Genomic DNA, 43,267 nt, shown 5'->3' with positions numbered 1-43,267 from the left:
CTCGCCGCACCGACCGAAAGCCCAAGTACGTCCAGTACGAGGGCTTCCGGCCGGCACGCCGAGAGCACGCACCGAACGCCGCTCCTTAACGGGCAAACGTTGCCTGCCGCGGCACTAGGGCGCCGATCCTCCGTACGCACGAAGAAGGTGCCGGTCCCCCAGGGCGACCGGCACCTTCTTCATAGGGGGCCTATGCGCCCGCGATGACCTCCGCCGCCGCCCGTCCGCACACCCGGGCCGCCCCGTGCGTGGCGATGTGCAGGGCGCCGCGCGGCGCGGCCTGGGGGACGCCCATCTCGACCACGATCGTGTCGGGGCGCTCGGCGAGGAGCGTGTCGAGGGCCGTCTGCATCCACGGGTGGCGGTGTTCGTCGCGGATCACCGCCACGATCCGCCGCGCTCCGGCGGCTGCCAGGGCCGTGCGCGCCGCCGTCTCCCCCGCGAAGCTGCCCGTCTCCGTACCGGGCAGCAGGCGCAGCAGTTCCGCGGCCACGCCCCAGGGGGTCTCGTCGCCCACGGCGATGTTCGCGACGGGGGTGAGGGCGACGACGTACGGCGGCGCGGTGAGCGGGGTGAAGTCCTCCGCCCCGGTGACCGTCAGCGCGCGCCGGGCCGCGAGCAGACCGATGTCGGCGCCGGCCGCCCCCTGGCCGGCAGCGCCCTCGGCTGCCGCGGACGCGGTCCACCGCGCCAGCGCCCGTACGCGCTCCGCCGCCTCGGCGAGCCGTTCCTCGGCCAGTTCACCCGAGCGCACCGCCATGACCAGGGCGTCCCGCAGGCGCCGTACCGTCTCGTCGTCCGCGAGGCCGCCGCCCACGCAGATCGCGTCCGCACCGGCCGCGATGGCGAGAACGCTGCCGCGTTCGATGCCGTAGGTATCGGCGATCGCACGCATTTCCATGCCGTCGGTGACGATCAGGCCGCCGTAGGCGAGTTCGCCGCGCAGCAGATCGGTCAGGATGTGCCGGGACAGCGTGGCGGGGCGAACCGGGTCCAGGGCCGGGACCAGGATGTGCGCGCTCATCACCGCGCGCGTGCCCGCGGCGATCGCGGCGCGGAACGGGGCGAGTTCGCGTTCCTTGAGCAGAGCCGGCTCCGCGTCGATGCGCGGCAGCGCGTGGTGGGAGTCGACCGCCGTGTCGCCGTGCCCGGGGAAGTGCTTGGTGCAGGCGGCGACGCCGGCGGACTGGAGGCCGGTGACATACGCAGCGGTGTGCCGGGCGACCAGCTGCGTGTCGGCGCCGAAGGACCGTACGCCGATCACCGGGTTCGCGGGGTTGGAGTTCACATCGGCCGAGGGCGCCCAGTTGAGGTTCACGCCGCACTCCGCGAGGCGGCGGCCGAGTTCCTGCGCCACCTGCCGGGTCAGTTCCACGTCGTCCACCGCGCCCAGCGCGTGATTGCCCGGGAAGGAGGACCCCGTACCCACCTCCAGGCGGGTGACGTCACCCCCCTCCTCGTCGATCGCGACGAGGACGTCGTCGCGCTCGGCACGCAACTGGGCGGTCAGGGCGGCGAGTTGTTCGGGAGAGGCGATGTTCCGGCCGAACAGGCCCACGGACGACAGACCTTCGCCGAGCCGGCGCAGCAGCCAGTCGGGGGCCGTGGTGCCGGTGAAGCCGGGCTGGAGGACCGTCAGTGCGTCGCGGGTGAGCGTGTCGGTACCGCTGGCGTATGTCGTCATCGGGAGGCGTTATCCCTTCACGGCGCCCGCGGTCAGACCCGCGGCCATCTTGCGCTGTACGAGGAGGAAGAGCACGACGATCGGCACCGCCATCATCGTGGCACCGGCCATCATCGGGGCGTACTCGGTGCCGTGCTTGGTGGTGAAGTTGCCGAGCCAGACGGTCGCGGTCTGGTTCTGCTGGCTCATCAGCATCAGGGCGTACAGATACTCGTTCCATGCCTGGATGAAGCCGTAGACCGAGGTGGCGACCAGGCCGGGGGCGAGCAGCGGGAAGACCACGCGGATGAAGGCACCGGTGCGGGAGCAGCCGTCGACCATCGCCGCCTCCTCCAGCTCGCGCGGGATGTTGACGATGAAGCCGCGCAGCGTCCACACGGTGAACGGAAGGATGAAAGTCAGGTACGTGATGATCAGACCCGAGAGCTTGTCGTACTGACCGAGGTCGTTGAGGAGCAGGAAGACCGGAATGATCATGGCCACCAGCGGGACCATCTGGACCGCCAGAATGCCCACGATCACGATCTTCCGACCGCGGAAGGCGAAGCGGGAGATGGCGAGTGCGGCCAGCAGGCCGACGGCTACGCCGATCGCGACCACCGTCAGCGACACGACCAGGCTGCGGCCGACCGGCCCCCAGAAGTCGGCGATGTCCAGCGCCCGGCGGAAGTTGGAGAGCGTGACTCCCGTCGGCAGCAGGCTCGGGTCCGGGTCGATGGCGTCCTTCGCCGGCTTGACGGCCGTGTTGATCATCCAGTAAACGGGGAAGCCCGCGGTGACGAAGACGAGCAGTCCGAGGAGGTTCCAGCCGAGCTTGGACTTTCCCCGTCGGCGCCCCGAAGCGGCGATCGCGCTCATTCCACCTCTCCGATCTTGAGCATCTGGCGCATGTAGACGGCGACGACGCCGAGCAGCAACAGCACGGTGACCAGGGCGATCGCGGAGCCCTGTCCGTAGTCGTTGACCACGAACGCCTTGTCGTACGAGTACGTCGTGAGCAGTTGGAACTCGGCCTCGGGGTGGCCGCCGCGCATCACGAAGACCTGCGGGAAGACACCCATGTCCCAGATGACCGAGAGCGTTGTGAGCATCACGATGATCGGCTTGAGGATCGGGAGGGTCACATAGCGGAAGACGCCCCAGGAGCCCGCGCCGTCGAGCCGGGCCGCCTCCTCCAGCTCCTTCGGTACCTGGGTGAGGCCCGCACCGAGCGTGATGACCACGAACGGGACGGCGCCCCAGACCACCAGGAGCATGATCACGGTCAGGCCCTGCGGTCCGCTCGCGAACCAGTTGTGGCCGATCATGTCGACCCCGGGCAGCTTGCTGAGCAGCGCGTTGAAGACGCCGTAGTCCGAGTCGAAGAGCCACTTGAAGACCGTGGTCGCGACGATGATCGGCATGCCCCAGCCGGCCACCAGCACGATGTTGACCAGGGTCTTCATCCAGCCGGAGACCCGCTGGAGCAGCAGCGCGATCAGCATGCCGACGACCATGGTGAAGATCACCGAACCGGCGGCGAAGAGGATCGTGCGCAGGACGACCGCCCAGAACTCGCCGTCTCCCAGTACCTTGCTGAAGTTGGCGAAGCCGGCCGACTCGGCGGGCTGGAAGCCCCAGAGCTGGGACTGGCCGAACTTCTGGAAGGACAGGGTGACCAGGCGGACCAGCGGATAGCCCATCACCAGGGCGAGGATCAGCAGACAGGGGGCGAGCAGCGCCCAGGGAACGGCGGCCCCGCCCGACGTCCGCTTTCCGCATGTTCTGTCGGAGGCGCTCGGTGGCGGCGCGGGCCGCGGCGGCGGCACCTTGGCAGAAGTGGTGGTGTCTGCGGCACTCATGGCGCGCTCCTCAGCGTCCCTCAGGTCGTACGAAGGCGGAACCTCGCACGACCGCCGGAGGCGGTGCCGCCTCCGGCGGTGCCGCCTCCGGCGGTCGTGCGGGAAGCAGGGCCCCTGGGCGACATCCCGGGTCGGCGGGGCCCTGCTCGGGTCACTTGGTGTTGATGACCTTGTCGATCGCGGTGTCCGCGTCCTTCGCGGCGGCCTCGACCGACTTCTTGCCGGTGCCGATCTCCTGCAGCATGGTCTGCAGGATCTGCGCCTTCTCGACCTGGCCCCAGCCCGGCGCCATCGGGACGAACCAGTTGGACTCGGCCGCGGTGGCCGGGACCTCCGTCGCCGGGTCCTTCTTCAGCGTGGCGAGGTCGGTCTTGTTGTTGGGCAGGTTGCCCTTGGCCATCAGGCCCTTCTGACCCTCGGGACCGGTGAAGGCGTTGATCCACTCGGCGGCCAGGACCTGCGCCTTGGACTTCACCGGGATCGCGAGGTCCGAACCGCCCAGGAACACCGGGATGTTCTTGCCGGACGGGCCGGGCATCACGAAGTTCTCGAGGTTGTCCTTGAGCTTGCCCGTCTTGTCGCTCTTCGGGTCGGCCGCGGTCGCACCCTCCCAGGCGGCACCGAAGATCATGCCGGACTTGCCCTGGCCGTAGACGATGTAACGGTCGGACTCGTCCTTGGTCTTGTCACCGTGCATGTACGAGTCGACGATGTTCTTGAACTCGGTGAGGCCCTTGAGAGACTCGGGCGAGGAGAGGTTGGCCTTCCACTGACCGCCCTCCTCCTTGGCGATGGAACCACCCGCGTCGTACACGAAGGACATGGCCGCGTACCAGTCGCGCGTCGGCTGGTACCAGGCGTTGAACTTGGCACCTTCCTTCTTCTGGATCTTGTCCAGGTCGGCGGTCAGTTCCTTGTACGTCTTCGGGGTCGTCTTGATGCCGGCCGAACCGGCGACGTCCTTGCGCCAGTTGGCGACGCGGCCGCCGGCGTAGTACGGCACACCGTAGGCCTTGCCCTCGTAGCTCACCGAGGCCTTGAGACCGTCCAGCCACTGGGCGGAGTTGTCGAACTCGGCCGGGTCGACGGGGGCGAAGGCGCCCTTGACCATGTAGCCGAGCATCTCGGTGTTGCCCATCTCGACCACATCGGGCGCCTTGTCGGTGGCGAGGACCGCGTCGAGCTTGGTGTTCTTGTCCGGCCAGCCGTAGTACTCGTGCTTGATCTTGACGCCGGGGTGCTTCTTGGTCACCGCGTCGTCGGCGGCCTTCACCAGAGCGGGCCAGTTGTTCTGGGCGTCGACCGTCAGCCAGACGGTGAGCTCCTTGGCGTCCGCCCCCTTGTCCGAGCCCTTGTCGTCGCTGCCCCCGCACGCCGCGATGGAAACCATCATGCCCGCGATACCGATCGCGGCTACCAGCTTGCGCTTCACGCCACCCTCCTCAGGGATGCCACAAACCCCCCTGCCTCCCCGCGGTTGAGCGACGGTTCGAGTGTCAGCGCACACCGCCCATGGGGCCGGGACCTGGACCAATGGTGTAGACCAGTACCCGGAGCTTGGCCCAGACCAAATTGACGTGTCAAGGGTGTTCGGGGCGCTTCAGGCGTCCGTTATGGGACCTACATATGCAAGGACCTTTAAGTAGGAATCCAGCGAAACTGCAGGCCTGAAGCGTGCGCCCGACTGGACCACCTCAGGCGCGGTGGACTAGACCAACACGGGGGCCGACGGTATACAAAGGAGGATCCCCGGCCTCGTGATCGGGGATCACAGACCATGCGGACATCCCTCCACGGATCGCTTCGCGTGGTGCCGTGCCACGATGTGAGCCGTGGCCGACGGCCTGTCGGCCGCTTCGGCGTACGGAGCCGGGAAGGCAGAGCATGACCACCGACGTCAGCAGTGCGGAGAGCGGGGGCGGGGCGACCGTCCGCACCGCGCGTGTGCCCAAGTACTACCGCCTGAAGAAGCATCTGCTCGACATGACGGAGACGCTGCCGCCCGGGACACCGGTGCCACCCGAACGCACGCTGGCCGCGGAGTTCGACACCTCTCGGACGACCGTGCGCCAGGCCCTCCAGGAGCTGGTGGTGGAGGGGCGGCTGGAGCGCATCCAGGGAAAGGGCACGTTCGTCGCCAAGCCGAAGGTCTCGCAAGCACTGCAACTCACCTCGTACACCGAGGACATGCGAGCCCAGGGTCTCGAACCGACCTCGCAGTTGCTGGACGTCGGCTACATCACCGCCGACGACACGCTCGCCGGGCTCCTCGACATCTCGGCCGGCGGCCGGGTGCTGCGCATCGAGCGGCTGCGGCTGGCAAGCGGCGAACCGATGGCCATCGAGACGACGCACCTGTCCGCCAAGCGCTTCCCGGCACTGCGCCGGTCGCTGGTCAAGTACACCTCCCTCTACACGGCACTCGCCGAGGTCTACGACGTCCGCCTCGCGGAGGCCGAGGAGACCATCGAGACATCGCTGGCCACCCCCCGCGAGGCGAGCCTGCTCGGCACGGACGTGGGCCTGCCGATGCTGATGCTCTCCCGGCACTCGCTGGACCTGGAGGGGAAGCCGGTGGAGTGGGTGCGGTCCGTGTACCGCGGGGACCGCTACAAGTTCGTGGCACGGCTCAAGCGGCCTCAGGACTGAGCCACAGACGGCCGACCGGCGGACGAACCGGCATACGACCGGGCCGATCTGCGTGCGGGGGCTTCCGCTCCCGGATCCCGTCACCTACATTGCCTGCGCGTCGCACAGGTGAACAGCGAGGGGATGGAGCCGCCAGATGCCAGATCAGTCGAATATGACCGGAGTGGCGGTGGTGACGCCTGTACGCGTCGTCATCGCGCTCTGTCTCGTAGCACCCTTCGTGGCGATGCTGTGGGTCGGCTCCTACGCCAAGACGGACCCCACGTGGATCGGCATCCCCTTCTTCTACTGGTACCAGATGGCGTGGGTGCTGATCTCCACCGCGCTGACGATGGTCGCGTACCGGCTGTGGCAGCGCGACCAGCGCGCCCGTGCCTCCCGTAAGGGGGGTGCCGCGGAATGAAGGACGGCGTGAACGGCGTCGCTCTCGGCGTCTTCATCTTCTTCTTCCTGGCCGTTACCGTCATGGGCTTCCTGGCGGCTCGCTGGCGCAAGGCCGAGAACGAGCACAGCCTGGACGAATGGGGCCTGGGCGGACGATCGTTCGGCACCTGGGTCACCTGGTTCCTGCTCGGCGGCGACCTGTACACGGCGTACACGTTCGTGGCCGTGCCGGCGGCGATCTACGCAGCGGGCGCCGCGGGCTTCTTCGCGGTGCCGTACACCATCCTGGTCTATCCGCTGATCTTCACCTTCCTGCCCCGTCTGTGGTCGGTGTCGCACCGGCACGGATACGTGACGACCTCGGACTTCGTGCGCGGCCGCTTCGGTTCGAAGGGGCTGTCGCTGGCGGTGGCCGTCACCGGGATCCTGGCGACGATGCCGTACATCGCGCTTCAGCTGGTCGGCATCCAGGCCGTGCTGGACGTGATGGGTGTGGGCGGCGGCGACAGCACGAACTGGTTCGTGAAGGACCTGCCGCTGCTGATCGCCTTCGGCGTGCTGGCCGCGTACACGTACTCGTCGGGTCTTCGGGCCCCCGCCCTGATCGCGTTCGTGAAGGACACGCTGATCTACATCGTGATCGCGGTGGCGATCATCTACATCCCGATCAAGCTGGGCGGCTTCGACGACATCTTCGCGAAGGCGAGCGAGAAGTTCACGGCGGCGGGCGCAGGCGGCGTGGTCCCGGCCCCGGGCGGTCAGTGGACCTATGCCACGCTCGCGCTGGGCTCCGCGCTCGCGCTGTTCATGTACCCGCACTCGATCACGGCGACGCTGTCCTCGCGCAGCCGTGAGGTGATCCGCCGCAACACCACGATCCTGCCGCTGTACTCGCTGATGCTGGGTCTGCTGGCACTGCTGGGGTTCATGGCGATCGCGGCCGGCGTCAAGGTGCAGAACGGGCAGTTGGCGATTCCGCAGCTGTTCGAGGACATGTTCCCGGACTGGTTCGCGGGCGTGGCGTTCGCGGCGATCGGCATCGGCGCGCTGGTCCCGGCAGCGATCATGTCGATCGCGGCGGCGAACCTCTTCACCCGCAACATCTACAAGGACTTCATCAAGCCGGACGCCACGGCCGCGCAGGAGACGAAGGTTTCCAAGATCGTGTCGCTGCTGGTGAAGGTGGGCGCCCTGATCTTCGTCCTGACGATGGACAAGACCGTGGCCATCAACTTCCAGCTGCTGGGCGGCATCTGGATCCTGCAGACCTTCCCGGCCCTGGTCGGCGGCCTGTTCACCCGCTGGTTCCACCGCTGGGCGCTGCTGGCCGGCTGGGCGGTCGGCATGGCGTACGGCACGTTCGCCGCGTACGGCGTCGCGTCCCCGACCCAGAAGCACTTCGGCGGCTCGGCGAAGGAGATCCCCGGCATCGGCGAGATCGGCTACATCGGGCTGACGGCTTTCGTGCTGAACGCGCTGGTCACCGTGGTCCTGACGGTCGTCCTGCGCGCGGTGAAGGCCCCGGCGGGGGTCGACGAGACCACGCCGGAGGACTACACGGCGGACGCCGGGGACCCGGGCGTCCAGGCGGAGTTGACCGAGGCGGCACACTGAGCCAGACCTGATCTCGGGCCGTCGGACTGATGTCCGGCGGCCCGTTGTCGTACCGCGCCTGCACACTTGCCCCATGGACATCGTGATCCGGCAGGCACAATCCGGCGAGTACGGCCCCCTCGGGGAGATCACCGCGCAGGCCTACCTCCAGGACGGGCTGCTCGACTTCGGGGGGAGCGACCCCTACCTCGATGTGTTGCGGAACGTGGCCGGGCGGGCGGCCGCCGCTCAGGTGCTGGCTGCCGTCGAGCGCGACCGGGTGCTCGGTGGGGTGACCTTCGTACCGGCCGGTGGCCCCATGGCGGACATCGCGCGGTCAGGGGAAGCCGAGATACGGATGCTCGCCGTCGCGCACCATGCCCGCGGCCGGGGCGTCGGAGAGGCCCTCGTACACGCCTGCATCGACCGGGCCCGGGCCGTCCACGGCTGCGAGCGACTCGTCCTGTCGACCCAGCGCACCATGCATGCCGCCCACCGCGTCTACGAACGCCTCGGCTTCACCCGCACACCCGACCGCGACTGGAACCCGCTACCCGACCTCGACGACATCACCCTTCTCACCTACGAGCTGACGCTCTGACCGCCAACGAGAACGGCACGGCACAACATGTGGGGGTGGCACGACGCCCCGGCACAAGATGTATGCTCATGCTCGCTGCCGCCGCAGGGGAATCCGGTGCGAATCCGGAACTGTCCCGCAACGGTGTACTTGTGCACCTCCGTCCCTGGACGGGGTGTGTACGAGGTCCAGTCCGAGGACCTGCCGACAGCGCGCCCGACCATCCGGTCCGGGCGCTTCGACGTCCGGGCCTCGTGGAAATGGGCCGGTGGACGCGACGCCGTGTGCGCTCGTGAGCTGCCCCTGCCCTCCGCCAGGCCCCGTGCCGAGCGAGGGAGAGCCCCACGTGACCATCGCGCCAGCCGACCCGGCTTCAGCGACACTCGCGGCGACCGACAGGACCGACGGTCCCGGTGCCGCGCTGCTGCGGACCTTGACCGAGCTGACCGCCGACCTCCCCGACGCCGACCCCGGCCGGGTCGCCGCCGCCGCGCTGCGCGGCCGCTCCGCGCACGCGGACGAGGCGGAGCTGCGCGAGCTGGCCACGGAGGCGGCCGCCGGCCTCATCTCCGAGGACCCCGCCTACTCCACGCTCGCCGCCCGCCTGCTGACCCTCTCCATCGCCGTCGAGGCCGCCTCACAGCACGTCACGTCCTTCACCGGGTCCATCGCCGTCGGACACCGGGAGGGGCTCATCGCCGACCGCACCGCCGCGTTCGTCGGTCTCCACGCCGACCGTCTCGACGCGCTCGTCGACCGCGCCGCCGACGACCGCTTCGGCTACTTCGGCCTGCGCACCCTCCACAGCCGCTATCTGCTGCGGCACCCGATCACCCGCAAGGTCATCGAGACACCGCAGCACTTCATGCTGCGCGTCGCCTCCGGCCTCGCCGAGGACGACACCTCCCGGTCCGTGGACGAGGTCGCTGCGTTGTACGGGCTCATGAGCCGGCTCGACTACCTGCCCTCCTCCCCCACCCTCTTCAACTCCGGCACCCGGCACCCCCAGATGTCGTCCTGCTACCTCCTCGACTCCCCCAAGGACGAGCTGGACTCCCTCTACGACCGCTACCACCAGGTCGCCCGCCTCTCGAAGCACGCCGGCGGCATCGGCCTGTCGTACTCCCGCATCCGCTCGCGCGGTTCGCTGATCCGCGGCACCAACGGGCACTCCAACGGCATCGTCCCGTTCCTGAAGACGCTCGACGCCTCGGTCGCCGCCGTCAACCAGGGCGGCCGGCGCAAGGGCGCGGCCGCGGTCTACCTGGAGACCTGGCACTCCGATATCGAAGAGTTCCTGGAGCTGCGCGACAACACCGGCGAGGACGCCCGCCGCACCCACAACCTCAACCTCGCGCACTGGATCCCGGACGAGTTCATGCGCCGGGTCGCCGCCGACGAGCAGTGGTCGCTGTTCTCGCCCGCCGACGTGCCCGAGCTGGTCGACCTGTGGGGCGAGGAGTTCGACGCCGCCTACCGCGCGGCCGAGGCGAAGGGCCTCGCCAAGAAGTCGCTGCCCGCCCGTGACCTGTACGGCCGGATGATGCGCACCCTCGCGCAGACCGGCAACGGCTGGATGACGTTCAAGGACGCCGCCAACCGCACCGCCAACCAGACGGCCGAGCCGGGCCATGTCGTCCACTCCTCCAACCTCTGCACGGAGATCCTGGAGGTCACGGACGACGGGGAGACAGCGGTCTGCAACCTGGGGTCCGTCAATCTGGGTGCGTTCGTCGACACCTCGGCGGGTGACCTCGACTGGGAGCGGCTGGACGCCGCCGTCCGCACCGCCGTCACCTTCCTCGACCGGGTCGTCGACATCAACTTCTACCCGACCGAGCAGGCGGGCCGCTCCAACGCCAAGTGGCGCCCCGTGGGCCTCGGCGCCATGGGTCTCCAGGACGTCTTCTTCAAGCTGCGCCTGCCCTTCGACTCGCCCCAGGCCAAGGCCCTGTCCACCCGTATCGCCGAGCGCATCATGCTCGCCGCGTACGAGGCCTCCACCGACCTCGCCGAGCGCAGCGGCCCGCTGCCGGCCTGGGAGAAGACCCGTACCGCCCGGGGTGTGCTGCACCCCGACCACTACGGCGTCGAGCCAGCCTGGCCGGAGCGCTGGGCGGCCCTCAGGGAGCGCATCGCCGCCGTCGGCATGCGCAACTCGTTGCTGCTCGCCATCGCGCCGACCGCGACCATCGCGTCGATCGCGGGCGCCTACGAGTGCATCGAGCCGCAGGTCTCCAACCTGTTCAAGCGCGAGACCCTGTCCGGCGAGTTCCTCCAGGTCAACTCGTACCTGGTGAAGGACCTCAAGGACCTCGGCGTCTGGGACGCCCGCACCCGTGAGGCGCTGCGTGATGCGAACGGCTCGGTGCAGGACTTCGCCTGGATCCCGAAGGACGTACGGTCGCTGTACCGCACGGCGTGGGAGATCCCGCAGCGCGGCCTGATCGACATGGCCGCCGCCCGCACCCCGTTCCTGGACCAGGCCCAGTCCCTGAACCTCTTCATGGAGACGCCGACCATCGGCAAGCTCTCCTCGATGTACGCCTACGCCTGGAAGCAGGGCCTGAAGACCACGTACTACCTGCGCTCGCGCCCGGCGACCCGCATCGCCCGCGCGGCACGCGCGACCGTCCCCGTGCAGCAGGTGGCCGACCCCGAGGCCGTCGCCTGCTCACTGGAGAACCCCGAGTCCTGCGAGGCCTGCCAGTAACTCCCGCCCGCCACCCGACCACCGCCCTTGGAGGACGGCGCCTCGCGCCGACAGAAACGATGCGTAACACCAACCTGCTCGACCCCGGCTTCGAGCTGACGCTCCGCCCGATGCGCTACCCCGACTTCTACGAGCGCTACCGGGACGCCATCAAGAACACCTGGACCGTGGAGGAGGTCGACCTCCACTCGGACGTCGCCGACCTCGCGAAGCTCTCGCCCGGTGAGCAGCACATGATCAGCCGTCTGGTCGCGTTCTTCGCGACGGGCGACTCGATCGTGGCGAACAACCTCGTGCTGACCCTCTACAAGCACATCAACTCCCCCGAGGCGCGGCTGTATCTCTCGCGGCAGCTCTTCGAGGAGGCGGTCCATGTCCAGTTCTATCTGACGCTGCTGGACACCTACCTGCCCGACCCGGACGAGCGGGCCGCCGCCTTCGCGGCGGTCGAGAACATCCCCTCCATCCGGGAGAAGGCGCAGTTCTGCTTCCGGTGGATGGACTCGGTTGAGAAGATCGACCGGCTGGAGACCAAGGCGGACCGCCGCCGTTTCCTGCTCAACCTCATCTGCTTCGCCGCGTGCATCGAAGGGCTCTTCTTCTACGGCGCCTTCGCGTACGTCTACTGGTTCCGCAGCCGGGGTCTGCTGCACGGCCTCGCCACCGGCACCAACTGGGTGTTCCGTGACGAGACGATGCACATGAGCTTCGCCTTCGAGGTCGTGGACACCGTCCGCAAGGAGGAGCCGGACCTCTTCGACGACGAACTGCGGCAGCAGGTGACGGACATGCTCCGGGAGGCCGTCGAGGCCGAGCTGCAGTTCGCGCGCGACCTGTGCGGTGACGGCCTGCCGGGCATGAACACCGACTCGATGCGGCAGTACCTGGAGTGCGTCGCCGACCAGCGCCTCGCGCGTCTCGGCTTCGCCCCGGTGTACGGCTCCGAGAACCCCTTCTCCTTCATGGAGCTTCAGGGGGTTCAGGAGCTGACCAACTTCTTCGAGCGGCGTCCGTCGGCGTACCAGATCGCGGTGGAGGGCACCGTCGACCTCGACGAGGACTTCTGATCGTCGCCGAACGCCGCCTCGCGCTGCCCGGCTTCACCGGACCGCACCGGCTTCGGCACCGCGGCGGCGCTGCGCCATCAGTTCGCCCGCGCCCTGGGCGCCACGCCGAACGCCTACCGGCGCACGTTCAGGGGCCCGCAGGCCGCCTGAACGTGCGCCGGTGCCGGAGCACCGGCAGGTCACCGAGGCATGGCCCGCAAGCGCAGCCGGCGTGGGCGGAGCGTGATGCCGATGCGGGGCCGGTCATCGGACCCGGGCGCCTGCTCGAAACGGAAGGAGGACGCCACCACCGCCGTGACGAGCGTGAGTTCGGCCATCGAGAAGTGGTCGCCCGGGCACTTCCGGTTGCCCACTCCGAACGGGCTCATCGCATACTTGGGAACGTCCTTGGCGCGCTCCGGGAGCCAGCGGCCGGGGTCGAACTCCGCGTGCCGGCCGTACGACCGGGGGTCGCGCTGGATCGCGTACGGGCTGTACACGACGTCCGCCCCGGCCGGGATGCGGTACCCGCCGAGTTCGGCGTCGGCCACCGCCCGCCGCGTCAATATCCATACGGCGGGACGCAAACGCATTGCCTCGACGATGACATTCGCGGTGTGCGTCAACTTTCGGACATCGCCGAATGCGACCGGCCGATCACCCACGACGGTTTTCACCTCGTCACGGATCTTGTCCGCCTGATCGGGGTGGTTCGTGAGGACCTGTAGGAGCGACATCACCATGGATCCCACCGTTTCACTGCCGGCGGTGACTATGGCGATGACCTGATCGTGAATCTCCTGTTCCCCGATGGGCTCGCCGTTCTCGTCCTTCGCCTCCAGCAAGGCCGTCAGCAAATCGTCCGGCCTTTGCCCCGACGCCCGGCGGGCAGCGATGATCTCATCGACCAGGAGATGCAGATCGGCCAATGCCCGGTTGAATTCACGGTTGGCCGGAAGAGGCAGGCGATACAGCGGTCCCAGCGGCAGCACCATGCGCTGGTACATGCTGGAGAAGAGCGTGACGAGTGCGGCGCATATCCGGTCGGACCGCTCGTCCATGTATCCGCCACGCATCAGGCAGCGGGCGACGACACGGACGGCCACACGGAACGATTCGGCGGTGACGTCGAGGGTCCGGAGGGACCCCCAGCGCTCCACCAGCGCGTACGCCTCCTCCTCCATGACCGGTCCGTAGGCCGGGATGGCCTCCCGCCGGAACGCGGGCTGGATCGCCCGCCGCTGACGCCGGTGCAGCGGACCGTTCGTGGTGGCCACCCCCTGCTTGCCGAGGAGGCCTTCGAGGGACTCCCACAGCGCGCCGCCGATCTGGTAGTCGGTGCTGAGCGCAAGCTCTCCGGTCAGTTCCGGGGTGGTGACCGCGTACACCGTCTTCGGGCCGAGCCTCAGCCGCACGACCTCACCGTGGTCCCGCAGCCGGCCCAGGAAGCCCAGCGGGTCGCGGGCCAGCTTCCAGCCGTGGCCGAGAAGGGGTACGCCACCGCCGGCGAGCGGCGGAACACGCAACCGCGCGGGGCCCCCGGGGCGCGAGGACGCTGCCCGCGCCGGCGCGGCCGGAAGGCCGGGGGAGGATTCGAGGGTCATTTCTCACCTGCCGCTTCGTTGTTGACATACGGGGGCGTCGAGCGGTCGTCCCAGCTGTCGACCATGTACCTGCCGGACTCGTGGTGGAACCAGTACACGGCGCTGAACCAGTTGCGCATATTCGCGACGATCGCCTTCACGGCGAGGCTCAATTCCCTGCCCGGCACGGTGCCGTCCGCAAGGGTGTCGGCAAACCGCAGCACCTCCTTTTCGGCGACAAGGAATTCGGACACGCATTCCTCAACCCGTCGCCGTATTTCCGTGACGGCCTCCTCGACCGTCATCCCCTGATGATGGATGAGACTGATTCCGAGATTGTGGACCTCATCTCCCGCAATCTCTTTGGGGAGCGAGCACAGGTCGTTGTACCAGGCGGCGAATTCCTGGCTCAGCAGTGCTGCACGCCGGTACGCCGGGTGTTTCCGCACCGCTTCGGGCAGTTCGCACTGCGCGCTCGGCTCCAGCAGGTCGGTCCAGATCCGGTGCGCGAAGGTGAGCCGCCGTAGTTCGAGATAGGCGTCGACCGTCGGGACGACCCCGGAGGTGCGGTTGCGGAACTCGCGGTCGTACGCCTCGATCACCGCGTGGAAGTGCCGGGCGAAGCGTGCGTTCCACTTCGGGCCGAGGAACGCGTACAGCCGCACCACACTGTCCGCGAACCCCGCGACCAGGGGATCCGGATGGTGTAGATGGCCCCTGGGGGAGCCCAGAGCCACATGGAGCTGGAACCTGAGCCTCCGCCAGGCGATCGGCCGCCGGTGCACGATGTCGCGGTCGTGGCGGTCGTCCCAGACGAAGAACCACGCGCTGTAGTCGGCTATCGCCTGCAGGACCTCGTCGGGCGCTCCGATGTAGTAGCCCGCCATGAGGTCGGTGTAGCAGAGCCCGTCGGCGTGCTCTTCGACCTTGTCCGCCGGCATGAGCCGCTTTTCCAGCAGCCAGGAGCGTGTCCTCTCCTGCAGGCGGGGCCAATACGGGTGCAGTTGACGAGGAAACGCGGTCTCGATCACCGGCAGGGACAGCGCCGATGGCACCGCAACCGCGGTCGTCGATGAAGTGCTGTGCGGGAAAGCTGGCACGGACAAACCCCTCTCAGCCGCCGGTGGCGTCACACCCCTCCTGCCGTGCCGGGGTGTGCGCCGTTGTATATCCCCCGTCCTTTCCATTCAGCCCTACAACTGACCGGGCTGGGAATGGATTTGCTCATTCACTACCCTGCGGTGCCGAAAATGCCCCTTCTGTGACTGGTAAGGGATCAGTTGATGTACATAAGGGATCGGATGTGCGTCGCATACGAACGACAGAACGGCGCCCGGCCGGGGGATGCCCGGCCGGGCGCCGTTCTTCAGGGCCTGCTCGCCCAACTCTCGTGAGAGGCAAGGCCGTTCAGCGGCCATGCGGCGGGGCGCCGCAGGCCGTCCGGCGGGCGGCTCAGTCGTTGGCCACCACGGGGTAGCGGGGCTCGTTCTCGGCCATCTGCCGCAGCGCGTCCTTGCGTTCACGCTTGGAGAGTCGGTCGATGTAGAGGTAGCCGTACAGGTGGTCCGTCTCGTGCTGCAGGCATCGGGCGAAGTAGCCGGTGCCGCGCACCTTGACCGGGTTGCCCTTCTCGTCCTGCCCGGTGACCTCGGCGTAGTCGGGGCGGGCGAGCGGCGCGTACGCGGTCGGCACGGACAGGCAGCCCTCGTTGCTGTCGTCCAGGCGGCGCATGTCCGCGGGCAGGTCGACCAGCTTGGGGTTGCAGACGACACCGACGTGCCGCCTGCCCTCGTCGTCCAGGCAGTCGTAGACGAAGACCTTCAGGTCGACGCCGATCTGGTTGGCGGCAAGGCCCACGCCCTCGGCGGTGCGCTGGCTGGTGAACATGTCCGCGACCAGCTGCTGAAGCTCCTCGCCGAACTCGGTGACGTCCTTGCACTCCTTGTGCAGCACCGGGTTCCCGACGACCGTGATCGGCCGCGACGTCCCGCGCTCGCGCCAGGCCGCCTCGCGCTCCTCGCAGTCCTCGGTGTCGATGACGAAGCCCTCGTCGTCCACGGGGAGCACGCCCGCGTGCTGCTGATCGGTGTCCTGCTGCGCCATGACCGACGTACGCCTTCCTGCAACCTCTGAGAAAACCTGCGAGTACAGCCTACGGGGCGCAGGCGCGTACCTTCCCCGGTATCCCGAGAGTGGACCGGGGTCAGCAGACCTCTTCGAGGTCCCGCCAGTCCCGGGAGTCCGGGCTGTCCGCGACCCAGCCGTCGAGCAACCCGCGCACCAGCGAGGCGGGCGCCGCGATGCCGCACTCGCGCTCGGGCATCCACAGCTGCCCGTCCGTGCGGTGCCCCAGCGGTCCGGGATGCCCGGGCTCGCTGTGGTCGTGCGGATCCAGGTGCTCGCCGTCGCCCTCGTCGGACGGCATCCGGGACTCGGAGCACATGCGGCACAGCAGCCGCACGGACGAGGACCAGTCCTCGGCGGCGAAGCCCGCGTCGGCGGCCAGCTGCTCCAGCGCGTCCCGGTCGTCCTCGGACGCGGCCTCCAGCAGCACGACCCAAGTGGGCACCGGCGAGGGCGCCCACAGCTCGATCTCGTCGAAGACGGGATACGCGTGCCCGGCGGCCGTCGTGCGCTCACCGTGCGGTACGCCGTCGTGCAGCACCACCTCGCCCCAGCGGCGCCCCGAGGACGGCAGCGGAATGGAGAGCACCTCGATACGGGCGGGATCCAGCCTGCGCCCCCACACGACCTCGGCCTCGCCCTCCGGCGACAGCCGCACGGCCGCGCTGCCCAGCTCCATCCCGGTCGGCTCGCCGGAGACGGCGGCGCCCCCCGGAACCCTGAGGCCGTACGCCTGCCAGGCGCGGCGGGCCAGCGGCCAGTCCTGCAGGGCGGTGGCGGCGATGCCCACGTTCCACCAGTCGGGCGCCCCGGTCTCCTTCTCGAGCAGGGCCACGGCGCGCAGCCCGGCAGCGCGGGCCTGCTCCCAGTCATGGCGGAACTTGTGCAGCAGGGCGAGGTTGAACCAGGACTCCGACAGCCAGGGCTCCAGGTCCGCGGCGCGGGTCAGCAGCGCTCCCGCGTCCTCGTACCGGCCGTCACCGATCAGTGTGAACGCCCGGTCGGTGGCCTGCCGCCAGGAGGCGGAGGGCCGGTGCCGTCCCTTCCCGAAGATCCTCACGATTCCCGCCTGCCAGTCCCTTGCGCTACCCGCCTGCCGGTCCCTTGACGCCTGCGGGGCCACGGACCGACCGATGCCCCCAACGCCCTCTCCTCGCATCCAACCACGTACGGCCGGACAGGCGCTCATTACCCATCGGTTACCCCGCTGCCGACAGGATAAGAGCGCCCCTGTGCAGCGCTCTGGCCGGTGACGGGTCCGATGGCCGACGGGAGGACAATCGGCGGGAGGACAGCGGCGACGAGCCACCGGGCTCGGCCCTGTGCGTACCTCGAACGGGAGTTCAGGACTCCTGCGGTGCCGCGGTCACGTCATGGTCGGGCACCGTCTCGCCCGAGCGGATCAGCTCGATGCGGCCCATGACCTTCGCCCGGAGGTCGCTCGGCACATCGTCATGGCCGCAGCACCGCTTGACCAGCTTCTTCACGGCCTGCTCCAGGCCGTACTTCTCCAGGCACGGCGAGCATTCCTCGAAGTGGTGCTGGATCTTGGTGCGGTCCATGTCCGGCATCTCGCTGTCGAGGAACTCGTAGAGATGGTCGAGGACCTCACTGCAGTCCGTCTCATGCGGCTCTCCGCAGCTCATGAGCCCGAGCCTTTCGCTTCGTTCGCCTCTCCGGCCCCGGCCGGGACCAGCCCGCGCTCACGGGCGTAGTCCTCGAGCATGCCGCGCAGTTGACGGCGGCCCCTGTGCAGCCGGGACATCACCGTACCGATGGGTGTCCCCATGATGTCGGCGATCTCCTTGTACGCAAAGCCCTCTACGTCCGCGAGATAGACGGCGATGCGGAATTCCTCGGGGATCGCCTGCAGCGCCTCCTTGACGTCCGAGTCGGGCAGGTGGTCGAGCGCCTGCGACTCGGCGGAACGCAGACCGGTCGACATGTGCGACTCGGCGCGCGCGAGCTGCCAGTCCTCGATCTCCTCGGCCGCGCTGCGCTGGGGCTCGCGCTGCTTCTTGCGGTACGAGTTGATGAACGTGTTGGTGAGGATCCGGTACAGCCACGCCTTGAGGTTGGTGCCCTCGCGGAACTGGTGGAAGGACGCGTACGCCTTCGCATAGGTCTCCTGCACCAGGTCCTCGGCGTCGGCCGGGTTGCGCGTCATGCGCAGCGCGGCCGAGTACATCTGGTCGAGGAATTCGAGCGCGTCCCGCTCGAAGCGCGCGCTGCGCGCGGCGGACGACTCCATACCCGTGCCCTGGCCCTCGGGCTGCTCCGCCTGGCCGTGATCGGCCCCTGCGTCGGTCCCAGTGACCGGACCCACCTCCTCCAGCAACGTGGCAGAACCGAATGCGGTTCCACTGGAATCGGAGGATAGACGAACATCCTTACCCGCCGCCGCCCGAATAGGGGCGGTTTTCGTCGTGTGCAGCACCGTCCAGTCGAGGTCAGGGCCACTGCGACGGGATTCGAGAGGTGCCGCGCGCAGCGCGTCCGCGGAAGGGTGGGGGTGGGCGACGGGAGGGCAGATGGTCGAACCCATGCGGCGGACTTCCTCTCGTACGGACGGTGCAGCACGAAGGATGCTGTCTGATCCCCACAACATCGGCCCGCTCCGCAACATTCCCGGGCGTCACCCGAGTGACGCGGCGAACTTCACCACGGCATCGGTGATGCTCTCCAAGGCCTGTTCCTGCGTGATGTCCGCCCGCTTCGGCACGGCGAAGCCGTGATCGCCGTACGGCACCTCGACGATCTCGAACGAGCCCGCGGGAAACTCCTCCGGCCTCCCGAACGGGTCTTTGCCGCCCTGGACGACGAGTGTGGGCACGCCCGCACCGAGCAGCTCGTCGGCCCGGGACTTCTCGGGCCTGCCCGGCGGATGGAGGGGGAAAGCGAGCGCGAGCACCGCGGCGGCGCCGAGTTCGGCGGCCGTGCGGCAGGCGACTCGGGCGCCGGCGCTGCGCCCGCCGGCGATCACGGGCGGCCCCGGCCTCTCCAGGGCGGGCCACAGCCCGCGCCAGCCCGCGTCCAGCGTCTTCGGCGCCGGTGCCACCTTCTTGCCCGCCACGCGCCAGGGCTGCTCGACGAGCGCGACGCTCACGCCGTGCGCGGGCAGCGCCCGGGCCAGCGCCTGCAGGTCGCGCGCCTCGATGCCGCCGCCGGCGCCGTGGCCGAGGGCGAGCACACGTCTTGGCTGTGCCGCCCGGTGCCAGGTGACGCGGGCCGTACCGGCGTCGGTCTCGATGCTCTCTGTCACAACCGTCACGTCAGAAGAGTGTGCCCTCTTCGGGACCGTCCAGCTCCTTGAGCAGCTCCGGGCCGTTGTTGCGGACGTTGCTGACCGCGGTGGAGACCGCGTAAGCGCGCATCAGACCGGTGGGGGGCGGGGCGAGCAGGTCGCGCAGTTCGTCCGGGTCCGTGCGGGCCGGGTCGAGCCAGGCGTCCCAGCGGTCCGGGGTGAGCATCAGGGGCATCCGCGGGTGGATGTCGTACAGGGAGCGCGGGCCCTCGGCCGGGGCCACGGCCAGGGGGGTCGTCTCCGCCTCCGTCGTGATCACCGAGCAGGTCGCCCACCAGGCCTGCGGGTGGTCGTCCGGGAGCGTCCTGTCGCGCCAGAACTCGTACAGGCCGGCCATGGCGAAGACCGAGCCGTCGGCGGGCAGCACGAAGTACGGCTGCTTGCGCGGCCGCTTCTTCTTCCCCTCGGCCTCCAGATCGCGCTCCTGCTTTCCGGTGACCCACTCGTAGTAGCCGTCCGCGGGCAGGATGCACCGCCGGGCGGCGAAGGGGCGGCGGTAGGACGGCTTCTCGTGCACCGTCTCCGCACGTGCGTTGATCATCCGGGCGCCGCCCTCGGGTGACTTGGCCCAGGACGGGACCAGTCCCCACTTGAGTCTGCGCAGCTGGCGAACCGGCCGTTCGTCCTCGGCGTCCTTCAGAGGGCGGTCCAGGACCGCGTAGACCTCCTTGGTGGGGGCCACGTTGTAGTCGGGCGCCAGGGTCTCCTGCGGGGGGACCTCCCTCTCGATCTCAAAGATTCCTGCGAGATCCTCGGGCCTGCGACTCGCTGCATACCGTCCGCACATACGTGCCACACTGCCAGATCCGACGCGACAGATCCCAGGAGTCACGCCACAGATGGACAGCCTCGCCCTGACCTCGCTGCCCGACCTCTGGGACCGGGTTTTCGCAAGCCAGCCCGACCCCGACCGGTGGGTGGTGATCGCCACCCTGGTCGCCGCGCTCGCCGTGGTCGTCCCGCACGGCTTGTGGCGGGTGGCGCGCAATGCCATCACCATCGCGCACGAGGGCGGTCACGGGCTGGTGGCGCTGCTCACCGGCCGCACCCTCACCGGTATCCGGCTGCACTCCGACACCAGCGGCCTCACCGTCAGCCGCGGCAAGCCGTACGGCCTCGGCATGATCCTCACGGCCGCCGCCGGTTACACCGCTCCCCCGCTCCTCGGCCTCGGTGGCGCGGCACTGCTCGCCGCCGGGCACATCACCCTGCTGCTGTGGCTGGCCACGGCGCTGCTCGTGGTGATGCTGGTGATGATCCGCAACGCCTACGGGGTGCTGACCGTCGTCCTCACCGGCGGCATGTTCCTGCTGGTGTCATGGCTGGCCGGCCCGCAGGTGCAGGCGGCCTTCGCGTACGCGGTGGTGTGGTTCCTGCTGGTCGGTGGCGTACGGCCGGCCTTCGAGCTGCAGACCAAGCGGGCACGCGAAGGGGCCCGGGACTCGGACGCGGACCAGTTGTCGCGGCTGACCCATGTGCCTGCGGCTCTCTGGCTCTTCCTGTTCCATACGGTGTCGTTGTGCTCGGTGATGGGGGGCGGACGGTGGCTGCTGGGGGTCTGACGAGCCTGGTTCCCTCCATGACCGCACGTGCCCGCGCATGGCTGCACGGCCCGTTCCGCCCCCTGTACCCGGCAAAGGTCTCGCCGGTGTCTCACGGCTTTTGATCAAGATCTCCGTGCCGGGCCAGCCACTAACTTTTGATCAAGATCTCCGTGCCGGGCCAGCCACTAAAGTGGAACGCATGACCGTAAACCCCGCACACACCGCCCTCTGGCCCGCCCCGCACGCGAGCGAAGCCGTCGATGCGACGGTCCACGTGCCCGGGTCCAAGTCGGTCACCAACCGCGCCCTCGTCCTCGCGGCCCTGGCCTCCGAGCCCGGCTGGGTGCGCCGCCCCCTGCGCTCCCGCGACACCCTGCTGATGGCCGCCGCCCTGCGTGCGATGGGCGTCGGTATCGAGGAGACGGTGACGTCCAGCTCCTCCGTCGCGGGCGGTCCGGACGGCTCCGGCGAGACCTGGCGCGTGATCCCGGCCGCCCTGCACGGCCCGGCCACGGTCGACGTCGGCAACGCCGGCACCGTAATGCGCTTCCTGCCCCCGGTGGCCGCCCTCGCCGACGGCCCCATCCGCTTCGACGGCGACCCGCGCTCCTACGAGCGCCCTCTGAACGGCGTGATCGACGCCCTGCGCGTCCTCGGCGCCCGCATCGACGACGACGGCCGCGGCGCGCTGCCGCTGACCGTGCACGGCAGCGGCGCGCTGGACGGCGGCCCGGTGTCGATCGACGCGTCCTCGTCCTCCCAGTTCGTGAGTGCCCTGTTGCTGTCCGCCCCGCGCTTCAACCAGGGCGTCGAGGTCCGCCACACCGGCTCGACGCTGCCCTCCCTGCCGCACATCCGGATGACCGTCGACATGCTGCGCGCGGTCGGCGCCCAGGTGGACACCGCGGAGTCGGGCGGCGAGCCCGACGTCTGGCGGGTCACGCCGGGTGCCCTGCTCGGCCGTGACCTGATCGTCGAACCGGACCTCTCCAACGCCCAGCCCTTCCTCGCGGCCGCCCTGGTGACCGGCGGCACGGTCGTCATCCCCGACTGGCCGGCCCGCACGACCCAGCCCGGCGACCGGCTGCGCGAGATCTTCACGGAGATGGGCGGTTCCTGCGCACTGACGGAGCGCGGTCTGGAGTTCACCGGTTCGGGTGCCATCCACGGCATCGACGTGGATCTGAGCGAGGTCGGCGAACTGACGCCCGGCATCGCGGCGGTCGCGGCCCTCGCGGACTCCCCCTCCACCCTGCGCGGCGTGGCCCATCTGCGTCTGCACGAGACGGACCGCCTGGCCGCGCTCACCAAGGAGATCAACGAACTGGGCGGCGACGTCACGGAGACCGCCGACGGCCTGCACATCCGCCCGCGCCCTCTGCACGGCGGGGTCTTCCACACGTACGACGACCACCGCATGGCCACCGCGGGCGCGGTCATCGGCCTGGCGGTCGAGGGCGTGCGGATCGAGAACGTCGCGACGACGGCCAAGACACTGCCGGACTTCCCCGATCTGTGGACCGGGATGCTGGGGAACTGACGGGCGGACTGGAACCATGCGCCGCTACGGCAAGCACACCGACGAGGACGACATCCGGACCCGCCCGAACCGCAAGGGCAACCGGCCTCGGACGAACATCCGCCCCAAGCACGAGGACGCCGCCGAGGGCATGGTCCTCACCGTCGACCGCGGCCGGCTGACCTGCCTCGTCGACGACCGTACGATCGTGGCGATGAAGGCCCGCGAGCTGGGCCGCAAGGCCGCGGTGGTCGGCGACCGTGTCGCCCTCGTCGGCGATCTGTCCGGTGCGAAGGACACCCTGGCCCGCATCGTCCGCATCGAGGCGCGCGCGTCCCTCCTGCGCCGCACCGCCGACGACGACGACCCCTTCGAGCGCGTGGTCGTCGCCAACGCCGACCAGCTCGCCATCGTCACCGCCCTCGCCGACCCCGAACCGCGCCCGCGTCTGATCGACCGCTGTCTGGTCGCGGCCTACGACGGCGGCCTCGAACCCCTGCTGGTGATGACCAAGTCGGACCTCGCCCCGCCCGACAAGCTCCTGGAGCTGTACGGCGCGCTGGACATCCCGTACGTGGTCACCAGTCGCGGGGAGCTGGAGAGCGGGAACGCGGCGGACCGGGTGCGCGAGCATCTGGACGGCAAGATCACGGCGTTCGTGGGGCACTCCGGCGTGGGCAAGACAACGCTGGTCAACGCGTTGGTACCGGAGGACCGGCGACGTACGACGGGCCAGGTGAACGCGGTGACCGGCCGGGGCCGGCACACCACGACCTCGGCGCTCGCGCTGCCGCTGCGGGCGACGGAAGGCTGGGTGGTCGACACCCCGGGCGTCCGCTCCTTCGGCCTCGCGCACATCGACCCCTCGCGGGTGATCCACGCCTTCCCGGACCTGGAGCCCGGCACCGAGGGCTGCCCTCGGGCGTGCAGCCACGACGAACCGGACTGCGCGCTTGACGCATGGGTGGCCGAGGGGCACGCGGATCCGGCGCGGCTGTACTCCCTGCGCCGGCTGCTGGCCACCCGGGAACGGAGGGAGGGGGACTGACCTCCGCGTTGTTTGGGCCCTTGGAATGCAGGTAAGTGCTTACTCGCACCGGCCGGGCCGGATTCGACCAGACGGAGCAGTCGACGTGGGGACCACGGGAGGACGAAACATGGCGTGGCTGCTGGTCGTCGTGGCCGGGCTTCTCGAGACCGGATTCGCCGTCTGCCTCAAGCTCTCGCACGGTTTCACCAGACTGTGGCCCACGATCGCGTTCTGCTGCTTCGCCCTCGGCAGCTTCGGACTGCTGACCCTCTCCCTGAAGAAGCTCGACGTGGGGCCGGCGTACGCGGTGTGGACAGGCATCGGCGCTGCCGGGACGGCGATCTACGGCATGGTCTTCCTCGGCGACCTGGTCTCCACACTGAAGATCATCTCGATCACACTGGTGATCGCGGGTGTGATCGGTCTGCAGCTCTCGGGGGCGGCTCGCTGAACGCGGGGCGCACTTCTTGCGGGCGCTGGGTTGTGTGCGGCGGCTCCGCCACGTGAGCGCGACCGGCGCCCCGGCCACACCGCACCCGGGTACTCACGATCCCCGGCGCCCCGGCAGGCGCGCCTTTCACCGAAGCTGCCGCGGCAGGGCATGGCGTACCAGCTCCGCGACTCCGCCCTTCCCCGGCGGTGCCGCGACGCACGACACCGAGAGCCGGACGACCAGCTCACACGACCGGGTCAGCTCGGCCATGTCCGCCGTACTCATCCCGGGCCGGGCCACCGCGGCGACGACGCGGTCACGGACCAGGGCCACGAGGTCCGCCGGGGACGGCAGCGGGCCGTCGGCCCGGCGCTGCGCGGGCACGGCGGAGATGGTGGACGGCACGGCCGCGAGCGTGGGCGACGGCAGCCGTTCGCTCCAGCAGCCGATGAGCATGGCGCGGACGAGGGCGTTGCCCCGGGCGGCCGACGCGGTCCACTCGGCGGCCGCGGCCAACCGCTCGCGGGCCTCTGTGTGAGCGGCGAGCGTGCGCTCGACACCGGCGAGGTAGCCGTCGGCCTCCCGGCGCACCAAGGCCCGGGCGAGCCCCTCCTTGCTGCCGAACTCGTTGTACAGCGTCTGGCGGGAGACATTGGCCACGGCGGCCACGTCCACCATGCGTACGGCGGACCACGGGCGGCGCGCGAGCGCCCTGTAGGCGGCGTCCAGTAGGGATTCCCGCGCTGCAGGCATCATCGCCTCCCTCGGGGCCGGCGGCTGTGACGCACAGGTTTGACTCGCGTTCAAGCACTGTCAAGGGTTCGCGGCGGCGCCCGGGGGCGCGTATCGGCCATCGCACACCGTGATCGCACGACGGCCGCTGATCACTTGCCTCATGGAGATCCGCCGGACCATGTGGCCGTTCCCGTCAGGGGGCGGATACCGTTCGGTCATGGCCGACTATCTCGATGACCTGCGTCTCGCTCATGTGCTCGCGGACGCCGCCGACGCCGCGACCATGGACCGGTTCAAGGCTCTCGACCTCAAGGTCGAGACCAAACCGGACATGACGCCGGTGAGCGAGGCCGACAAGTCCGCCGAGGAGCTGATCCGCGGCCAGCTGCAGCGCGCCCGGCCCCGCGACGCGATTCTCGGTGAGGAGTACGGCATCGAGGGCACGGGGCCGCGCCGCTGGGTGATCGACCCGATCGACGGCACCAAGAACTATGTACGCGGTGTGCCGGTGTGGGCCACGCTGATCTCCCTGATGGAGGCGGGCGAGGGGGGCTACCAGCCCGTCGTCGGTGTCGTCTCCGCACCCGCGCTGGGCCGCCGCTGGTGGGCCGCCAAGGGCCACGGTGCGTTCACCGGCCGCAGCCTGTCCGCCGCGTCCCGGCTGCACGTCTCGCGCGTCTCGCAGCTGTCCGACGCGTCCTTCGCGTACTCCTCCCTCTCCGGCTGGGAGGAGCAGGGCCGCCTCGGCGGCTTCCTCGACCTGACACGCGCGGTGTGGCGCACCCGCGGCTACGGCGACTTCTGGCCCTACATGATGGTCGCCGAGGGCTCGGTCGACATCTGTGCCGAGCCCGAGCTGTCCCTGTGGGACATGGCGGCGAACGCGATCGTCGTGACCGAGGCGGGCGGCTCCTTCACGGGCCTCGACGGCCGCCCGGGCCCGCACAGCGGCAACGCGGCCGCCTCGAACGGCCTCCTCCACGACGCCCTGCTCGACCATCTGGGCGGTCGGTACTAGGGCCTGTTCTGAGTTCCCCGTCGTCCGCGCGGAGCGCGGGCGCAGCGGCGTTCGGTGCGTGCGCTCGGCGTGCGGTGTCGCAGGTCATGTGGCGGAGCCACCTGTCCTGCGGCGCCGTGCGGCATGGGGGTCCCCTGCCCGAGCGAAGCCGAGAGCTTGGGGGAGTGCGTGCCGGGCGTCGGGGCGCCGACGGGGAACTCAGGACAGGCCCTGGTGAGGAGCGGCCTCGTGGGGGCACCTGCCGCTCTGGGGGTCCCCCTGCCCGGAAGAGCTTGGGGGAGGCGTGCCGGGCGTCGCGACGGGGCGAACGATGCCTGTTGGGCACTCGATACCAGGGCAGGACATCAGGGGTGCTCATGTGCACCCGGCGCGCCCCTGAACTCACTACGTGCGCCCTCTTGTTGACCCGCACTTTGCCTGCGACTCTGAGAGTCCCTCACTTGTGAGCTTGTGAAGCGCGGAACAGGTGCCTCCGGTGGAGACGAACCGGACGGGTCCAAGGCCCTGAGCCCGTGCGTCCCCAGGAGGTGGCTCCGCCCATGCTGGTCCGCGACGCCATGAGCACGGTGGTCCTCACCATCGGCCCCGCACACACCCTCCGCCAGGCAGCAGCCCTGATGTCCGCCCGCCGCGTGGGCGCGGCCGTGGTCCTCGACCCGGACGCCGGAGGCCTCGGCATCCTCACCGAGCGTGACATCCTCAACTCCGTCGGGCTGGGCCAGAGCCCGGACACCGAGCGGGCCCACGCCCACACCACCACGGACGTCGTGTTCGCCGCGCCGTCCTGGACCCTCGAAGAGGCCGCGCGTGCCATGACCCACGGCGGGTTCCGCCATCTGATCGTCCTCGACCACCAGGAGCCCGTCGGCGTGGTCTCGGTCCGCGACATCATCCGCTGCTGGGCACCGGCCCGGCCGCGCGTACCGGCCGCCGCCCACTAGTGCTGTGACCGGAAGGGTTCACCGGCTCGCGACGCCCGGCACGGCACTCCCCCAAGCTCTTCGAGCAGGGGACCCCCACGCCGCGTTGTCGCATCACCCGAGTACAGCCAGTACGCGGGTGATGCTCCGCCTTGCGATGCTCCCCCACTACCTGAAGGGCGTGGGAGGTTCCCCCGGCACCGGACGCCGCGAGCTTCCCGGCAGACCTTCCCGGTCACAGCACTAGCCCTCTCATCACCCACCGGCCGCGGACGCGCGAACGGGCCGGAACCCGCACAGGGGTTCCGGCCCGTTCCCTCCGGCAAGCGGTCCAGCCTGGTCAGCCGCGCAGAACCTGGACTGCGGCCTCCAGACGCTTGCCGAAGTCTCCGTCGGCCTGACGGAAGTTGCCGATCGCGCGCTCGGCGATGTCGTCGCGCGAGACCTTCGAGATGAAGCCCGCCAGGTTGGCGATCAGTCGCTCCTTCTCGCCCTCCGACATCAGGCGGTAGAGGTTGCCCGCCTGCACGAAGTCGTTGTCCTCGGAGTGGACCGGCGCCTCGTGATTGCCGGTGCCGGCCGTGAAGTTCGACGTCGACTGCCACAGCGGCTTGTCCGTCTGGAACGGACCGCCGAAGCTGTTCGGCTCGTAGTTCTTCGCGCCCTTGTGGCGGCCGTCGTACAGGAAACCGTCACGGGAGTTGGTGCGCGCCTCGGTGGCATGCGGACGGTTCACCGGCAGGTGGTCGGCGTTGATGCCGACGCGGTAGCGGTGGGCGTCGCCGTACGCGAAGAGACGGCCCTGGAGCATCTTGTCCGGGGAGGGACCGATGCCCGGCACGAAGTGCGCGGGGCTGAAGATCGACTGCTCGACCTCGGCGAAGATGTTCTCCGGGTTGCGGTTGAGCTCCAGCTTGCCGATCTCGATCGGCGGGTAGTCCTCGTGCGGCCACACCTTGGTGAGGTCGAACGGATTGAAGCGGTAGGTGGCCGCGTCGGCCGCCGGCATGATCTGGACCTGCACGGTCCAGGTCGGGAACTCGCCGCGCTCGATGGCCTCGCGCAGATCGCGCTGATGCGAGTCGGGGTCCTCACCGGCGAGCTTGACCGCCTCTTCCTGGGTGAGGTTCTTGATGCCCTGGTCGGTCTTGAAGTGGTACTTGACCCAGAAGACCTCGCCGGCCTCGTTGTTCCACTGGTAGGTGTGCGAGCCGTAGCCGTTCATGTGACGGTACGAGGCCGGGATACCGCGATCGCCGAACAGCCAGGTCACCTGGTGGGTCGACTCGGGCGACAAGCCCCAGAAGTCCCAGACGTTGTCCGCCTCCTGCGAGCCCGTGTACGGATCGCGCTTCTGGGTGTGGATGAAGTCGGGGAACTTGATGGCGTCCTTGATGAAGAACACCGGGGTGTTGTTGCCGACGAGGTCGTAGTTGCCCTCTTCGGTGTAGAACTTCAGCGCGAAGCCACGGGGGTCGCGGACGGCGTCCGCGGCACCGAGGTTGCCGGCGACGGTCGAGAAGCGCAGAAACGTCTCGGTCTGCTTGCCGACCTCGGAGAGGAACGCGGCGCGGGTGTACCGGGTGACATCGGCGGTGACCGTGAAGGTGCCATAGGCGCCCGCACCACGGGCGTGCACGACACGCTCGGGGATGCGCTCACGGTTGAAGTGGGCGAGCTTCTCCAGAAGGAGCTGGTCCTGGACGAGAACCGGGCCGCCGACGCCCGCGGTCTCGCTGTTCTGGTTGTCGGCGACCGGAGCACCGGCCTCCGTCGTGAGCGGTCCTTGCGACACGTGCGCCTCCTGCGTCATTCCTGACCAACCTGCCCCTTGGCTAAATCCGAGCTCGATCCTACAATAGACAATGTCTAAGTCAAGCTGTGCTCCAAAGTAACACCCGTTCGGAATCTAGTCCTCTTGCTGTTAGGCTGGTCTGTATGAGTGACCTGTTGGAACGGCTGCGCGGACGCGGATGGCGGATGACCGCGCAGCGGCGCGTGGTGGCCGAGGTCCTCGACGGTGAGCATGTTCATCTGACAGCCGACGAGGTGCATGCCCGGGCCGTCGCCAAGCTGCCCGAGATCTCCCGGGCGACCGTCTACAACACGCTGGGTGAGCTGGTCTCCCTCGGCGAGGTGCTCGAAGTGAGCACGGACAAACGCGCCAAGCGGTACGACCCGAACGCGCACCGGCCGCACCACCACCTGGTGTGCGCCCGCTGCGGCGCGATCCGCGACGTCCATCCGACCGGCGACCCGCTGGCCGACCTCCCCGACTCGGAGCGCTTCGGCTTCGCGGTCTCGGACGTCGAGGTGACGTACCGCGGACTGTGCCCGAGCTGCTCGGCCGCGTAACCACTGCTTCTCTCAGGCCCCGGCACCTCTGAGGCGCCGGGGCTCTTCGCTGCGCACGGCACCTCCACGGCCCGCGACCTTCCGGGCGCTTGCCCCTGCCTGCGGAATTCCCGAATCTGACGTGCCGTCACGTCGAACACGTACTTCGCGACGGACTGCACGACAGGTCCGTAGATCATCGACCGTAAACGCCTCGAGGCCGGAACCCTTTCGGATTCCGGCCTCGAGTCATCAGTAGCGGGGACAGGATTTGAACCTGCGACCTCTGGGTTATGAGCCCAGCGAGCTACCGAGCTGCTCCACCCCGCGTCGGTGAACGCAACATTACGTCAAGGACGCGGACGGAAGCAAATCGCTTCCCTCATGCCGACAACTCCTGCCGCAGTGCATCCCGCAGTCGCGCCGCACGCTCGGCCACCTCGGCGGGCCCCAGCGACACCGCCCGGTCCGCCCACCGCTGCCCCTCCACCAGCTGTCCCTGGCGCGCGTAGACGAGGGCCAGCCGCAGGGCAGCCCGGCCGTGCCCGGCGTCTGCCGCCCGCGTCCACCACAGCGCGGCCTCCGGCTCGCTCCCCTCCCGTGCGAGCAGCAGCCCCAGGTTGAACGCGCCGTTCCGCGACCCGGCCTCCGCCGCCTGCCGGTACCACCGCGCCGCCTCCACGACATCGCCCCGCGCGGCGGCCAGCATCCCGACCCGCACCTGCGCCCGCCGGTGCCCCTGGGCTGCGGCCCGCTCGTACCACTCCTCGTACTCGCTCTTCTCGTGCGACGGCTCGCCCAGCTCATGCGCGGGCCGCGGCGGCCGACGCGCGTCCAGCAGCGTGGCCAGCCGGTAGGCGGCCTCCGCGCTGCCACCGCCCGCCGCGCAGCGCAGATGCCGCTCGGCGGCCCGCTCGTCACCCTCCCGCAGCCGCGCGATCCCGACCTGGAGCGCCGCCTCGGCGTGCCCGGCCGCCGCCGCCCGCTCGTACCACCCCAACGCCGCTTCGACCTCGCCCCGTCCGGCGTGCAGGATCCCGAGGTTGAACGCGGCGTCCACGCTTCCCGCCTCGGCGGCCTTGGAGAACCACGGTTCGGCACCGGTCGCGTCCCCGCCCTGCAGCAGCAGGATCGCGAGCGCGTTCGCGGCCTCACGGTGTCCGGTGTAGGCGGCCCGCCGGTACCACTGCTCGGCCTGCACGGTCCGGCCCTGCTCGGCGCAGAGCAGCCCGAGGTTGTACGCGCCGTTGACGTCTCCGGCATCCGTCGCCGCCCGGTACCACCGCTCGGCGGTCTGCGTCTCGCCGCGCTCGGCGTGCAGCGCGCCCAGCGCGTTGGCGGCATTGCCGTCACCCTCCCGAGCGGCCCGCAGCCACCAGACGGCGGCGTTCTCCGCATCCCCCGCGTCCCGCAGCAGGAAGCCGAGCGCACAGGCGGCCCGCGCCTCCCCGTCCTTGGCGCTGGTCAGATACCAGCGCCCGGCCTCCTTGACGTCGCCCCGCCGCTCCAGGATCGCCCCGAGGTGCAGCGCGGCCCGCTGATGCCCGCGCGCCGCGGCCTGCCGGTACCACTGTTCGGCCTCGTCGAGCACGGACGCCTCGACACCCTCGGTGCCGTCGGCCCCCTGCTCGCGCGGGGTCCTGCGGTCGAGTGCCCGCGCCAGCCGGTAGGCGGCCTCGCGGTGCCCGCGCTCGGCGGCGGCCCGCATCCACCGCTCGGCGCCGTCGTCGCCACGGTGTTCCAGCAGATCCGCGAGGGCGTACGCGCCGAGGGTGTGCCCCTGTTCGGCGGACTGGCGCAGCCAGTACTCGGCGGCGGGCTCGTCCCCGCGCTCGCGGTGGTGCCGTCCGAGCGCGTGCGCGGCCGCGGCGGAGCCGGCGACGGCGGCGATCCGCCACCAGCCGGCGGCCTCCTCGGCATATCCGCGCTGGTGCAGGAGGACACCCAGGTTGTTGGCGGCGGCGCGGTCACCCGCGGCGGTGGCGGCGCGCAACTGGGGCTCGGCTCCGTCGAGATCGCCGCGACGCAGCAGCATGGCCCCGAGGACGCTCATCGCCTCGACGTCGCCGGCTTCGGCAGCGAGCCGCCGACGCGCCTCCTCGGCGGCCTCGCCGGTCTCGTCCCGCTCAGCGGGCTGCACAAATCGCCCTGTCCCGTACAGAGTTGCCTTGTCCCCCATAACGTCCATCGTCGCACCACCTGCAACCCGGGTACACCTGGTATACCGCAGCCAGTGAGGTCACTTCAGCGTTTTGTCGACATGCCCACAGAGAGACAAGTCAAACACAGAACGGCCAACTACCCTCGCAAGGAACCGCACTTCACGCGACACACCAGGTCACACCGCATGCCTCGTCGTGTCGCACACACGTCGAGGGCCCGGATCCATGATCAGGATCCGGGCCCTCGACTTCAGTAGCGGGGACAGGATTTGAACCTGCGACCTCTGGGTTATGAGCCCAGCGAGCTACCGAGCTGCTCCACCCCGCGCCGTTGTGAGACAACCGTATCACGGCGCGGGGAGAGCTCCTTGATCAGCCGCCGTCTGAGCTGCTGCTCGGACTCGGACTGCCGCTCGGCGCGGTGGACGGGCCGCCGGTGTTCTTACCGCGGCCACTGCCGCCGGACTTGTCGGCCTCGGACTGTGCCTTCTCGGCCCGCTGCAGCGCGTCCTCGAGGTCCTTCTGGGCCTTGTCGTACGCCGTGAAGTCAGGCTTCTTGAGGGCCTCCTGGCCCGCCTCGAAGGCCTTCTGGGCATCGCGCAGCGCCTGCTGGACCGTCGGGTTGCCCGGTGCCGGCTTGCTGTTCCCGCCGGTGCCCTCCTTCGGCGGCGGGCCCGAAGCCTCCGCTCCGAAGACCTTGGTGAGCGCCTGGTCGAGCGTGTCCTCGAACGCGGTGGTGCCGCCGTAGGACACCAACACCTTGCGCAGCAACGGAAGCTTGAGCTGACCGCCGCGTACGTACACGGGCTCGACGTACAACAGTCCACCGTCGAGCGGGACGGTGAGCAGGTTGCCGTACTCGACCTGCGAGTCGCCGCCCTTCAGTAGCCTGATCGACTCGGCGATGCTCTGTTCGGAGTTGAACTGGCTCTGGACCTGCTTCGGCCCGTCGACCGTTCTGCTCGTCGGCAGCTTCAGGATCCTGATCTTGCCGTAGTCACTGGTCCCCGCCTCGGCGTTGACCGACATGAAGGCACCCAGGTTGTCGCGGCCGTTCGGCGTGAACGTCGTCGTCAGGGAGAACGCCTGCGCCTGCTGGTCGGGCATCTTCATGCTCAGGTAGTACGGCGGCACCGCGCTGCCCGACTGGTTCGTCGGGTCGTCCGGCACCTGCCACACCTCGCTGCCGCTCAGGAACGTCTGCGCGTCCTTGACGTGGTAGCGGGTCAGCAGCTCGCGCTGCACCTTGAACAGGTCCTGCGGGTAGCGCAGATGGGACATCAGCGCCGGCGAGATGTCACTCTTGGGCTTCACGGTGCCCGGGAACGCCTTCATCCAGGTCTTCAGGACCGGGTCCTGGGCATCCCACTGGTAGAGCTTGACCTCGCCGGTGTACGCGTCGACGGTCGCCTTCACCGAGTTGCGGATGTAGTTGACCTGGTTCTGCTGCGCCACCACCGCGCGCTGGTTGTTGCCCGCGGTCAGCGAGTCGGCCGTCGTGTCACCAAGGGTCGTACGGGAGGCGTACGGATACCCGTTCGTCGTCGTGTACGCGTCTACGATCCACTGTATCTTGCCGTCCACGATCGCCGGGTAGGCGTCGCCGTCGATGGTCAGCCACGGCGCGACCGCCTCCACGCGCTCCTTGGGCGTGCGGTTGTACAGGATCCGCGAGCTGTCGTCGATGGCACCGGAGTAGAGGATCTGCGGCTCGCCGAACGCCACCGCGTACGCGGCCCGGTTGAACGGATTGGAGAGGCTGACCCCGCTCTTGCCCTGATAGCTGGTGGTCTTCTCGCCGTTGTCGTCGGGGTAGTCGATCTCCTTCTGGGGACCGCCGACGATCGAGTACGTGGTGGTCTTCTCCCCGTAGTACACCCGCTGTTCGTAGGTGGGCAGGTCACCAGTGGTGGGCAGGTTGGACTCGGTGAAGACCGGCTGGCCGTTCCCGTCGGCGTCGGTGCCCTTGGCGGCGACCATGCCGAAGCCGTGCGTGTAGCGGAAGTGGTCGTTGATCCAGTTCCGCTTGGAGGCGGGGATGCCCGCGAGGTTCAGCTCGCGCAGGCCGACGACCGTGTCCTGGTCCTTGCCGTCCTTGCCGTAGCGGTCGACGTCCAGGTTGGTCGGGAACGCGTAGTAGTTCTTCATCTGCTGGAGCTGCGTGAACGTCGGGGAGACGACGTTCGGGTCCAGCAGACGAATGCTCGCCGTGGCGTCGACCACGTCGCGCAGCTTGCTCTTGTCCTTGCTGTCGCTCCTGCCCTGGTACTCGGTGACCTGGGCGTCGGCGATGTCGTAGGCCTGGCGGGTCGCCTTGAGGTTCTTCTCGACGTACGGCGCTTCCTTGGCCTGCTCGTTCGGCTGGACCTGGAACTTCTGGACGAGCGCCGGGTACAGCCCGCCGATGAGGATCGCGGAGAGCACCATCAGGCCGAAGCCGATAACGGGCAGCTGCCAGGTACGCCGCCACAGGGTGGCGAAGAAGAGCAGCGCGCAGATGACCGCGATGCAGAACAGGATCGTCTTGGCCGGCAGGTAGGCGTTGGCGTCGACGTACCGGAGGCCCGTCCAGTCGCCGGTCGCCTTGAAGTCACTGGACTTGACCGCGAGGCCGTACCGGTCGAGCCAGTAGGCCACCGCCTTCAGGGCGACGAAGACACCCAGCAGCACCGACAGGTGCCCGGTCGCGGCGGCCGTGGCGCGCGATCCCGGGGAGGTGATCCTGAGGCCGCCGTACAGGTAGTGGGTGAGCGCGGCGGCGATCAGCGACAGCACGGTGGCGGCGAAGCCGAAGCCGAGCAGGAAGCGGTACCAGGGCAGGTCGAAGGCGTAGAAGGCGACGTCCAGGTGGAACTGGGGGTCCTTCTGGTGGAAGGGCACGCCGTTCACCCACAGCAGCCACGTACGCCACTGGCCGGCCGCGGATGCGCCGGAGATCAGGCCCACCAGGGCGGTGATCCCGATCAGCAGCCACCTCTTGTAGGGCGCGATCCCCATCCGGTAGCGGTCGAGGTTCTGCTGCTCCATGGACATGGCGCTCAGCGGGGGACGCATCCGGTGCGCGAGCCAGATGTTGAGGCCGACCGCGACCGCCATCAGGAGACCGAAGACGAAGAAGAGTCCGATCTTGGTCCACAGCGTGGTGGTGAAGACGGACGAGTAGTTCACCGATCGGTACCAGAGCCAGTCCGTCCAGAAGCCGGCGAACATGATGAACGCCATGCCGAGGACGACGAGGACCCCCAGTGTCATCAGCAGGGTCCGGGCTCGCCGGGACGGGCGGCCCACTCTGATCCGTGGCCCCGTCGGGCCTCCGCCACGGTCCGGCATCTGGAAAGCCAAGGTGCGCACCTCGAAGTTCGCTGTTGAATACGTCAGGCCCCCGTGAACGCGGACCATGGACGAGGCTCCACCATCGTGAAGCCTCACCTATGCAACTTACTGGCGCTTTACTCGGTTCCCGTTTCCAGGGGAGAACGAGGCAGGATTGTGACCATGTCCAACACTCCCATGGCAGCGAGCCCCCTCACCCGGGCCGTACTCGAGATCGACGAGTACGTCTCCGGCCTCGGCTGGGACCAGCCCGCTCGCCTCTTCGCCCTCGTAGACACCGCGCGGCTGCGGACCCAGGAACCCTTGCTCGCGGCCCAGCTCGGCCTGGAGGACGAGTCCGGGACCTCCGGTCTCACCCCGATCGAGCAGGAGGAGATTCCCCCCGGCAGGCCGCTGGACGAGTTCCTCGGCACCATCGCCTGGCCCGACGCGGTGGCCGGCTGCGCGCTCACGGTGGAGCGGCTGATGCTGCCGCCGGCCGCGGAGACCCAGGTTCCGCAGGGGCTGAGCGGAAAGAAGCTGACCCGGTGGGTCGCCGAGCACCCGGACCGCCAGGAGGTGCGCATGACGGTGGCGGTGCTGCGGGACGGCACGCGCGAGACCGCGCTGCGGTTGCGCGAGAAGGACTCGCCGACGGAGGTGCTGACGGGGCCCGAGCTGGTGCCGGGCCTTGCGCAGGCGCTGTCGGCAACGTTCGAGGACTGAACGTTCCGCGGTTGTGCGGCTGGGGCTCCCGGGGATTCCGGGCGCCCCTGCCCTGTGAAGGTGCTGCCCGTCAGCCCTTGGTGGTGCACTTCGGCAGGTCGGCGGTCGTCCCGGTGCGGATGTCCTTGAGGGCGTGCAGGGCGTCCTCGATGGTGTTGACCTTGACGAGCGTGAGCCCCTCGGGGGTGTCCTTCGCGGCGGCCGCGCAGTTGTCCTTGGGGGTCAGGAAGTACTGGGCACCCTTGCTGCGCGCGCCGGCGATCTTCATCTCGACGCCGCCGATCGGCCCGACCCGGCCGTTGTCGTCGATGGTGCCGGTGCCGGCCACGAACTTGCCGCCGGTGAGGTCGTCCGGGGTGAGCTTGTCGACGATGCCGAGGGCGAACATCAGACCGGCGCTGGGGCCGCCGACGTCGGCCAGCTTGATGTCGATGGTGAACGGGAACGTGTGATCGGTCCCGGCGGCGATCCCGACGATGGCCCGCTCCTGGCCGCCGTCCTGGGACTTCGTCGTGGTGATCGTCACATTCTGAGTCGTGGTGGCCGTCTTGTGCGCCTTCACGGCGGCGGCCTGCTCCTTGGCGGGCACGATCGTGAACACGACGTCCTGTCCGGGCTTGTGCTTGGTCACCAGCTTGGAGACGTCGCCGGGCGCCTTCACGGCGGTCCCGTCGACGGCCTTGATGACGTCACCGGCGTGCAGCTTGCCCTCGGCGGGCGACCCCTTGAGGACGGTGGAGACGATCACCCAGGACGTCACGGGGACGTGCAGCTCCTTCAGCGCGGCGACCTTGGCGCTCTCCTGGGACTGACTGAACTCCTCGGCGTTCTCCTGGCTGGACTGCTCCTCGGTCTTGCCGTCCGGGTAGAGCGTGTCGTGCGGCACGACCTTACTGTCATGCGCGAGCCATCCATAGATGGCCTCGACAAGGTTCATGTTGTAGTCGGCACTGGTGACCCTGACGGTGGTCATGTTCAGATGGCCGCTCGTCGGGTAGGTCTTGCGCCCGGAGATCTGCAGCACCGGCTCGCCGTTGTGCTCGGCCAGGGTGTTCACCGTCGGCCCCGGGGACATCTCCGAGTACGGCACTTTGATGAACACTCCCGCGCACAAGAGCGCGATCAGCATCAGGGTGGAAGCGAGCATCGTCGCGGTGCGGCGTGGCATGGCACGACAGTACGGGACTGTCCTGTCAACGCACCTCTGGGGCCGTCCGCACGAAAAGGCCCCCCTGGGGCCCGGAAAGCCCTCAGCTTCCCGAGTGGGACTTCTCCATGGCCTCGCGGAACCGTGCGTATCCGGCGAGCTCGGAGCCGTCGCCCAAGGCCGTGCGGTTGCGACTGGCCCAACTTCCCCACAGTCCGGCACCGATCGCAGCCAAAAGCGGAATCAGCAACCAGGCGAGCGCCGCCATGCCGACCTCCCAAACCCATGAGCGTCCGCAGCTGACTGATCAGCAGATTAATCATCCGCACTGACAACGCTCACGGCCGGGGTGCGGTTACGCAAGCGGAGGCCGAGTGAGAGCTCGATTGACCCTATGAGACGTATGAGCCCTATGAGAGGTATGTGAGGGAGACGCGGGGGTCAGTGGAGCGCGGCGGGGATCAGCAGGCCCCCACCCACTCCTCCGTCCCGTCGGAGAACCTCTGGTGCTTCCAGATGGGCACCTCGTGCTTGAGATCGTCGATCAGCTTGCGGCAGGCGTCGAAGGCCTCGCCCCGGTGGGGGCACGACACGGCGACGACGACGGCGAGATCACCGACGCGCAGGCCCCCCACCCGATGCACGGCCGCGAGCGCCCGCACCGGGTACTCGGCGACGACCTTCTCGGCGACGCGCCGCATCTCGGCCTCGGCACTGGGGTGGCACGAATAACCGAGCTCGTCGACATCGGCTCCGCTGTCGTGGTTCCGTACGGTCCCGGCGAACAGCGCGGTCCCGCCGGCGGCGTCGTCCCCGACAGCCCGGAAGACCTCGTCGACGGAGAGCGGGGTGTCGCGGATCGCGAGCAGCTTGATGGGCTCGTCCGCCGCCTGCTCACCGGGGTGATCGCTGTGGGGTGCCATGCCCCCATCGTGCCGTATGCCCCTGACACTGAGAAAGGGACGATCACCCAGCACACGCGCGTGCTGTTCGGCGCCTTCTCCATACGACGGCGGCACGGCCGGATTCACACGACTGCGCGCCGGTGCCTCCCGGATCCGCACGCCGCCCCCCCGGGAGCCTTCCTCCCTCCAGGGGCCGCCCGGGAGGCGCCTTTACATGCGCCGTCGGGCCTTCCGCGCCCGGCGTACCACCGCTGCCGCGCCCAGCAGGGCGACCGTCGCGCCGGCCGCGCCGGCCGCCGTCGCGTCCTTGCGTCCGAGGCGTCGCCCCGCCACGGTGTGCCGCCCGGCCACCTCCTCCAGCAGCTCCTCGAGAACCTCCTCGTTCGTCCACTGCGGCCGCCACCCGGCGTCGTGCAGCCGGCTCCCGCTGACCACCCAGGGGTACATCGTGTACGCCAGGTCCCCGGCGGGCGAGGGCGTGAGCCCGATCCGGTGCAGCCGGGCCGCCGCCCCCAGAGCGACCGCGGACGGCAGTTCCATCCGCCGGATCCCGCTCAGCTCCTCGACCTCCTCCTGCTCCAGCCAGCCGTCGCATCCGACAGCCAGTTCCCCGTCCACCTTCTCCAGAACGGCGTACTCCAGAGCACTGCACAGATCCTCGACGTGGCAGAACTGCCAGGCCGGCCGCGACCCGGCCACCACCAGCAGCCGCGGCGACTCGAAGTACCTGGTCAGCGCCGTGTCCGTGCCCCCGACCAGCACCGCCGGCCGTACGACCGTGACGTTGAGTCCCGGATGGGCCCGCGGCGCCCGCCGTGCGAGCCGCTCGATCTCCAGCAGGTCCCCGACCCCGGTCGCCTCCGCCGTCGCCCGCAGTTCGGCATCCTCGGAGAGCGGCAGTTCGTTGTCCGGCAGCGCCCCGTAGACCATGGCGGACGTGCACAGCACCACCCGGTGCACCCCGGCCGCCGCGGCGGCGGTCAGCACGGTCTGCGTCCCCCGGACGTTGTATGCCGTGCGCGCCGCCGCGTCCGTCTCCAGATCCAGGTCGAGGGCCAGGTGCACCACGACATCCGCACCCCGCAGCTTCTCCGCGATCGCCGGATCCCGCACGTCCAGGATGTGCCACTGTGCCGCCGCGCACTCCCCGCGCCGCTCGTCGATGGCGACGACCTGCTTGATCTCGTCGCACTCGGCGAGCCGCTCGACAAGCAGCGCGCCGACACCGGTCGCCGCGCCGGTGACCGCGACGACGGGCCCGCGGACGACGGAGGAATCGCCGACACGCAGCGCCGCCGCCCGAGGGCTGCGGTCGGCCGACGATCGGGCTGAATGGTTTCGCGCTGCGCGAACCTGCGGATCTGGGGAACTCACCGGGCGTCTCCAGCGGTTGTCTTCAGTACGGACGCGGAGCACGCGTGCGTACCAGGTGGCATCCATCCTGCCGCAGGCCAGGAGTGGGCGAAGCACTCAGGCTCGATCCGGCTGAGGTGTCTACGCTGGTGGTGTTGTCGGGCAGCCAGCCGCCGGAACGAACCGGTGGCCTTACCAGCCGAGGAATCCCGTGAGTAACACCCCATTCGGATTCGGCCTTCCGCCGGAGGAGCCGGAGAACGGCGACGAGGGCAAGAAGAAGGACCAGCAGAGCGGCGGTGGCCAGGGACCGGCCAACCCGTTCGGATTCGGGTCGCCCGGAGCCGGCGGCGCCGGCGCCGACAACCCGCTCGCCGCGATGTTCGGTTCCCTGAACCCCGCGGACCTGGGCGCCGCCTTCCAGCAGCTGGGCCAGATGCTCTCGTACGAGGGCGGCCCGGTGAACTGGGACATGGCCAAGCAGATCGCCCGCCAGACGGTCTCCCAGGGCACCCCGGACGGCACGAAGGACGCGAGCGTGAACCCCGGCGAGCGCTCCGCGGTCGAGGAGGCCGTCCGCCTCGCCGACCTGTGGCTCGACGACGTGACGTCGCTGCCGTCCGGCGCCGGCTCCGCCGTGGCCTGGAGCCGCGCGGAGTGGGTCGAGGCGACCCTGCCGGTGTGGAAGGAACTCGTCGACCCGGTCGCCGAGCGCGTCGGCGCGGCCATGGGCGACGTCCTGCCGGAGGAGATGCAGGCCATGGCGGGCCCGCTGATCGGCATGATGCGCTCCATGGGCGGCGCCATGTTCGGTACGCAGATCGGGCAGGCCGTCGGCGTGCTCGCCGGCGAGGTCGTCGGTTCGACCGACGTCGGCCTGCCGCTCGGCCCGGCCGGCAAGGCCGCGCTGCTGCCCCTGAACATCGAGGCGTTCGGCAAGGACCTCGGCGTGCCCAAGGAAGAGGTGCGCCTGTACCTCGCACTGCGCGAGGCCGCTCACCAGCGCCTGTTCGCACATGTGCCGTGGCTGCGCTCGCACCTGTTCGGCGCGGTCGAGGGCTACGCCCGCGGCATCAAGGTCGACACGGCGAAGCTGGAGGACGTGGTCGGCCAGTTCGACCCGCAGAACCCGGAGGAGCTGCAGCAGGCGCTCCAGCAGGGCATGTTCCAGCCGGAGGACACGCCGGAGCAGAAGACGGCCCTGGCCCGGCTGGAGACGGCGCTGGCGCTCGTCGAAGGCTGGGTGGACGCGGTGGTGCACGCGGCCGCGAAGCCGCGCCTGGCATCCGCGGACGCGCTGCGCGAGACCCTGCGCCGCCGTCGTGCCACGGGCGGTCCGGCCGAGCAGACGTTCGCGACGCTGATCGGCCTGGAGCTGCGCCCGCGCCGCCTGCGCGACGCCTCGCGCCTGTGGGCTTCGCTCACGGACGCGCGCGGTGTGGACGGCCGGGACGGTCTGTGGGCCCACCCGGACATGCTGCCGACGGCGTCCGACCTGGACGACCCGGACGGCTTCGTGCACCGCGAGCAGCTGGACTTCTCCGAGCTGGACAAGATGCTCGGCGAGGCGGCGGGCGGCGGCTCCACCGAGAAGCCGGACCTGAAGAAGGACGAGGGCGACAAGGGCGACGACGCCGAGTGAGCCTCCACGACGACGCGGTCCTCGTACTGAAGGGCTACGAGGACCAGCAAGAGTTGCGCGAGGTCTATCTGGACCACTTGACGGCGCACCCGGACGGCATGTGGAAGGCCTGTAAAGACGGGCACATCACGGCGAGCGCCCTGGTGATCGACCCCGAGCGCGGCCGCGTTCTGCTGACCCTCCACAAGAAGCTGCGGATGTGGCTGCAGACGGGCGGCCACTGCGAGCCGGTCGACGGGACGCTGGCCGCGGCCGCTCTGCGCGAGGCGACCGAGGAGTCGGGCATCGAGGGAGTGACCCTGCTGCCCGGCGGTCCGGTGCGCCTGGACCGCCATCACACGCCGTGCGCCTGGCACCTCGACGTCCAGTACGCGGCGCTCGCCCCGGCCGGAGCCGTCGAGGCGATCAGCGACGAGTCCCTGGACCTGCGCTGGTTCGCGTACGACGAGGTCGCGAACGTGGCGGACGCCTCGGTCGTGCGACTGCTGGAGGCGGCGCGCGCCGCTCTCTGAGGGCACGACAGGCGAGGTGTAAGGGGTGACCGCCCGAGCGACGGCCACCCCTTACCCGCGCTCAGCTCCAGACGTTGCCCTGGTTCTGCGCCCGCGCCCCCTGCTGGCCCATGCCGTACTGGGCGCGCAGCCCCTGCCCGATCACCGCGTTCTGCGGCGGCAGCAGCTCGCTCGGCTGCACGAGCGCGTATCCGCTGCCCATGAAGCTGAGTTCCCAGCCCTCCCCGGTGTTGCCGCGGCGGCGCCACACCCCGGAGGAATGCGTCTGGGCCTGCATCTGAACGCGCAGGCCGGTGGACCAGGCGACGATCGCGTCGGCGTCGCAGTTGACGTACGTGTCCGGCGTGACCTGCATCAGCAGGGGTACGCCGGACGTCATCAGCGCGACCCTGCCGCGGCCGGTGATGTTGAGCTGGTACTTGCCGGAGCCGGAGATGCCGTACAGGCTGTCCACGGCGATGATCTCGTAGTGCAGCGAGGAGTCCATCGCCAGGACGTAGCCGCTGTCGACGGTGAGCCCTTCCTGCTCGACGTCCATGATGTGCACGTACTGGGCGAGGTTCGCGAGGTAGACGGTGCCCTGCCCGTGGCAGCGCATCAGGTCCAGGCCCTCCCCCGTGTGCGCACGCGCGCGGTGCTGACCGTCGCTCTGGTACTCGGCGTCGAACTCGACGAGCCCCTGGTAGGCGACCATGGTGCCCTTGCGTGCCAGGATGTCGTCGTGGCCCTCCAGCAGGACGCGCAGCATCTGCGGGTTCTGCAGGCTGTAGCGCTCCTGGGTCTGCTGCTCGTTGTAGGCGAAGAGCGTGCTCTGCATGGTGTGCGGTTCCCCCTCAGCCCCGGATCCGGAGGCGGTCGGTGCTGTCCTCGCTGGGCTGGACGACCACGATGCCCTGCCCGGAGAACGCCATCTGGTACGCCTCTCCGCTGCCGCGCCCGATGAGCGACTGCGCCTTGAAGCTGCGCTTGCCCTTCACCTTCAGGTTCGGGGACCAGGCGACGAGGGCGTCCGGGTCGACGTACGTCTCGTCCTCGCCGCTGCCGCAGTCGACGACGATCGGCGTGCCCCGCGAGGTCAGAGCGACCCAGCCCTGGCCGGAGATCCTGGTGTTCCACAGGCCCTGCCCGGTGAACTTGGCGAGGCCCTTGACGCGTTCGACACCCCACTGCAGATGTGCGTCCAGGGCGAGCAGGTTCGTGGCGTTGACGGAGATCGCGTCCCCGTCCAGGTTGATGACGACGACGTTCGCCCCGTAGTCGGCCAGGTAGAGCAGACCGTCACCGGAGCACTTCATGAGGGGCGCACCCTCACCGGTGATCCAGTCCCGTGCGATCTGGCGCACAGCGGAAGGGTTGGGCTCGTACTGGATGAACCCTTCGTAGGCGACCATGGACCCCACGCGCGCGAAGAGGTCGTTCCCGGTCTGCATGGCGACCTTCAGCATGTGACTGCCGTGGTTCTCCATGCGGGCGGTGACGGGTGCGGGGGCGAAGCCCGCGAGCGGCTGGTTCATGACGGGCTCCCTCAGACCTCGTAGGGCTGGACGACGACGAAATTGCCGGGGGCGGCACGGAACTGCAGGTTGACGCTCTCCCCGGTGTCTCCGGCGTAGGCGTTGCGGCGCATCCGCACCTGGCTGGAGACGATCACCTGGGCGGCGGCGGACCAGGCGACGACGGCGTTGCAGTCGGCGAACGTCGTCGGGGTGACGGGCAGCACCACGGGCGTGCCGTGTGTCTTCACGACGATCGTGCCGGTCCCCTGGAACTGCAGGGTGAACAGTGCACCCCCGGGGATGCTGTGTCCCTCGATACGCCGGACCTCGTACTGGAGGGACTCGTCGAAGGCCAGGACGTTCTGTGCGGAGACACAGATCGCGTCTCCCTGGAGTTCGATCGGGTGCAGATGGGTGGCGTCCTCGGCGAGGAACACCTGCCCCTGGCCCGTGCAGCGCATCAGTTGCAGCTCCTGGCCGGTCGCGTTGCCCACGATCCGCCCGGCGATACCCGCGCCCTTGTAGCCGAAGTCGACCTTGCCCTGGTAGAGCACCATGCTGCCCTGCCGGGCCAGCACGGGCTGGCCGCCGATGCCGAGGTCGACACGGACGAGCTTCTTGTTCTGCTGGGTCCAACGCTGCCCGGTGGGCGTCTCCTTGAAGGCCTGCAGTGCGGCGGCCACACCGGCACCGCCCTGCGGGGCACCGTACGGGGAGGGGGCATGGCCCGGATGCCGGCCGTACGGGGCCGGCTGCCCGTAGCCGGGGGGCGGCGGAGTCTGCTGCCCGTAACCGGGCGGCATCGGGGCCGGCGGCTGCCCGCCGTATCCGGGTGGCGGGCCGGGTGGCTGGGCGTGCGGTGCGGGGCCCGGCGGTGGCACGGTTCCGCCCGGCGGGGCGGTCAGGGGCGCGACGATGGTGGGCGCGGTGTGCACGAACGGCGCGGGCGCCGGGGTGGGGGGCGTGGCGACCGGGGGC

General features: G+C 69.6%; 39 protein-coding genes, 2 tRNA genes, 1 pseudogene and 1 riboswitch. Of the genes and pseudogenes, 17 read left to right on the top strand and 25 right to left on the bottom strand.

Going from position 1 to position 43,267, the window contains the following annotated elements:
• Positions 1-190: 190 nt before the first annotated feature.
• The 4 genes from BIV24_RS24585 to BIV24_RS24570 all read right to left on the bottom strand — a co-directional run bounded on the left by BIV24_RS24585 (position 191) and on the right by BIV24_RS24570 (position 4,957).
• Entirely contained in the window at positions 191-1,684 is a 1,494-nt protein-coding gene (locus BIV24_RS24585) for a glycoside hydrolase family 3 protein (RefSeq protein ID WP_071368608.1), read from the bottom strand.
• 9 nt (positions 1,685-1,693) lie between these two features.
• Complete coding sequence (locus BIV24_RS24580; protein WP_071368607.1) at positions 1,694-2,542, bottom strand: carbohydrate ABC transporter permease; 849 nt, start codon at positions 2,540-2,542, stop codon at positions 1,694-1,696.
• Entirely contained in the window at positions 2,539-3,525 is a 987-nt protein-coding gene (locus tag BIV24_RS24575; protein WP_071368606.1) for a carbohydrate ABC transporter permease, read from the bottom strand. The genes BIV24_RS24580 and BIV24_RS24575 overlap by 4 nt, the downstream gene beginning before the upstream one ends.
• A 151-nt stretch (positions 3,526-3,676) precedes the next feature.
• Positions 3,677-4,957, bottom strand: a complete 1,281-nt coding sequence (locus tag BIV24_RS24570; protein ID WP_071368605.1) for an extracellular solute-binding protein — start codon at positions 4,955-4,957, stop codon at positions 3,677-3,679.
• 452 nt (positions 4,958-5,409) lie between these two features.
• Here BIV24_RS24570 and BIV24_RS24565 point away from each other — a divergent pair, with 452 nt between their 5' ends.
• The 7 genes and pseudogenes from BIV24_RS24565 to BIV24_RS35650 form a co-directional block, all read left to right on the top strand.
• A complete protein-coding gene (locus BIV24_RS24565) occupies positions 5,410-6,174 on the top strand; it encodes a GntR family transcriptional regulator (RefSeq protein ID WP_071368604.1) in 765 nt (254 codons plus the stop codon).
• 136 nt (positions 6,175-6,310) lie between these two features.
• Entirely contained in the window at positions 6,311-6,577 is a 267-nt protein-coding gene (locus tag BIV24_RS24560; RefSeq protein ID WP_245766925.1) for a DUF3311 domain-containing protein, read from the top strand.
• Positions 6,574-8,172 carry a monocarboxylate uptake permease MctP gene (gene mctP, locus BIV24_RS24555; RefSeq protein ID WP_071368603.1) on the top strand — a complete coding sequence of 533 codons (1,599 nt, stop codon included), beginning with the start codon at positions 6,574-6,576 and terminating at the stop codon, positions 8,170-8,172. Before BIV24_RS24560 ends, mctP begins: the two co-directional genes overlap by 4 nt.
• Before the next feature lie 73 nt (positions 8,173-8,245).
• A complete protein-coding gene (locus BIV24_RS24550) occupies positions 8,246-8,752 on the top strand; it encodes a GNAT family N-acetyltransferase (RefSeq protein ID WP_071368602.1) in 507 nt (168 codons plus the stop codon).
• A gap of 62 nt (positions 8,753-8,814) precedes the next feature.
• A riboswitch (cobalamin riboswitch) is annotated at positions 8,815-8,954 on the top strand.
• A 123-nt stretch (positions 8,955-9,077) separates the two neighbouring features.
• Entirely contained in the window at positions 9,078-11,444 is a 2,367-nt protein-coding gene (locus tag BIV24_RS24545) for a ribonucleoside-diphosphate reductase subunit alpha (protein ID WP_071368601.1), read from the top strand.
• A 59-nt stretch (positions 11,445-11,503) separates the two neighbouring features.
• Positions 11,504-12,511 carry a ribonucleotide-diphosphate reductase subunit beta gene (locus BIV24_RS24540; RefSeq protein WP_071368600.1) on the top strand — a complete coding sequence of 336 codons (1,008 nt, stop codon included), beginning with the start codon at positions 11,504-11,506 and terminating at the stop codon, positions 12,509-12,511.
• 42 nt (positions 12,512-12,553) lie between these two features.
• Positions 12,554-12,661: pseudogene (locus tag BIV24_RS35650) on the top strand (AraC family transcriptional regulator); the annotation flags it as partial.
• Positions 12,662-12,690: 29 nt separating this feature from the next.
• On the opposite strand, the gene BIV24_RS24535 reads toward BIV24_RS35650, so the two are convergent.
• The 8 genes from BIV24_RS24535 to BIV24_RS24500 all read right to left on the bottom strand — a co-directional run bounded on the left by BIV24_RS24535 (position 12,691) and on the right by BIV24_RS24500 (position 20,288).
• Positions 12,691-14,094: a bifunctional albaflavenone monooxygenase/terpene synthase gene (locus BIV24_RS24535; protein WP_071368599.1), complete on the bottom strand. Its 1,404-nt coding sequence runs from the start codon at positions 14,092-14,094 to the stop codon at positions 12,691-12,693.
• Positions 14,091-15,173 (bottom strand): epi-isozizaene synthase, encoded by a 1,083-nt coding sequence (gene cyc1, locus BIV24_RS24530; protein ID WP_107459685.1) that lies wholly within the window; start codon positions 15,171-15,173, stop codon positions 14,091-14,093. The genes BIV24_RS24535 and cyc1 overlap by 4 nt, the downstream gene beginning before the upstream one ends.
• A 352-nt stretch (positions 15,174-15,525) precedes the next feature.
• A complete protein-coding gene (def, locus tag BIV24_RS24525; protein ID WP_071368598.1) occupies positions 15,526-16,176 on the bottom strand; it encodes a peptide deformylase in 651 nt (216 codons plus the stop codon).
• Between the two features lie 100 nt (positions 16,177-16,276).
• The gene (locus BIV24_RS24520; protein WP_071368597.1) at positions 16,277-17,257 is read right to left on the bottom strand and encodes a tetratricopeptide repeat protein; all 981 of its coding nucleotides are present in this window, start codon (positions 17,255-17,257) and stop codon (positions 16,277-16,279) included.
• Positions 17,258-17,540: 283 nt separating this feature from the next.
• Positions 17,541-17,843: a mycothiol system anti-sigma-R factor gene (rsrA, locus tag BIV24_RS24515; protein ID WP_071368596.1), complete on the bottom strand. Its 303-nt coding sequence runs from the start codon at positions 17,841-17,843 to the stop codon at positions 17,541-17,543.
• Positions 17,840-18,523: an RNA polymerase sigma factor SigR gene (gene sigR / locus BIV24_RS24510; RefSeq protein WP_071368613.1), complete on the bottom strand. Its 684-nt coding sequence runs from the start codon at positions 18,521-18,523 to the stop codon at positions 17,840-17,842. The genes rsrA and sigR overlap by 4 nt, the downstream gene beginning before the upstream one ends.
• Before the next feature lie 309 nt (positions 18,524-18,832).
• Entirely contained in the window at positions 18,833-19,459 is a 627-nt protein-coding gene (locus BIV24_RS24505) for an alpha/beta hydrolase family protein (protein WP_071368612.1), read from the bottom strand.
• Between the two features lie 10 nt (positions 19,460-19,469).
• Positions 19,470-20,288 (bottom strand): SOS response-associated peptidase, encoded by an 819-nt coding sequence (locus BIV24_RS24500; RefSeq protein WP_071368595.1) that lies wholly within the window; start codon positions 20,286-20,288, stop codon positions 19,470-19,472.
• A 52-nt stretch (positions 20,289-20,340) separates the two neighbouring features.
• Here BIV24_RS24500 and BIV24_RS24495 point away from each other — a divergent pair, with 52 nt between their 5' ends.
• The 4 genes from BIV24_RS24495 (at position 20,341) to BIV24_RS24480 (ending at position 24,045) form a co-directional block, all read left to right on the top strand.
• The gene (locus BIV24_RS24495; RefSeq protein ID WP_071368594.1) at positions 20,341-21,063 is read left to right on the top strand and encodes a M50 family metallopeptidase; all 723 of its coding nucleotides are present in this window, start codon (positions 20,341-20,343) and stop codon (positions 21,061-21,063) included.
• 181 nt (positions 21,064-21,244) lie between these two features.
• Positions 21,245-22,585, top strand: coding sequence for a 3-phosphoshikimate 1-carboxyvinyltransferase (gene aroA, locus BIV24_RS24490; protein ID WP_071368593.1), 1,341 nt, complete (start codon positions 21,245-21,247; stop codon positions 22,583-22,585).
• 16 nt (positions 22,586-22,601) lie between these two features.
• Entirely contained in the window at positions 22,602-23,612 is a 1,011-nt protein-coding gene (gene rsgA / locus BIV24_RS24485) for a ribosome small subunit-dependent GTPase A (protein ID WP_071368592.1), read from the top strand.
• A gap of 109 nt (positions 23,613-23,721) precedes the next feature.
• A complete protein-coding gene (locus BIV24_RS24480; protein ID WP_071368591.1) occupies positions 23,722-24,045 on the top strand; it encodes a DMT family transporter in 324 nt (107 codons plus the stop codon).
• A 126-nt stretch (positions 24,046-24,171) separates the two neighbouring features.
• Here the strand turns inward: BIV24_RS24480 and BIV24_RS24475 are convergent, their stop codons facing one another.
• Entirely contained in the window at positions 24,172-24,783 is a 612-nt protein-coding gene (locus tag BIV24_RS24475) for a TetR/AcrR family transcriptional regulator (RefSeq protein WP_177198808.1), read from the bottom strand.
• 196 nt (positions 24,784-24,979) lie between these two features.
• Here BIV24_RS24475 and hisN point away from each other — a divergent pair, with 196 nt between their 5' ends.
• Positions 24,980-25,780, top strand: a complete 801-nt coding sequence (hisN, locus tag BIV24_RS24470; protein WP_071368610.1) for a histidinol-phosphatase — start codon at positions 24,980-24,982, stop codon at positions 25,778-25,780.
• A gap of 539 nt (positions 25,781-26,319) precedes the next feature.
• On the top strand, positions 26,320-26,721 hold the full coding sequence (locus BIV24_RS24465) for a CBS domain-containing protein (protein WP_071368590.1): 402 nt from the start codon (positions 26,320-26,322) through the stop codon (positions 26,719-26,721).
• 319 nt (positions 26,722-27,040) lie between these two features.
• Here BIV24_RS24465 and BIV24_RS24460 read toward each other — a convergent pair whose 3' ends face one another.
• On the bottom strand, positions 27,041-28,513 hold the full coding sequence (locus BIV24_RS24460) for a catalase (protein WP_071368589.1): 1,473 nt from the start codon (positions 28,511-28,513) through the stop codon (positions 27,041-27,043).
• A gap of 125 nt (positions 28,514-28,638) precedes the next feature.
• Here BIV24_RS24460 and BIV24_RS24455 point away from each other — a divergent pair, with 125 nt between their 5' ends.
• The gene (locus BIV24_RS24455; protein ID WP_071368588.1) at positions 28,639-29,055 is read left to right on the top strand and encodes a Fur family transcriptional regulator; all 417 of its coding nucleotides are present in this window, start codon (positions 28,639-28,641) and stop codon (positions 29,053-29,055) included.
• 235 nt (positions 29,056-29,290) lie between these two features.
• On the opposite strand, the gene BIV24_RS24450 is transcribed toward BIV24_RS24455, so the two are convergent.
• The 4 genes from BIV24_RS24450 to BIV24_RS24435 all read right to left on the bottom strand — a co-directional run bounded on the left by BIV24_RS24450 (position 29,291) and on the right by BIV24_RS24435 (position 34,526).
• Positions 29,291-29,364 (bottom strand) — tRNA-Met (locus tag BIV24_RS24450).
• A gap of 52 nt (positions 29,365-29,416) precedes the next feature.
• Positions 29,417-31,222 carry a tetratricopeptide repeat protein gene (locus tag BIV24_RS24445; protein ID WP_071368587.1) on the bottom strand — a complete coding sequence of 602 codons (1,806 nt, stop codon included), beginning with the start codon at positions 31,220-31,222 and terminating at the stop codon, positions 29,417-29,419.
• Positions 31,223-31,450: 228 nt separating this feature from the next.
• Positions 31,451-31,524: transfer RNA gene (locus BIV24_RS24440), tRNA-Met, on the bottom strand.
• A gap of 44 nt (positions 31,525-31,568) precedes the next feature.
• Complete coding sequence (locus BIV24_RS24435) at positions 31,569-34,526, bottom strand: UPF0182 family membrane protein (protein ID WP_071368609.1); 2,958 nt, start codon at positions 34,524-34,526, stop codon at positions 31,569-31,571.
• A gap of 165 nt (positions 34,527-34,691) precedes the next feature.
• Between BIV24_RS24435 and BIV24_RS24430 the strand changes: the two genes are divergently transcribed.
• A complete protein-coding gene (locus tag BIV24_RS24430) occupies positions 34,692-35,234 on the top strand; it encodes a PPA1309 family protein (protein ID WP_071368586.1) in 543 nt (180 codons plus the stop codon).
• A gap of 70 nt (positions 35,235-35,304) precedes the next feature.
• Here the strand turns inward: BIV24_RS24430 and BIV24_RS24425 are convergent, their stop codons facing one another.
• The 4 genes from BIV24_RS24425 to BIV24_RS24415 all read right to left on the bottom strand — a co-directional run bounded on the left by BIV24_RS24425 (position 35,305) and on the right by BIV24_RS24415 (position 38,660).
• Positions 35,305-36,402 (bottom strand): YlbL family protein, encoded by a 1,098-nt coding sequence (locus BIV24_RS24425; RefSeq protein WP_071368585.1) that lies wholly within the window; start codon positions 36,400-36,402, stop codon positions 35,305-35,307.
• An 82-nt stretch (positions 36,403-36,484) separates the two neighbouring features.
• Positions 36,485-36,649, bottom strand: a complete 165-nt coding sequence (locus BIV24_RS34565; RefSeq protein ID WP_177198807.1) for a hypothetical protein — start codon at positions 36,647-36,649, stop codon at positions 36,485-36,487.
• Between the two features lie 193 nt (positions 36,650-36,842).
• Complete coding sequence (locus BIV24_RS24420) at positions 36,843-37,304, bottom strand: molybdenum cofactor biosynthesis protein MoaE (RefSeq protein WP_071368584.1); 462 nt, start codon at positions 37,302-37,304, stop codon at positions 36,843-36,845.
• A gap of 192 nt (positions 37,305-37,496) precedes the next feature.
• Positions 37,497-38,660, bottom strand: coding sequence for an SDR family oxidoreductase (locus tag BIV24_RS24415; protein WP_071368583.1), 1,164 nt, complete (start codon positions 38,658-38,660; stop codon positions 37,497-37,499).
• A 190-nt stretch (positions 38,661-38,850) separates the two neighbouring features.
• Between BIV24_RS24415 and BIV24_RS24410 the strand changes: the two genes are divergently transcribed.
• Positions 38,851-40,281 carry a zinc-dependent metalloprotease gene (locus tag BIV24_RS24410; protein ID WP_071368582.1) on the top strand — a complete coding sequence of 477 codons (1,431 nt, stop codon included), beginning with the start codon at positions 38,851-38,853 and terminating at the stop codon, positions 40,279-40,281.
• On the top strand, positions 40,278-40,793 hold the full coding sequence (locus BIV24_RS24405; protein ID WP_071368581.1) for an NUDIX hydrolase: 516 nt from the start codon (positions 40,278-40,280) through the stop codon (positions 40,791-40,793). Before BIV24_RS24410 ends, BIV24_RS24405 begins: the two co-directional genes overlap by 4 nt.
• Positions 40,794-40,854: 61 nt before the next feature.
• Here BIV24_RS24405 and BIV24_RS24400 read toward each other — a convergent pair whose 3' ends face one another.
• From BIV24_RS24400 to BIV24_RS24390, 3 genes are all read right to left on the bottom strand, one after another.
• Entirely contained in the window at positions 40,855-41,610 is a 756-nt protein-coding gene (locus BIV24_RS24400; protein WP_071368580.1) for an AIM24 family protein, read from the bottom strand.
• A 16-nt stretch (positions 41,611-41,626) separates the two neighbouring features.
• Positions 41,627-42,307: an AIM24 family protein gene (locus tag BIV24_RS24395; protein WP_071368579.1), complete on the bottom strand. Its 681-nt coding sequence runs from the start codon at positions 42,305-42,307 to the stop codon at positions 41,627-41,629.
• Between the two features lie 11 nt (positions 42,308-42,318).
• A partial coding sequence (locus BIV24_RS24390) for an AIM24 family protein (protein WP_143064654.1) occupies positions 42,319-43,267 on the bottom strand: 949 nt, incomplete at its 5' end.

This window comes from Streptomyces colonosanans (assembly GCF_001866645.1).
Lineage (GTDB): Bacteria > Actinomycetota > Actinomycetes > Streptomycetales > Streptomycetaceae > Streptomyces > Streptomyces colonosanans.
This window is presented reverse-complemented; position numbering and strand designations above follow the sequence as displayed.

Coding starts and splice junctions, on each gene's coding strand:
- BIV24_RS24585 (WP_071368608.1), bottom strand. CDS start 1,684: ATGACGACATACGCCAGCGGTACCGACACGCTCACCCGCGACGCACTG.
- BIV24_RS24580 (WP_071368607.1), bottom strand. CDS start 2,542: ATGAGCGCGATCGCCGCTTCGGGGCGCCGACGGGGAAAGTCCAAGCTC.
- BIV24_RS24575 (WP_071368606.1), bottom strand. CDS start 3,525: ATGAGTGCCGCAGACACCACCACTTCTGCCAAGGTGCCGCCGCCGCGG.
- BIV24_RS24565 (WP_071368604.1), top strand. CDS start 5,410: ATGACCACCGACGTCAGCAGTGCGGAGAGCGGGGGCGGGGCGACCGTC.
- BIV24_RS24560 (WP_245766925.1), top strand. CDS start 6,311: ATGCCAGATCAGTCGAATATGACCGGAGTGGCGGTGGTGACGCCTGTA.
- mctP (WP_071368603.1), top strand. CDS start 6,574: ATGAAGGACGGCGTGAACGGCGTCGCTCTCGGCGTCTTCATCTTCTTC.
- BIV24_RS24550 (WP_071368602.1), top strand. CDS start 8,246: ATGGACATCGTGATCCGGCAGGCACAATCCGGCGAGTACGGCCCCCTC.
- BIV24_RS24540 (WP_071368600.1), top strand. CDS start 11,504: ATGCGTAACACCAACCTGCTCGACCCCGGCTTCGAGCTGACGCTCCGC.
- BIV24_RS24535 (WP_071368599.1), bottom strand. CDS start 14,094: ATGACCCTCGAATCCTCCCCCGGCCTTCCGGCCGCGCCGGCGCGGGCA.
- def (WP_071368598.1), bottom strand. CDS start 16,176: ATGGCGCAGCAGGACACCGATCAGCAGCACGCGGGCGTGCTCCCCGTG.
- rsrA (WP_071368596.1), bottom strand. CDS start 17,843: ATGAGCTGCGGAGAGCCGCATGAGACGGACTGCAGTGAGGTCCTCGAC.
- BIV24_RS24500 (WP_071368595.1), bottom strand. CDS start 20,288: ATGTGCGGACGGTATGCAGCGAGTCGCAGGCCCGAGGATCTCGCAGGA.
- BIV24_RS24495 (WP_071368594.1), top strand. CDS start 20,341: ATGGACAGCCTCGCCCTGACCTCGCTGCCCGACCTCTGGGACCGGGTT.
- aroA (WP_071368593.1), top strand. CDS start 21,245: ATGACCGTAAACCCCGCACACACCGCCCTCTGGCCCGCCCCGCACGCG.
- rsgA (WP_071368592.1), top strand. CDS start 22,602: ATGCGCCGCTACGGCAAGCACACCGACGAGGACGACATCCGGACCCGC.
- BIV24_RS24480 (WP_071368591.1), top strand. CDS start 23,722: ATGGCGTGGCTGCTGGTCGTCGTGGCCGGGCTTCTCGAGACCGGATTC.
- BIV24_RS24475 (WP_177198808.1), bottom strand. CDS start 24,783: ATGATGCCTGCAGCGCGGGAATCCCTACTGGACGCCGCCTACAGGGCG.
- hisN (WP_071368610.1), top strand. CDS start 24,980: ATGGCCGACTATCTCGATGACCTGCGTCTCGCTCATGTGCTCGCGGAC.
- BIV24_RS24465 (WP_071368590.1), top strand. CDS start 26,320: ATGCTGGTCCGCGACGCCATGAGCACGGTGGTCCTCACCATCGGCCCC.
- BIV24_RS24460 (WP_071368589.1), bottom strand. CDS start 28,513: ATGACGCAGGAGGCGCACGTGTCGCAAGGACCGCTCACGACGGAGGCC.
- BIV24_RS24455 (WP_071368588.1), top strand. CDS start 28,639: ATGAGTGACCTGTTGGAACGGCTGCGCGGACGCGGATGGCGGATGACC.
- BIV24_RS24445 (WP_071368587.1), bottom strand. CDS start 31,222: ATGGACGTTATGGGGGACAAGGCAACTCTGTACGGGACAGGGCGATTT.
- BIV24_RS24435 (WP_071368609.1), bottom strand. CDS start 34,526: ATGCCGGACCGTGGCGGAGGCCCGACGGGGCCACGGATCAGAGTGGGC.
- BIV24_RS24430 (WP_071368586.1), top strand. CDS start 34,692: ATGTCCAACACTCCCATGGCAGCGAGCCCCCTCACCCGGGCCGTACTC.
- BIV24_RS24425 (WP_071368585.1), bottom strand. CDS start 36,402: ATGCCACGCCGCACCGCGACGATGCTCGCTTCCACCCTGATGCTGATC.
- BIV24_RS34565 (WP_177198807.1), bottom strand. CDS start 36,649: ATGGCGGCGCTCGCCTGGTTGCTGATTCCGCTTTTGGCTGCGATCGGT.
- BIV24_RS24420 (WP_071368584.1), bottom strand. CDS start 37,304: ATGGCACCCCACAGCGATCACCCCGGTGAGCAGGCGGCGGACGAGCCC.
- BIV24_RS24400 (WP_071368580.1), bottom strand. CDS start 41,610: ATGCAGAGCACGCTCTTCGCCTACAACGAGCAGCAGACCCAGGAGCGC.
- BIV24_RS24395 (WP_071368579.1), bottom strand. CDS start 42,307: ATGAACCAGCCGCTCGCGGGCTTCGCCCCCGCACCCGTCACCGCCCGC.